The sequence below is a fragment of the Mesorhizobium sp. B3-1-6 genome (assembly GCF_006439555.1).
Taxonomy (GTDB): Bacteria; Pseudomonadota; Alphaproteobacteria; order Rhizobiales; family Rhizobiaceae; genus Mesorhizobium.
Genome location: NZ_VFTM01000005.1, coordinates 1 through 56,658, shown reverse-complemented (window position 1 = coordinate 56,658; position 56,658 = coordinate 1). Strand labels below are relative to the sequence as shown.

At 63.4% G+C, this 56,658-nt stretch carries 51 protein-coding genes and 1 tRNA gene; 20 read left to right on the top strand and 32 right to left on the bottom strand.

Annotated features, from left to right (window positions below; all coding sequences use genetic code 11):
- Window positions 1-125 precede the first annotated feature (125 nt).
- Window positions 126-1,130, top strand: coding sequence for a tRNA dihydrouridine(20/20a) synthase DusA (gene dusA / locus FJ414_RS06755; protein WP_140642633.1), 1,005 nt, complete (start codon window positions 126-128; stop codon window positions 1,128-1,130).
- Between the two features lie 82 nt (window positions 1,131-1,212).
- On the opposite strand, the gene FJ414_RS06750 is transcribed toward dusA, so the two are convergent.
- Both FJ414_RS06750 and FJ414_RS06745 read right to left on the bottom strand, forming a co-directional pair.
- Entirely contained in the window at window positions 1,213-1,917 is a 705-nt protein-coding gene (locus tag FJ414_RS06750) for a TIGR02281 family clan AA aspartic protease (RefSeq protein WP_140642630.1), read from the bottom strand.
- Between the two features lie 10 nt (window positions 1,918-1,927).
- Complete coding sequence (locus FJ414_RS06745) at window positions 1,928-2,158, bottom strand: DUF1289 domain-containing protein (RefSeq protein ID WP_140642628.1); 231 nt, start codon at window positions 2,156-2,158, stop codon at window positions 1,928-1,930.
- Between the two features lie 165 nt (window positions 2,159-2,323).
- Here FJ414_RS06745 and FJ414_RS06740 point away from each other — a divergent pair, with 165 nt between their 5' ends.
- Window positions 2,324-3,319: a nicotinate-nucleotide--dimethylbenzimidazole phosphoribosyltransferase gene (locus FJ414_RS06740; RefSeq protein WP_140642626.1), complete on the top strand. Its 996-nt coding sequence runs from the start codon at window positions 2,324-2,326 to the stop codon at window positions 3,317-3,319.
- A gap of 17 nt (window positions 3,320-3,336) precedes the next feature.
- Here the strand turns inward: FJ414_RS06740 and FJ414_RS06735 are convergent, their stop codons facing one another.
- Window positions 3,337-4,860, bottom strand: coding sequence for a HAMP domain-containing sensor histidine kinase (locus FJ414_RS06735; protein ID WP_140642624.1), 1,524 nt, complete (start codon window positions 4,858-4,860; stop codon window positions 3,337-3,339).
- Between the two features lie 76 nt (window positions 4,861-4,936).
- Between FJ414_RS06735 and FJ414_RS06730 the strand changes: the two genes are divergently transcribed.
- The 4 genes from FJ414_RS06730 to FJ414_RS06715 all read left to right on the top strand — a co-directional run bounded on the left by FJ414_RS06730 (window position 4,937) and on the right by FJ414_RS06715 (window position 7,462).
- Complete coding sequence (locus FJ414_RS06730) at window positions 4,937-5,560, top strand: thermonuclease family protein (protein WP_140642622.1); 624 nt, start codon at window positions 4,937-4,939, stop codon at window positions 5,558-5,560.
- A gap of 44 nt (window positions 5,561-5,604) precedes the next feature.
- Window positions 5,605-6,216, top strand: coding sequence for a glutathione S-transferase (locus FJ414_RS06725; RefSeq protein WP_140642620.1), 612 nt, complete (start codon window positions 5,605-5,607; stop codon window positions 6,214-6,216).
- Between the two features lie 10 nt (window positions 6,217-6,226).
- Window positions 6,227-6,862: a uracil-DNA glycosylase family protein gene (locus tag FJ414_RS06720; protein ID WP_246672315.1), complete on the top strand. Its 636-nt coding sequence runs from the start codon at window positions 6,227-6,229 to the stop codon at window positions 6,860-6,862.
- 108 nt (window positions 6,863-6,970) lie between these two features.
- On the top strand, window positions 6,971-7,462 hold the full coding sequence (locus FJ414_RS06715) for an Lrp/AsnC family transcriptional regulator (protein ID WP_140642616.1): 492 nt from the start codon (window positions 6,971-6,973) through the stop codon (window positions 7,460-7,462).
- A 45-nt stretch (window positions 7,463-7,507) separates the two neighbouring features.
- Here FJ414_RS06715 and FJ414_RS06710 read toward each other — a convergent pair whose 3' ends face one another.
- The 13 genes from FJ414_RS06710 to moaA all read right to left on the bottom strand — a co-directional run bounded on the left by FJ414_RS06710 (window position 7,508) and on the right by moaA (window position 17,127).
- Window positions 7,508-8,077, bottom strand: coding sequence for a DUF3299 domain-containing protein (locus FJ414_RS06710; RefSeq protein ID WP_140642613.1), 570 nt, complete (start codon window positions 8,075-8,077; stop codon window positions 7,508-7,510).
- 64 nt (window positions 8,078-8,141) lie between these two features.
- Entirely contained in the window at window positions 8,142-8,711 is a 570-nt protein-coding gene (locus FJ414_RS06705; RefSeq protein WP_140642611.1) for a GNAT family N-acetyltransferase, read from the bottom strand.
- A complete protein-coding gene (locus FJ414_RS06700; RefSeq protein WP_140642609.1) occupies window positions 8,671-9,375 on the bottom strand; it encodes a DNA alkylation repair protein in 705 nt (234 codons plus the stop codon). Before FJ414_RS06700 ends, FJ414_RS06705 begins: the two co-directional genes overlap by 41 nt.
- 8 nt (window positions 9,376-9,383) lie before the next feature.
- Window positions 9,384-10,253, bottom strand: a complete 870-nt coding sequence (locus FJ414_RS06695; protein WP_140642607.1) for an NAD(P)-dependent oxidoreductase — start codon at window positions 10,251-10,253, stop codon at window positions 9,384-9,386.
- A gap of 110 nt (window positions 10,254-10,363) precedes the next feature.
- Window positions 10,364-11,188: an ABC transporter permease gene (locus tag FJ414_RS06690; RefSeq protein WP_140642605.1), complete on the bottom strand. Its 825-nt coding sequence runs from the start codon at window positions 11,186-11,188 to the stop codon at window positions 10,364-10,366.
- Complete coding sequence (locus tag FJ414_RS06685) at window positions 11,185-11,901, bottom strand: ABC transporter permease (RefSeq protein ID WP_140642603.1); 717 nt, start codon at window positions 11,899-11,901, stop codon at window positions 11,185-11,187. Before FJ414_RS06685 ends, FJ414_RS06690 begins: the two co-directional genes overlap by 4 nt.
- A 78-nt stretch (window positions 11,902-11,979) precedes the next feature.
- Window positions 11,980-12,765 (bottom strand): ABC transporter substrate-binding protein, encoded by a 786-nt coding sequence (locus tag FJ414_RS06680; protein ID WP_140642600.1) that lies wholly within the window; start codon window positions 12,763-12,765, stop codon window positions 11,980-11,982.
- Between the two features lie 151 nt (window positions 12,766-12,916).
- Window positions 12,917-13,432, bottom strand: coding sequence for a molybdopterin-guanine dinucleotide biosynthesis protein B (mobB, locus tag FJ414_RS06675; RefSeq protein ID WP_140642598.1), 516 nt, complete (start codon window positions 13,430-13,432; stop codon window positions 12,917-12,919).
- On the bottom strand, window positions 13,429-14,061 hold the full coding sequence (mobA, locus tag FJ414_RS06670) for a molybdenum cofactor guanylyltransferase MobA (RefSeq protein WP_140642596.1): 633 nt from the start codon (window positions 14,059-14,061) through the stop codon (window positions 13,429-13,431). The genes mobB and mobA overlap by 4 nt, the downstream gene beginning before the upstream one ends.
- A gap of 4 nt (window positions 14,062-14,065) precedes the next feature.
- Window positions 14,066-14,986, bottom strand: a complete 921-nt coding sequence (locus tag FJ414_RS06665; protein WP_140642594.1) for a DMT family transporter — start codon at window positions 14,984-14,986, stop codon at window positions 14,066-14,068.
- 124 nt (window positions 14,987-15,110) lie between these two features.
- Window positions 15,111-15,467 (bottom strand): hypothetical protein, encoded by a 357-nt coding sequence (locus FJ414_RS06660; protein ID WP_140642592.1) that lies wholly within the window; start codon window positions 15,465-15,467, stop codon window positions 15,111-15,113.
- A 114-nt stretch (window positions 15,468-15,581) separates the two neighbouring features.
- Complete coding sequence (locus tag FJ414_RS06655) at window positions 15,582-16,076, bottom strand: hypothetical protein (protein ID WP_181175551.1); 495 nt, start codon at window positions 16,074-16,076, stop codon at window positions 15,582-15,584.
- A 55-nt stretch (window positions 16,077-16,131) separates the two neighbouring features.
- Window positions 16,132-17,127: a GTP 3',8-cyclase MoaA gene (gene moaA, locus FJ414_RS06650; RefSeq protein ID WP_140642590.1), complete on the bottom strand. Its 996-nt coding sequence runs from the start codon at window positions 17,125-17,127 to the stop codon at window positions 16,132-16,134.
- A gap of 196 nt (window positions 17,128-17,323) precedes the next feature.
- Here moaA and FJ414_RS06645 point away from each other — a divergent pair, with 196 nt between their 5' ends.
- Entirely contained in the window at window positions 17,324-17,677 is a 354-nt protein-coding gene (locus FJ414_RS06645; protein WP_140642588.1) for a DUF971 domain-containing protein, read from the top strand.
- A 92-nt stretch (window positions 17,678-17,769) separates the two neighbouring features.
- Window positions 17,770-18,381 (top strand): pyridoxamine 5'-phosphate oxidase family protein, encoded by a 612-nt coding sequence (locus tag FJ414_RS06640; protein WP_140642585.1) that lies wholly within the window; start codon window positions 17,770-17,772, stop codon window positions 18,379-18,381.
- 12 nt (window positions 18,382-18,393) lie between these two features.
- Here the strand turns inward: FJ414_RS06640 and FJ414_RS06635 are convergent, their stop codons facing one another.
- Window positions 18,394-18,846: a MarR family transcriptional regulator gene (locus FJ414_RS06635; protein WP_027169363.1), complete on the bottom strand. Its 453-nt coding sequence runs from the start codon at window positions 18,844-18,846 to the stop codon at window positions 18,394-18,396.
- Window positions 18,847-18,893: 47 nt separating this feature from the next.
- Between FJ414_RS06635 and FJ414_RS06630 the strand changes: the two genes are divergently transcribed.
- Window positions 18,894-19,802 (top strand): alpha/beta hydrolase, encoded by a 909-nt coding sequence (locus FJ414_RS06630; RefSeq protein ID WP_140642583.1) that lies wholly within the window; start codon window positions 18,894-18,896, stop codon window positions 19,800-19,802.
- Between the two features lie 97 nt (window positions 19,803-19,899).
- Here the strand turns inward: FJ414_RS06630 and plsY are convergent, their stop codons facing one another.
- Together plsY and FJ414_RS06620 are read right to left on the bottom strand one after the other, a co-directional pair.
- Window positions 19,900-20,589 (bottom strand): glycerol-3-phosphate 1-O-acyltransferase PlsY, encoded by a 690-nt coding sequence (gene plsY, locus FJ414_RS06625; RefSeq protein WP_140642580.1) that lies wholly within the window; start codon window positions 20,587-20,589, stop codon window positions 19,900-19,902.
- Between the two features lie 37 nt (window positions 20,590-20,626).
- Entirely contained in the window at window positions 20,627-21,028 is a 402-nt protein-coding gene (locus tag FJ414_RS06620; protein ID WP_140642578.1) for a rhodanese-like domain-containing protein, read from the bottom strand.
- A gap of 282 nt (window positions 21,029-21,310) precedes the next feature.
- Here FJ414_RS06620 and FJ414_RS06615 point away from each other — a divergent pair, with 282 nt between their 5' ends.
- Window positions 21,311-23,191, top strand: a complete 1,881-nt coding sequence (locus tag FJ414_RS06615) for a murein L,D-transpeptidase (protein ID WP_140642576.1) — start codon at window positions 21,311-21,313, stop codon at window positions 23,189-23,191.
- A 64-nt stretch (window positions 23,192-23,255) separates the two neighbouring features.
- Here FJ414_RS06615 and FJ414_RS06610 read toward each other — a convergent pair whose 3' ends face one another.
- The 3 genes from FJ414_RS06610 to FJ414_RS06600 form a co-directional block, all read right to left on the bottom strand.
- Window positions 23,256-23,741, bottom strand: coding sequence for a hypothetical protein (locus tag FJ414_RS06610; RefSeq protein WP_140642574.1), 486 nt, complete (start codon window positions 23,739-23,741; stop codon window positions 23,256-23,258).
- A gap of 98 nt (window positions 23,742-23,839) precedes the next feature.
- A complete protein-coding gene (locus FJ414_RS06605; protein WP_246672314.1) occupies window positions 23,840-24,523 on the bottom strand; it encodes a lysozyme inhibitor LprI family protein in 684 nt (227 codons plus the stop codon).
- 134 nt (window positions 24,524-24,657) lie between these two features.
- The gene (locus tag FJ414_RS06600; protein ID WP_140642572.1) at window positions 24,658-24,915 is read right to left on the bottom strand and encodes a PepSY domain-containing protein; all 258 of its coding nucleotides are present in this window, start codon (window positions 24,913-24,915) and stop codon (window positions 24,658-24,660) included.
- A gap of 416 nt (window positions 24,916-25,331) precedes the next feature.
- Here FJ414_RS06600 and FJ414_RS06595 point away from each other — a divergent pair, with 416 nt between their 5' ends.
- Entirely contained in the window at window positions 25,332-27,113 is a 1,782-nt protein-coding gene (locus FJ414_RS06595) for an adenylate/guanylate cyclase domain-containing protein (protein WP_140642570.1), read from the top strand.
- 117 nt (window positions 27,114-27,230) lie between these two features.
- Window positions 27,231-31,457 (top strand): cytochrome P450, encoded by a 4,227-nt coding sequence (locus FJ414_RS06590; RefSeq protein ID WP_140642981.1) that lies wholly within the window; start codon window positions 27,231-27,233, stop codon window positions 31,455-31,457.
- A gap of 103 nt (window positions 31,458-31,560) precedes the next feature.
- Here FJ414_RS06590 and FJ414_RS06585 read toward each other — a convergent pair whose 3' ends face one another.
- Window positions 31,561-32,244, bottom strand: coding sequence for a Crp/Fnr family transcriptional regulator (locus FJ414_RS06585; protein ID WP_140642978.1), 684 nt, complete (start codon window positions 32,242-32,244; stop codon window positions 31,561-31,563).
- Between the two features lie 589 nt (window positions 32,245-32,833).
- On the opposite strand from FJ414_RS06585, the gene FJ414_RS06580 reads away from it, so the two are divergent.
- The 3 genes from FJ414_RS06580 to FJ414_RS31410 all read left to right on the top strand — a co-directional run bounded on the left by FJ414_RS06580 (window position 32,834) and on the right by FJ414_RS31410 (window position 38,328).
- Entirely contained in the window at window positions 32,834-36,511 is a 3,678-nt protein-coding gene (locus tag FJ414_RS06580) for a S8 family serine peptidase (protein WP_140642568.1), read from the top strand.
- Window positions 36,504-38,021 (top strand): MBL fold metallo-hydrolase, encoded by a 1,518-nt coding sequence (locus tag FJ414_RS06575; protein ID WP_140642567.1) that lies wholly within the window; start codon window positions 36,504-36,506, stop codon window positions 38,019-38,021. Before FJ414_RS06580 ends, FJ414_RS06575 begins: the two co-directional genes overlap by 8 nt.
- A gap of 136 nt (window positions 38,022-38,157) precedes the next feature.
- Window positions 38,158-38,328: a hypothetical protein gene (locus FJ414_RS31410; protein WP_181164840.1), complete on the top strand. Its 171-nt coding sequence runs from the start codon at window positions 38,158-38,160 to the stop codon at window positions 38,326-38,328.
- 518 nt (window positions 38,329-38,846) lie between these two features.
- Here FJ414_RS31410 and FJ414_RS06565 read toward each other — a convergent pair.
- The 4 genes from FJ414_RS06565 to FJ414_RS06550 form a co-directional block, all read right to left on the bottom strand.
- Window positions 38,847-40,157 carry a hypothetical protein gene (locus FJ414_RS06565; protein ID WP_140642565.1) on the bottom strand — a complete coding sequence of 437 codons (1,311 nt, stop codon included), beginning with the start codon at window positions 40,155-40,157 and terminating at the stop codon, window positions 38,847-38,849.
- Complete coding sequence (locus FJ414_RS06560) at window positions 40,154-42,433, bottom strand: AAA family ATPase (protein ID WP_140642563.1); 2,280 nt, start codon at window positions 42,431-42,433, stop codon at window positions 40,154-40,156. The genes FJ414_RS06565 and FJ414_RS06560 overlap by 4 nt, the downstream gene beginning before the upstream one ends.
- A 535-nt stretch (window positions 42,434-42,968) precedes the next feature.
- Window positions 42,969-43,043 (bottom strand) — tRNA-Val (locus tag FJ414_RS06555).
- Window positions 43,044-43,163: 120 nt separating this feature from the next.
- Window positions 43,164-43,844, bottom strand: a complete 681-nt coding sequence (locus tag FJ414_RS06550; RefSeq protein WP_140642561.1) for a phosphoglycolate phosphatase — start codon at window positions 43,842-43,844, stop codon at window positions 43,164-43,166.
- A 160-nt stretch (window positions 43,845-44,004) separates the two neighbouring features.
- Between FJ414_RS06550 and rpiA the strand changes: the two genes are divergently transcribed.
- The 4 genes from rpiA (at window position 44,005) to FJ414_RS06530 (ending at window position 48,014) form a co-directional block, all read left to right on the top strand.
- Complete coding sequence (gene rpiA / locus FJ414_RS06545) at window positions 44,005-44,700, top strand: ribose-5-phosphate isomerase RpiA (protein ID WP_140642559.1); 696 nt, start codon at window positions 44,005-44,007, stop codon at window positions 44,698-44,700.
- Window positions 44,701-44,721: 21 nt separating this feature from the next.
- Window positions 44,722-45,321, top strand: coding sequence for a DUF2059 domain-containing protein (locus FJ414_RS06540; RefSeq protein ID WP_140642557.1), 600 nt, complete (start codon window positions 44,722-44,724; stop codon window positions 45,319-45,321).
- Window positions 45,322-45,438: 117 nt separating this feature from the next.
- Window positions 45,439-46,827, top strand: coding sequence for a glutathione-disulfide reductase (gene gor / locus FJ414_RS06535; RefSeq protein WP_140642554.1), 1,389 nt, complete (start codon window positions 45,439-45,441; stop codon window positions 46,825-46,827).
- A gap of 26 nt (window positions 46,828-46,853) precedes the next feature.
- Entirely contained in the window at window positions 46,854-48,014 is a 1,161-nt protein-coding gene (locus FJ414_RS06530; protein ID WP_140642552.1) for a serine hydrolase domain-containing protein, read from the top strand.
- A 153-nt stretch (window positions 48,015-48,167) separates the two neighbouring features.
- Here the strand turns inward: FJ414_RS06530 and mgtE are convergent, their stop codons facing one another.
- From mgtE to FJ414_RS06500, 5 genes are all read right to left on the bottom strand, one after another.
- On the bottom strand, window positions 48,168-49,532 hold the full coding sequence (mgtE, locus tag FJ414_RS06525; protein ID WP_140642550.1) for a magnesium transporter: 1,365 nt from the start codon (window positions 49,530-49,532) through the stop codon (window positions 48,168-48,170).
- A gap of 279 nt (window positions 49,533-49,811) precedes the next feature.
- Window positions 49,812-51,704: an ABC transporter ATP-binding protein/permease gene (locus tag FJ414_RS06520; RefSeq protein WP_181181546.1), complete on the bottom strand. Its 1,893-nt coding sequence runs from the start codon at window positions 51,702-51,704 to the stop codon at window positions 49,812-49,814.
- A gap of 356 nt (window positions 51,705-52,060) precedes the next feature.
- Window positions 52,061-52,462 (bottom strand): DUF6252 family protein, encoded by a 402-nt coding sequence (locus FJ414_RS06515; RefSeq protein WP_140642546.1) that lies wholly within the window; start codon window positions 52,460-52,462, stop codon window positions 52,061-52,063.
- Between the two features lie 598 nt (window positions 52,463-53,060).
- Window positions 53,061-53,741 (bottom strand): DsbA family protein, encoded by a 681-nt coding sequence (locus FJ414_RS06505; protein ID WP_140642544.1) that lies wholly within the window; start codon window positions 53,739-53,741, stop codon window positions 53,061-53,063.
- Window positions 53,742-53,781: 40 nt separating this feature from the next.
- Window positions 53,782-55,602, bottom strand: a complete 1,821-nt coding sequence (locus tag FJ414_RS06500; protein ID WP_140642542.1) for an extracellular solute-binding protein — start codon at window positions 55,600-55,602, stop codon at window positions 53,782-53,784.
- A gap of 295 nt (window positions 55,603-55,897) precedes the next feature.
- Between FJ414_RS06500 and FJ414_RS06495 the strand changes: the two genes are divergently transcribed.
- A complete protein-coding gene (locus tag FJ414_RS06495; protein WP_095765425.1) occupies window positions 55,898-56,518 on the top strand; it encodes an invasion associated locus B family protein in 621 nt (206 codons plus the stop codon).
- Window positions 56,519-56,658: the final 140 nt, after the last annotated feature.

The window sequence follows — 56,658 nt, the reverse complement described above, 5'->3', positions numbered from 1 at the left end:
GCCGAGATGTCTTCCCCTTTGTCCGTTCCGCGCAGTTCTGGGGCACCCGGTAGGAAATCGTCGCGAAATCGCTTATGTGAGCGCGATGCCTCGTTGATCGAGGATCAGAGAATCCGCCGGACGTGATGGAAAAGAGCGATTACAAAAAGGTGCGGCTTGCCATAGCCCCGATGATGGACTGGACGGATCGGCATTGCCGGTTCTTCCACCGCCAGTTGACGCGCCGGGCTCTGCTCTACACCGAGATGGTTGTGGCCGATGCCGTCATCCATGGCGCTCGCGAGCGGCTGCTCGGCTTCGATGACGCTGAGCATCCGGTTGCCCTGCAGGTTGGCGGATCGGATCCGGCAAAACTCGCCGAGGCGGCGCGGATCGGCGAGGCCTTCGGCTATGACGAGGTCAACCTCAATGTCGGCTGCCCGTCCGACCGCGTCCAGTCGGGCACGTTCGGCGCCTGCCTGATGAAGACGCCGGTTCTGGTCGCCGAATGCGTCGCGGCGATGAAGGCTTCGGTGAAAATCCCCGTCACGGTCAAATGCCGCATCGGCGTCGACGAGCAAGACCCGGAGCCTGCTCTCGATATGCTTGCCGACAGCGTTCTCGCCGCCGGCGCCGACGCGCTCTGGGTGCATGCCCGCAAGGCCTGGCTGGAGGGGCTGAGCCCCAAGGAGAACCGGGAAATTCCACCGCTCGACTATCCGCGCGTCTACCGGCTGAAGGCCAGAAAGCCGGACGAATTCATCGGCATCAATGGCGGCATTCAATCGCTCGCCGAGGCGTCGGCTCATCTCGGGCATGTCGACGGCGCGATGCTCGGCCGCGCGGCCTATCACACGCCCGGCATCCTTGCCGGCGTCGATGCCGCCTTCTACGGCGAGGCGGCAACCACCTCCGACTACGCGGCGCTGATCGACGCCATGGCCGACTACGCTGCGCGCCATATCGAGCGAGGCGGGCGGCTTGGCCACATTACGCGCCACATGGTCGGACTGTTCCACGGCTTGCCTGGCGCGCGCCGCTTCCGGCAAATCCTGTCGACGGATGCGAACAGGCCTGGCGCCGGGGCGGAGGTGTTGAAGACCGCGTTTTCCGCAATCGATTTCGCGGCGGCGGAAGCCGAGGCAGCCTGACCTTCGGTTGCGTCGCGTTTTAAGTCATTTTCTTATGCATGTCGTGGTCCCAGAACCGCTACGCCCTTCTGGGCGACATGCATTAGTCCCGCAGGATCATGCGGTCGCCGCGCACGTCGAAGCCCGACAATGAACCGATGAAGTTCATGCCGAGCAGGCTTTGGTCCAACATGCCGGGCGCAGCGACCATCACCGACATGTCCTTGCGCACGATGCCGCCGATCGCCACCTCGTCGGTCTTGACCGTCGCCGCGCGCGCCATGCCGTTGGCGGTGGAGACGTCCACGCTGTAGCTGAGCGCCGCCGGGTTGAACCCCGCGGCTTGCGCATCTTCGGACGTCAGCACCGTGCTCGTCGCACCCGTGTCGACCACGGCGCGCACCGGCGTGCCGTTGACCAGGATGCGGGCCTCGAAATGACCGTTGTCGGCCTTGTCGAGCGTGACGGTCGGGCGGCCGTTCTCCACGCCGAGCGCCAGCGGGCTGCCCGGGACGAGGCCGGCGGTCACGCGGCTCGCGACGTCCTGCAGTTCGTAGCGATACTGGTAGCCGGCGATCAGCACGAGCACGAACGCGGCCCAGACGCCGAGATTGCGCGCCATGTCGCCCATCGGCCGGCCGGAGCGGAGCAGGCTCGCGCCGATCACCATGACCAGCACGCCGACCCAGATCAGCCGGCCGAAATCGTTGTTGGCCATGCCGAAGGTGTGGCCGGCTGAATTGTTGAGCATCAGCAGCACCAGCCCGACGCCGATCACCGCCATGACGATCCAGAACAGCCGGTTCATCGGTTTCTTCTCACAAGACGCCGCGCTCGCGCGCCATGCGGCTGCGCCGGGTTTCACGACGCGGCCGCCGCTCGACCGTTTCGAGCCGCGCCGGCAATTCGGACATCACCGCCCGGCGCGTTTCGGGGGTCATCGTCAGCCAGCCGGAAATCTCGTCGCGCGTGCGGCCGCAACCGAAGCAGAAGCCGGTTTTCATATCGATCGAACAGACCAGGATGCAGGGGGATTCGATGGCGGACATGCTGTTCTCTTGCCTTTATTCCACATGGTGCAACCGCCGGAGCAATGCAAGCCCTCCGCAATGCGCCACAAGGCAACGCGTTCGCGGCATCGTCAGGCGGTTGTGCCGGCTGGAGAAGGCGGCTATGCCGCTTGCGATTTCCGCAACGAACCGCGACCGACATAAATGACCGCAACGCCTTTCGACGATTTCCGAAGCCTCCTGGCGGCGTTGCCGCCTGCCGATGATGCGGCGGCGGCCCGTGTCCGCGCGCTGTTCGCCAAAGCGGACAAACCGAAGGAATCGCTCGGCCGCATCGAGCACATCGCGGCCTGGATTGCCGCCTGGAGCGGACGCGCGCCACCGGCGATCAACCGGCCGCTGATGGCGATCTTCGCCGGCAATCACGGCGCCGTCAGGCACGGCATTTCGCCGCGTCCGGTGGCGGCGACCGCCAACGAGGTCGAACTCTGCGCCGCAGGCGGCGCCGCGATCAACCAGGTCTGCGTCGCCAACGATCTCGGCCTGAAAGTCTTCGACCTCGCCTTGGACATTCCCACGGGCGACGTTACCGAGGAAGCCGCGCTCGACGAACGCGGCTGCGCCGCGACCATGGCCTTCGGCATGGAGGCGGTGGCGGGCGGCGCCGATCTTCTGTGCCTTGGCGATCTCGGAGTCGGCAATTCGACGATCGCCGCCGCGCTTTGCGCCGCGCTGTTCGGCGGCAGCGGGGCCGATTGGGTCGGGCCGGGGTCGGGCGCCGACGCTGCGATGACCGCGCGCAAGGCCGAGGTCGTCGATCGGGCGCTGGCATTCCACGGTTCCGGCCTGGACGATCCGCTCGAGGCCTTGCGCAGGGTCGGCGGGCGCGAGTTCGCGGCGATCTGCGGCGCCATTCTGGCGGCGCGCATGGAGAAGATTCCTGTCCTGCTCGACGGGTTCGCGGCGATCGCGGCGGCCGCTGCCCTTTACGCGGCCAATCCTGGCGCGCTCGATCACTGCCTGCTTGCCAGCCTGTCGCCGGAGCCCGGCCACGCCAAGGCGGCCGAACGGCTCGGACTGCGGCCACTGCTCGATTTCGGCATCAGCCATGGCGAAGGGGTAGGGGCCGCTCTCGCCGCCGGAATCGTCAAGGCCGCGGCGTTGACCAGTTCCGGCATGGCGATGGCTATCCGGCTTTAGAGCCGACAGGGATTGCCTCAGCGGCGCCCCCGCGCCGCAACGGTCTTGGTCGGCAAAGCCGGCAGTTCTTCCATCACCCGGCTCAACGGGAAAATGGCGATCGCCTCGGTGCCCTCACGCAGCTTGGAATGCAGCTCGAACTCGCCGCCATGCATGGCGAGCAGGCCCTGCACGATCGGCAGGCCGAGGCCGGTTCCCTGTTCGGCGCTTTTGATGGCGATGGAGCCCTGGCCGAAAGCGGAAAGCACCACCGGGATTTCCTCCTCCGGTATGCCCGGTCCGTTGTCCTTGACCGAGATGTACTGGCCGCCGCCGGCGGTCCAGCCGACGCGTACGCGCACTTCGCCGCCGGACGGAGTGAACTTGATCGAATTGGACAGGAGGTTGAGCGTGATCTGCCTGACTGCGCGCTCATCGGCGAAGAGCCGCGGCAAGGTCTCCTCGAATTCCTGGATGACGCGGATGTCCTTGTTGCGGGCACGCAGCTCCATCATGTGGCAGCAGTCTTCGACGATCGTCGGCAGCACCACCGGCTCCTCGTTGAGCTGGTAGCGGCCGGCCTCGATGCGCGACAAATCGAGGATCTCGTTGATCAGGTCGAGCAGGTGCTGTCCGGACTCGTGCACGTCATGGGCATAGTCGCGGTAGGTCGGATTGTTCATCGGCCCCAGCACTTCATTGGCCATCACTTCGGAGAAGCCAAGGATGGCGTTGAGCGGCGTCCTGAGTTCGTGGCTCATGGAGGCGAGAAAACGCGATTTCGCCAGATTGGCGTCCTCGGCGCGCCGCCTTGCCTCGTCCGACATCGATTTGGCCGTCTCCACCTCGGCGATCAGCGCGTCCTTCTCCGAGCGGAAGGAGAGCAGCATCAACGATGCCCGGTTGAGATGACGCGCGACGTAGCCGAAGAAGGGAAGCGCGGCGATAAGCAACGCCGCCATCGTGGCTTCGATCGGCGTCCACAGGCGCAGGATGGTGTAGACGTAAACGGCAACGGGAATGGCAAAGGTGGCCAGCAGGGCGCCGCCAAGCGAGGAGGCCATCACGGCGGTCGTCGCCATGGCGACCAGCAGCACCATGGCCTTGGCCACATGGAACTGGTCGATCTGGCAGGTGTCGCAGCCGATCCAGGCGAACCACGCCCAGCCAAGGCCGCACAGGAAGTGGCCGATCAAGAAGTCGCGGCGCGTCTGCGCCGGGTCGAGTTCGGCTGCCTCGGTTCGCTCCACGCGACGCGCCATGAAAGCGACGATCGCGTAGCAAAGCAGCATCGACAAGGCCCAGATGGTGACTTGGCTGTCCAGGCCCGCTAGCCGACCAACGGCCGCCACGGCGAGCACGAGCAGCGGGATCGCGACCGCGCCGACCACCATGGCGCGCGCATGCAGTTTCAGCAGTTCACGGTCGAAGTCGAGGCTGCCAGCCTGCTGCGAGAGGCGGTCGCGCGTCTTGCGCACCGCGCGCGCCACATCGCTGTTGCGGTGCGGTTTACGGCGGTCCACAATAAATTTATCCGCTGTGTTCGAGCGTTGCAAAGGCATACAGACTTCAATTTCTGCGCGCAGCGACTATCAGTTCGTTAAGCTACGTTCGAATGATTAAGAGACTGTTTGCCATATGAGCCGTTTCGGGCCGCGAGGACCGCGCCGATGCTACGCGGCAAGCTCGCCGCGAAGCCTCTGGCGCCAGCTGCTGGACTATGGGCTGGCCTTCCTCTTGCTCGGATTGCTTATCCTGGTGGCGGCGCGCCTCGACCGCTTCGAAACACGCAAGGAGCAAGGCACGGCGATCGTCAATGACGGCGATTCGATCACGCTAGGGACCGAGCGCATTCGCATGCGCGGCATCGACGCTCCGGAGTATCAGCAGACCTGCCAAAAGGCCGGCGCCGACTATCCCTGCGGCAAGCTGGCGCGGCAGGCGCTGGTACGCCTGATCGCCGGCAGGCCTGTTTCCTGCAGCGGCTGGCAGCGCGACCGCTACGGCCGCCTGCTCGGCGACTGCAGGGCAGGTGACGCCGACCTGAACCGGGCCCAGGTGCGGGCCGGATGGGCGGTTGCCTTCGGCGACTTCGAGACCGAGGAAGCGGTGGCGAGAGCGGCCAAGGCCGGCATCTGGGCAGGCGCCTTCGAGGAGCCGCAGCAATGGCGTGACAGCCATCACAGTGCGCCGGTCGAGAGAAAGCACGGCATGCTGGCCTCGTTCGGCGACGTGCTGCGCGAATTTGTTCGCTTCTGGTGATGGGCGGAGCCGCCTATGATCCGATGGAGAAGCTGGAGGATGGAATGAAGTTGTTCGATGGCGGCCGAGCGCCCAACCCCCGGCGCGTGCGCGTCTTCCTTGCCGAGAAGGGATTGACGGTGCCGCTGGTGCCCGTCGACATGGGCGCGCTGGAGCATCGCGGCGAGCAGGTGGCGCAGCGCAATCCGCTGCGGCGCCTGCCTGTGCTCGAGCTCGACGACGGCACCATCATCACCGAATCGATCGCCATTTGCCGCTATTTCGAGGAGTTGCATCCCAAGCCCGCGCTGTTCGGCACGGGCGCGCTCGGCAAGGCCATGGTCGAGATGTGGCAAAGGCGCATGGAACTGAACCTGATGGCCAGTGTCGCCGCCGCGTTTCGGCACATCCATCCTGCGATGAAGGAGTGGGAAGTGCCGCAAATCCCGGAATGGGGCGAGGCCAACAAACCGAAAGCGATCGAATTCCTGCACCTCCTCGACCACGAACTGGCGGAGCGCGAATTCGCCGCCGGCGATAGCTACTCGGTCGCCGACATCACCGGCATGATCGCCATCGATTTCATGAAGCCGGCACGCATCAGGGTGCCGGAGGAGTGTACGAATGTGCTGCGCTGGTACGCGGCGCTTACAAGCCGACCGAGCGCAGCGGCCTGAGCGACAACAATTGGATAGTCAGCATGATAGGAGAGAAGCGCTGGAGCGCCTCACCGCCAGGGTGCGGACCTGCCGCATCTGCGTCGAGGAGCCGCTTGGGCGGCCTTTACCGCATGAGCCGCGGCCGGTGCTGCAGCCGTCCTCCACCGCGCGGGTCCTGCTTGCCGGCCAGGCGCCGGGCACAAAAGTGCATTTGTCGGGCGTGCCGTTCACCGACGCATCCGGAGACCGGCTGAGAAGCTGGCTCGGTGTGAGCAGCGATGAGTTCTACGACACCGAAAAATTCGCCATCGTTCCGATGGGCTTTTGCTTTCCCGGACAGGACGCCAAGGGTGGCGACTTGCCGCCGCGCCGCGAATGCGCGCCAGCCTGGCGCGCTCAATTGATGGCGCTGATGCCGCAGATCGACCTGGTTCTGACCATCGGCGGCTATGCGCAGGCCTGGCATATGGGTACGACACGCCTGCCGTCGCTGACCGAGACAGTCAGGAACTGGCGCGCCATATGGGATGGACCGGCCGTCCCGAAAGTGCTGCCGCTGCCGCATCCATCCTGGCGAAACACCGGCTGGCTGAAGAAGAATCCCTGGTTTGAAATGGATTTGCTGCCCTTCCTGAGGTCGGAAATCCGCTATCGCATCGATTAGGCATCTTGCAAGAAATCACTCGCTTTTGCCGCCATCGGCAGAATTTCTTTCTTGTGAAAGGCTTGGATAAAAGGGACTATAGCCAAACTATTCCCCTGGAGCTTCCCAATGGATCGTCTCGACAGAAAAATTCTCCGCCTCCTGCAGGAGGACGCGACGCTCGCGGTCGCCGATGTCGCCAAGAAAGTCGGCCTGTCGACCACGCCGTGCTGGCGGCGCATCCAGAAGCTCGAGGAGGAGGGCGTCATCCAGCGGCGCGTTGCCATTCTCGACCATGTGAAGGTCAATGTGCGCGTCACCGTCTTCGTGTCGATCCGCACCAATTCGCACAGCCATGAATGGCTGCGGCGCTTCTCCGAGGTCATCCAGGAATTCCCGGAAGTGGTCGAGTTCTACCGCATGAGCGGCGACGTCGATTACCTGCTGCGCGTGGTGGTTCCGGATATTGCCGCCTATGACGCTTTCTACAAGCGGTTGATTGCCAAGATCGAGATCCGCGACGTCTCCTCGTCCTTCGCCATGGAGCAGATCAAATACACGACCGAGATCCCGCTCGACTACATGGTGCTGGACAAGGAATCGGGCGCGAACGCGGCGTGATCACAGGGTGCTCGCCGATTCCCGCACTTGAGTGGGGCGGCGAGCTTAGTTCTTCCTTTTGTTGAGGAAATTCCACGGCGAGTTGACCGGCAGCGTGACCGTGTCCGGCACGCTGTCGACGCTTGCCACCCCGGCCCTGCGCACCGTGTAGCCCGACTGGACGATCGAGACGCCGTCGAGGATGAAGAGCTGGCTCTTCTCCATGCCGGGCTTCAGCACGCCGGTGACGGCGACCGGCTCGTAGGTCTCTTTCATCTTGTAGGGGTGCGCCGGCGTCACCAGCACGATCTGGTTCGGCGGCGGCGTCGGCATGTGGCTGCAGGCGCCGGTCCACGGCACCAGCAGGAACTGGTAGACGAGGTCGCCATCGCGATCGACTGGCAATGCATAGCCGGCTAATTGTATCGTCTTGTCCTGCAGATTGAGCGACAAGGTCTCACCGTGGTCTGGCAGTTTTGCCGCGATCATCGGCAGGTTCGCGTCCTCGGCAACGGCTTGCGTGGCTGGTCGCAGGTCCTTCCACAGGATATGCGCGACATCGGCCGCATCGGCTCCCGGGGCAGCGAACAGGAGCACGGCCGCCAACATCGCGCACGATCTGAAACGCTTGTTCATGGTTGCTCCATCCTCCGCCTGTCCATTGGCGGAATCGAGTAAAAGCGTCGTGACCGGTCCAGGCTCAACGGCTCAACCGCATCACATGCCGGCGCGTGCCGGCGGTGCCGATTTCATGGAAGCCTCGCGCGACGAACATGTCGCGAAAACCCATGAAGCGATAGCTCGGCGCCGCCTCGTCGACGGGATAGGCCTCGATGATGCGTGCGCCTTTGCGGAAGGCATGGTTGATCGCCGCATCGAGCAGGGCGGAGGCCAGCCCGCCGCCGCGCAAAGCCCTCGGCACATAGAAGCAGACGATCGACCATATGCCTGCTTCGGTGTCGTCCTGCTGCTTCGAAAGTCTCCGGTAGGTCTCGCGCGGCGCGACCGAGCACCAGCCGACGGGTCTGCCGTCCAACTCGGCGACGATGCCGATCGGGGTGCCGGCATCGATGAGCGCCATCATCATGCGCTTCTTCTCACCGTGCTCGCGGCTGGAATGGCGCCAGGCCATGCACCAGCAATATTTCGGCGCGCCCGGCTGCTCGAACAGGCTCTCGAAGCCGGCGCGTGTCTCCGGCGTCACCTCGACGAAGCGAATCCCGGCAAGGTCAGGTCTTTGCGGCTGCGAGCCTTTCGATCTGTCTGGCATCGGTCAGTTCCTTCACCGCATCCTTGCCGATCCAGCGTGCCGTCTTGTCGGGCGATGCCGCCAGTTTTTTCGCCAGCGCAAGGGCAGGGGCGTGCAGGCTCATCGACCGCTTGCCGATCTGCCGCAACGCCCAATTGACCGCCTTGCGGACGAAATTGCGCGGGTCGCCGGCATGTCTCTCGATCAGCGGCAGATAGGCAAGGAAGGTCGCGTCCGGCTCTTTCTTGAAATGCACCGCGCTCCAGGCCAGCATGGCGAAGGCGGTGCGGCGGACGAATTCGCGTTCGTCTTCGGCAAACTCGTCGATCAGTTCGCGCCAGAACGGCGTTTCGGCGAACAGGTCCGCGACGGTGTCGACGATCTCCCAGCTGTCGAAATCCGCCGCCCAGCGCCGGCATTGATCGATGCCGACCTTGTTCGGCTCGCCGGTGAAGGCCGCCATCAGCCGCGCTTCGCGGACACCGCTGTCCCACAGCAGAAGCGATCGCTCGTGGTTCTTCTTCAACTTGCGCGCCAGCGGCCGCAATTCGGAATTGCCGACGCCGAGCGCGCTCGTGGTGTTGATGCCGAAGCGCGCCATGCCTGCCCGGTTCGCCTCGGTGCCGATCGCGCGCAAATGAGCGACGATGTCGTCGGCGCTCCAGCTCGGATCGGGCAGGGGCATTGCGTCGCCTATTTTTCGAGGCGCGCGAGCAGCGAGGACGTGTCCCAGCGCTTGCCGCCCATGTCCTGCACATCCTTGTAGAATTGGTCGACAAGCGCCGTCACCGGCAGCTTGGCGCCGTTGCGGTTGGCCTCCGCCAGGCAGATGCCGAGATCCTTGCGCATCCAGTCGACGGCGAAGCCGAAATCATATTTGCCGGCATTCATCGTCTTGTGGCGGTTCTCCATCTGCCAGGAGCCGGCCGCTCCCTTGGAGATCACCTCGATCACCTTCTCGATGTCGAGCCCCGCCTTCTTGCCGAAATGGATGCCTTCGGCCAGCCCCTGAACGAGGCCGGCAATGGCGATCTGGTTGATCATTTTCGTCAGTTGGCCGGCACCCGCCGATCCCATCAGGCCGACCATGCGGGCGTAGGCGTCGATGACGGGCCTCGCCTTGTCGAAGGCGGCCTCATCGCCGCCGACCATGACGGTCAGCACGCCGTTCTCGGCGCCAGCCTGGCCGCCGGACACCGGCGCGTCGAGGAAGGAGAAACCCGCCTTGCGCGCGGCTTCGTCAAGCTCACGCGCGACCTCGGCCGAGGCGGTGGTGTTGTCGATGAAGATGGCGCCTTTCTTCATCGCGGCGAAGGCGCCGTTCGCACCTGTGGTGACCGAACGCAGATCATCGTCATTGCCGACGCAGGAGAAGACGAAGTCCTTGCCTTCGGCCGCTTCGGCCGGCGTCAGCGCCAGTTTGCCGCCATGCCGGGCCACCCACTGCTCGGCCTTTGCCTTGGTGCGGTTGTAGACGGTGACGTCATGGCCGCCCTTGTTCCTGAGGTGCCCGGCCATCGGATAGCCCATGACGCCAAGACCGAGAAATGCCACCGATGCCATGAGCTACCTTTCGCAAACGAAATTTCAGTTGCGGAAGCTCTAGGCCTTGCGGCGAATTCGTCAAGGCGCGGGGAGCCGCATCGACTGGCCCAGGCCCACGCGGTTTCGGCCTAGCGGTGCAGGTGGACAGTGATGCGCCGCTCGATCCATTCGACGCCGTGGCGCAGGATCTCGACCATCACCAGATAGACGATCGCCACCCAGATATAGGCCTGGATGTCGAAGGATTTTGCGTAGGCGAGCTTGGCGTTGCCCATCAGGTCGTAGACCGTGATGATGGCGACGATCGCCGAAGCCTTGATCATCAGGATGAGTTCGTTGCCGTAGGGTCTCAGCGCGACGATGATCGCCTGGGGCAGGACGACTTTGCGCAGCGTCTGCAATTTGTGCAGGCCGAGCGAGGCTGCACCTTCCCATTGGCCGCGCGGCACGCTTTCGATGGCGCCACGCAGGATTTCGGCCTGGTAGGCGGCGGTGTTGAGCGAGAAGGCAAACATGCCGCAATAGAAAGCTTCGCGGAAGAACCACCACAGCCCGACCGTCTCAAGCTCCGGCCGGAACGAGCCTACGCCGTAATAGACCAGGTAGGTCTGCACGAGCAGCGGCGTGCCGCGGAAGAAGTAGACATAGCAATAGGCAAGCCCGGACAGGATCCTGTTCTTCGACATGCGGCCGTAGGCGACGGGAAGCGACAGGATGGCACCAAGGACCATCGAGATGGCGACCAGCGACAGCGTGGTGCCCAAGCCTTGAAGATAGGCTGGCGCGTATCTGGCGAAGAACGCGGCGTTCCATGCGTAAACCAGATAGGCAACAATGCCGACGCCGAACAGAATCCAGATGCCGACCAGCGCGGAGCCAACGATGCGGGCTCGCGGCCAGCCGCGCGCTTGCGGCGGCGGCTTGTCGATGGCGATAGCCTGGCTGACGCTCATCGCGCCTCCCTCCGTCCGAGGTGGCGCAGGATGTAGCTCGTGGCGATCGACGACAGGACGGCCAGCGCCAGGAAGATCAGCGCCGCAACGCTGTAGAACAGGAAGGAATGTTTGGTGACGCGCGCCGCGACGCCGGATTGGCGCAAGGTTTCGGCCAGATTGACCACCGAGACCAGCGAGGTGTCCTTGAGCAGGCTCAGCCAGCAATTCTCCAGGCCCGGAAAAGCGATGCGTATCAGCTGCGGCAGGACGATGAGCCGCATCGTCTGCCATTTCGACAGGCCAATGGCGTAACCACCCTCATACTGGCCTTTCGGAATGGCACGAAACGCGGAGAGAAAGACCTCGCTGGCGTAGGAGGAGAAGATCAGCGACAGCACGATCATGCCGGCGATGAAGCTGTTGACGTCGATCGTCGCGTCGGGATTGAACAGCCGCACGACATGTTGCAGGAGAAGCGGCATGCCAAAGAAGAACAGGAACAGTGTCACCAGTTCGGGCAGACCGCGAAAGACGGTGGTGTAGATATTGCCGGCCAGGCGCAGCGACGGCTCTTCATGCTGCTTGGCGAAGGCGACGAAAAAGCCGATCACCAGGCCAATCGGCAGTGTGGCAAGCGCCAGCGCAATGGTGACCAGAACGCCAGACGCAATGTCGTCACTCCAGCCATCCGGTCCCCAACTGAGAAGTGTCCAAATGCTTTGGGCCGGCATTGACGGGTCGTGTCTCCGTGGCGATCCCGGAAGAATTTAAGGACGGCAAGGGATGCCTCACCGCCCTTGGCTTGTCGATCAGGATTCGGCGCCGTAGACGTCGAACTTGAAGTACTTGTCGTTGATTTCCTTGTACTTTCCGTTCTTGCGGATGGCGTCGATCGCGGTATTCAGCTTGTTGACCAGATCGGTCTCGCCCTTGCGCACGGCGATGCCGGCGCCCGGTCCGAAGATATCGACCGGCTGCGGCGAAGGCTGACCGAGGATCTTGCAGCAAGCGCCGTCCGGCGAATCCAGCCACTGCTGCAACACGACGATGTCGTCCTCGATGGCGTCGAGACGGCCATTGGCGAGGTCGGCCTGTTCCTCGGGGCTGCTCGGATAGCCCTTGATGGTGCTGTCGGTGTAGGTCTTCGAAGCATAGTTGTAATGCGTGGTCGTGGTGGCGACGCCGATGTTCTTGCCGGCGAGGTCTTCCTTGGTCACGCCCTTGAGCGGCGAATCCTTCGGCACGGCGATGGCCGACGGGGTGTTGTAGTATTTGTGGGTGAAGTCGACCTTCTCGGCGCGCTCGGGCGTGATCGACATCGAGGCGACGATGGCGTCGAACTTGCCGGCCTGGAGCGCCGGGATGATGCCGTCCCAATCCTGCGCGACGAAGGTGCACTTCACCTTCATCTCGTCGCAGAGCGCCTTGGCGATATCGACGTCGAAGCCGACCAACTGGCCGTCCGAGGTCAGGTTGTTGAAGGGCGGATACGCGCCTTCGGTGCCGATCCTCAGGGTCTTTTCCTGAGCCTGGGCGACGCCAAGTGTCAGCAGCGCGGCCGAAGCGGCAAGCGCGATACGCAGTGCAATACGCATGATAATCCTCTCATATTGTCATGGCCGCTGTCCCGTGCGGCTCTTGTGGGCGGAGCTTCTTTACCGCCCGCTGAGGCGGATACTCCCACTCTTTCCAAGAAAAAAGCAACTGCAAATCAACGCCAAACGACAATCAGGATGTGCCGCTGCGTTACTTGGTTTGAGCCATGAGACCTGTGCTGCGCTCGACAAAGTCGGCTATCGATTTCGTGTCATCGAGATCGAAAACCGGCAACGTTTCGCCTTCGACTGTAAAGTCGGCGGCAATGGCGACAATGTTGGGATCGTTGGCCGAAAGCGGCGTCCGGTCCTTGGCCTCGAGCCGCCTTGCCTCGATCTTCTTATGCGCTTGGCGCTTATAGCCTTCGACCAGGACGATATCCGAAGGCGCCAGGCGCGCCAGGATGTCGTCCAGCGTCGGTTCGTTCTCTCCGCGCAATTCGTGCATCAGCGCCCAGCGCCGGCCGGAGACGATCGCGACCTCGGTGGCGCCCGCCTGCCGATGGCGGAAGCTGTCGGCGCCCGGCTTGTCGATGTCGAAGTCATGGTGGGCGTGCTTCACCGTCGAAACCGTCCAGCCGCGCGCCACCAGTTCGGTGACCAGCTTTTCCGTCAGGGTCGTCTTGCCGGAGTTCTTCCAGCCGGTGATGCCGAATACGCGTCTCATGGCCCGAGGCTTTGCAACAGACGCTCCGCCGCCGCAAGGTCGTCCGGCGTATTGACGTTGAAGAACGGATCGATCTTCAGGTTGCCGGCCTCGATCATGGGGAATTCGACCTCGACATAACCTTGGCGCTGCATGAAGGCCGAAACCCGCCGGTTGTCCTCGTCAACCATGAAATGACGCAAGGCGTCGCGCAGGCTGAGCGGCCAAAGCGCGAAGGTCGGATGCCATCTGCCGCCCGAGCTGGCGGCGGCGATCGCGCCAGGCCGGTCGTGAACTGCCGCGACTAGGCGCTCGACGAGGTCGCCGGGGAAGAACGGCGTGTCGCCGGCGGCGCTCATCAGCCACCGGCAGCTCGTTTGCGTCGTCGCCCATTCGAGGCCGGTGAGAATGCCAGCCAGCGGCCCGGCATGGCCCGGCACCGTATCCTCCAGCACCGGCAGGTCCAGGGCGGCAAACCGCGCCGGATCGCCGTTCGCGTTGAGCCCCAGGGTCGCGACCTGCGACTTCAATCGGCGGGCGACATGATCGATCAATCTGTCATCACCAAGCGAAAGCAACGGCTTGTCGCCGCCGCCCATCCGGCGCGACTGGCCTCCCGCCAGAATGATCCCCGCAACATGTCGGTCCATCGGCCTATATGCCGTCCGGCGCCATGTCGGGTCCAGCGCTTTCAGCGGCGGGTTGCTGCTTGCCGACGACGCGCTCGCGGTAGAGCGCATAGAGGCCGGAGCCGATGATGATGACTGCGCCGACGATCATGGGCAGGTCTGGGACGTCGCCGAAGATGACGAGGCCGAGCAGGATCGACCAGAGCAGGGCGGTATAGCGGTAGGGTGCGATGAAGGAGATGTCGCCCGAGCGCATCGCCATTATGATGAACTGATAGCCGATGAGCACCAGCACCGCCGCCAATGCCAACAGAGCTGTCGCCTTGCCGCTCATCGGCGTCCAGCCGCCCATCGGTGACAAAAGCAGCGCACCAAGGACCGTCATGGCAAGCGCGGTCGCCGTCGACACCAGCATGGTCGGGATCGCCTCGGGGATGCGCTTGGTGGAGAGGTCGCGCACAGCGCAGCAGGCGACGCTGGCCAATGCCACCAGCGAATAGACACTGAACCCTTCGAAACCCGGCCGCACGATGATGAGCACGCCGACGAAACCGGCGGCAATGGCGGTCCAGCGTCGCCAGCCGACGCTTTCGCCGAAGACCAATGCCGCGCCCATGGTGACCGCCAGCGGCAGAGCCTGCATGACGGCCGAGACATTGCCGATCGGCAGATGCGCAAGCGCGATGAGGAACGACACGGTGGCGCCCGCTTCGCCGGCGACGCGCATGGCCACCATCGGCTGCAGCATGGCGGCCGGATTGGCAAGCGCGCCGCGCCGCCAGGCCAGCAGACCGACGAAGAAGGATGCGAAGGCGCCGCGCACCAGCATGACCTGCGCCATGTTCATCGATTCGGAAGAGAATTTGGTGATCGCGTCGTTCAAGGTGAAGCCGACCATGGCCACGATCATGAACAGCGCGCCGCGCAGGTTTGGCGAGAGAGGCAAAGGCGTTTCCGGATTCTATTTTAATTCAGCCGTCTAGCAGGCAGCCGGAAAACAGCAACGGCAAAGAAATGGGCCACGAATTTCTGCGTGGCCCATGAGGTCGATCTGCCGAGCTTTGGAAGGCTTACTTCGGCGTCAGAACTTCGGTGCCGTTGCCGTTCTGGCCGGCAATGGTCCACAGCCCGTGCAGGGAGCCGTCCTTCTCGATCTTGTAAACGACGAGACCGATCTCCTTGCCCATCGCATAGCCGGCGGAAAATGCATTGTCGTTGCGCATGCAGATGCCGTCCGAGGTCGAGCCGCCGGTTTCCCAGTGGATCGTGCAGGTCGTGTCGCTGGTCAGCGTGATGGTTGCCTCGCCGCCATATTTCGAGCCGTCGAAATTGGTGCCGGCGACGTTGTAGGTGCCGCCGATCGACTGAGCCGCGGCCGATACGGAAGCAACCCCAAGCATTGCAAGTGAAAGCATGAATGTGCGCATGTGCACTCCCCCCTAGCGCGAAAACAGCGCCGCGAAGGCTAGGCCGGAAAAGCTTGGCGGTAAATCGGCGGGAAGGTAACGCGGGCGCTTTATTTTCAGGGGAGCCGGCTGGCCTCAGGGGCCGCGCAGGCTGTTGGCGATGGCGCCGACCAGCGGGTCGTATTTAGCCTTGAGCGCGGCGGGATACTCGATCCAGACGGTACGTATGACGTCGTCCTTCCCGAAGAGGCGCCGCTCGTAGAAGATCTTGCCATCCCTGGTGCCGGAAAGCACCGCCCAATCCTTGCTGGTCTTGCTGTAGGTGACCTTGTAACCCGGTTCGGTGCTGGCTTTCTCCTGAGCGACGAAACCTTGCGGCGTGTCGTTGTCGACATTGTAGATGCCGGAACAGGTCAGGCTGGCGCGGTCGGCGCTAAGCCATTGCTGCCCGTCGCCATTTTCCGGCTCGGGCATCGGCTTGTCGAAGATCTCGTCGGGGAATGTGCATGACTGGCCGAATCGCGCATTCACGTAGGTGAACGGCTTGGCCGTCGCCTCGGTCGTCGTGATTATCGATAGGGATACGACAGCCGCCAGTGACGACAAGCCGAAGCGCTGCGGACGTTGCATGATCCCCCCTTCGGTCGATGACCAGAAGAGATCATGCATCAATCAGTGGAAAAAATCAGCCGCCGGTGACGCTCATATGCCGCGACACCGAAGGGCGGCTGGTGCGGCGGTCGATGATGAAATCATGGCCCTTGGGCTTGCGGCCGATGGCCTCGTCGATGGCCTCGCCGAGCAGTTCGTTGCCTTCGGAGGCGCGCAGCGGCGCCCTGAGATCGGCGGCGTCCTCCTGGCCGAGGCACATATAGAGCGTGCCGGTGCAGGTCAGCCGCACGCGGTTGCAGCTCTCGCAGAAATTGTGCGTCATCGGCGTGATGAAGCCGAGCCGGCCGCCGGTCTCGGCGACATGGACATAGCGGGCGGGGCCGCCGGTCTTGAAAGGAATATCGGAAAGCGTGAACTGGCGTTCCAGCGAGGCGCGCAGCATCGACAACGGCAAATACTGATCAGTGCGGTCGGCCTCGATCTCGCCCATCGGCATCGTCTCGATGAGGGTGAGGTCCATGCCGCGGCCATGCGCCCAGCGCATCAGTTCGGGGATCTCGGCGTCGTTGAAGTCGCGCAACGCAACAGCATTGAGCTTGATCTTCAGCCCGGCCTTCTGCGCGGCGTCGATGCCTTCCATCACCTTGCCGAGATTGCCCCAGCGCGTGATCTGGTGGAATTTCCCGGCATCGAGCGTATCGAGCGAGACGTTGATGCGCTTGACACCGCAATCGGCGAGCTCTGCGGCGAAGCGCGAAAGCTGCGAGCCATTGGTGGTCAGCGTCAGCTCTTCCAGGGCGCCGCTCGCGAGATGCCGCGACAGCTGGCGCACCAGATGCATGATGTTCTTGCGCACCAGCGGCTCGCCGCCGGTCAGCCGCAGCTTCTTCACGCCCTTTTCGATGAAAACGGTGCAGAGCCGGTCAAGCTCTTCCAACGACAGCAGATCCTTCTTCGGCAGGAAGGTCATGTCCTCGGCCATGCAATAGGTGCAGCGGAAATCGCAGCGGTCGGTGACCGACACGCGCAGATAGCTGATCGTGCGACCGAAGGGGTCGATCATGTCCATTTGCAAGCGTTTCCCATGGCCTGAGCGGCGTCGTTATATATAGCTATGTGATACGATCCAATGCCGCATTCAAGATAGAATGTCTCGATCTTTGGTAACATTCCCCGACCGACATCGCGTGTCGGCTGCTTTCTAATGATCCTTTTCGGATCGCGCGAAGCGGCGTAGGGAAGGGCGCAACCCAGACAGGACAGCCATGACCGCGCCAAAGGAACTCAGGGTCTCGAAGGACCGCAAGCTCTTGACCGTGACCTTCCCCGGCCACCAACCGTTCGAATTGCCGGCGGAGTTCCTGCGCGTGGCCTCGCCATCGGCGGAGGTGCAGGGCCATTCGCCGGAGCAGCGGGTGACGGTGCCCGGCAAGCGCAATGTCGCGATCCTCAAGATCGACCCGGTCGGCAATTATGCTGTGCGCATCACCTTCGACGATTTCCACGACACCGGCATCTTCACCTGGAGCTATCTGCATACGCTCGGCCACGAAAAGGACGAGCGCTGGAACGCTTATCTTGCCGAGCTGGCCGAGAAGGGACTGAGCCGAGATCGCTAGCCTGGCGCATGGCATCCAATTTCGGCAGCCGGCTGTCGTCAAGGCGTCATGGACATGGAGTAGCGCCAGCAAAAGGTCGGGAGGCGAAAAAGATGTCGCTCATCACATCCGTCGAACAGCTCGAGGCCCTTTACGGGTTGCCGGGCGAGGCTTCGGTCGTCAAGGAGCTCGACCATGTGATTCCCGAATATGCCGCCTTCATCGAGGCGTCGCCCTTCGTGGCGCTGGCGACCAGCGGACCGGAGGGACTCGATTGTTCGCCGCGTGGCGATCTCGGGGGCTTCGTACGCATCGTCGACGACAAGACGCTGATGATGCCGGACAGGCGCGGCAACAACCGCGCCGATTCGCTGAAGAACATCATTCGCGATCCGCGCGTCGGGCTGCTCTTTCTGGTGCCGGGCTCGGGCACCACGCTGCGCGTCAACGGCCGCGCTCATATCACAACCGATGCCGGGCTTTGCGCGTCCTTCATGGTCGACGGCAAGCCGGCTCGCTCGGTCACCGTCATCGATGTCGACACGGTCTATTTCCAATGCGCCCGCGCTATCGTGCGCTCCGAACTGTGGAACCCGGCTAGGCATGTCGACCCGAAGTCGCTACCGACGCCCGGCCAGATCCTCGAGGTCACCAGCCGCAAGAACATCGATGCCGCGGCCTATGACAGAGAATGGCCGGAGCGGGCGAAGAAAACCATGTGGTAATCGGAAGCCGGCTCAGGCTTCCTTCAGCACGTCGGCGATCTTGCGCATCTGCTCGCCGATCATGTCGCACTGCTCCGGCGTCGATTGGCTCATCGCCTTCTCGATCAGCGCCATGTGAACCTTCAGAGCCTTCATCAGCAGGGCTTCGCCCGCCTCGGTCAGGTTCAGCCGCAGCACCCGCTTGTCCTTTTCGTCGCCCTCGCGGCGAAGCAGGCCGCGCGCCTCGAGTTGCGGCAACAGCATGGTGATGTTGGAGCGGCCGACCAGCAGCTTGCGGGCAAGATCGTGCTGCGACATGCCTGGGTGGCGATAGAGGTTCATCAGCACGTCGAGCTGCGCCGGCTTGAGGTCGAGCGGGGCGAGCTTCACCGCCAGCGTGCGCTCCAGCACATGGCAGGCGCGCGCGACCGCAACCCAGTTGCGAAAGCGAGGATTGTCCCAGGGCAGCTCTTGTTTAATGTTCATGTTTGAACTATTATGTTCATGCTTGAACGAATGGATGGATCGCCAATATGGCATCATTTGGATTGAAGGTCATCCGCGGCGTCTTTGGCGCGGCCGAGCATGTCATGCCACGTCTCGGCGGCCGCGCCGCATTCGAATTGTTTTGCCGCACACCCAATGCCAGATCCTTGAGCGACGGTGAGCGTCGCGCTGTCGATCGCGCCTCGGACTTCATGGCCGAGGCGCGCCACCACCGGCTGAGGACCAGGACGGATTGCGTGGCGGTGCATGAATTCCGCCCGGAGCCGGGCAGGGAGCCGCGCGGAACGGTGCTCGTCATCCATGGCTGGCGTTCGCGCACCGAATATATGCGCGCCCTGATCGAAGGGTTTCGCGGCGCCGGCTACAAGGTCGTCTCGCTCGACCTGCCCGGGCATGGTCATTCGCTCGGCCGCCATCTCAACATGGTGACTGCCGTGGACGCGGCGCGGGTCGCTGGCGAATGGTTCGGCCCCTTTGCCGCCGTCGTCGGTCATTCCTTCGGCGGCGCCATTGCCGCCAATGCCGTCGCGGCATCGGTCAAGGGCATGCCGCCGCTTAAGGCGCAGAAACTGGTGCTGATTGCCGCGCCGAGCTCGCTGCCGGCAATCTTCGACGATTTCAGCGACATGATGAATGTCGGGCCGCGCTCCCGCCTCGCCATGGCGGATCGGGTAAAACATCTGTCGGGTCGGCCGCTCAGCGAATTCACTGGCGACCGCCAACTTGCGGAGGCGCCGGTGCCGACGCTGATCGTCCACGCGCCGGACGACCGCGAAGTCCATGCCGACCATGCGAAGCGTTATGCGGGCGCCGGCGAGCATGTCCACTTGCATTGGGCCAATGGGCTTGGCCATCGTCGCATCCTCGCCGACAGGGATGTCGTTGCGCGCGCGGTCGGTTTCGTGACCGGGCAACGCGAAACGACCCTGCACTAGATCGTGATGCGTTTCGTTGAATCGCCGTCACGATCTAACTCTTTGTTGGAGCATGATCTTTCTCCGAAAACCGGTTCCCACTTTTCAGGATCATGCACTAGGAGATTTGCGAGCCTGCGTTCGGTCCCGGGCCACCGCGGCCAAGGCGTGGCTCCGTTCCCGCCAGCAGCCGTTGAATGTTGGCGCGGTGGCGCAGGATCACGTAGAGGCTGCCCGCGATCACCAGCAACCGATAGGGCAATGGTTGCTCCAAGCCGCAGACAAGCGCGACCGCCGTCAGCGCCGCCAGCATCGAGCTCAGGGAAACGATCCGGAAAAGAGCGAGTGTGGCCGCAAATGCCGTGGCGGCACCCAATCCTACGGGCCATGACATCGCCAGCAACACGCCAAGTCCCGTCGCGGCGGATTTTCCGCCCGTGAAATTCAGCCAGATCGACCGGCCGTGCCCCAGCAGCACGGCAAGTCCGGCCAGGCAAACGAGCCAGGGCGCCAAGGTCTCCAGTTCAAGCGCCATCGGTGGCGTGGCGGACGATATCGCGTAGCACCAGGGATAAAACCAGCGAACAAAGACGATCGCCGCCACGCCTTTCAGCACATCGACAAGCAGAACCGCCAATGCCGGCCATTTGCCCAAGGTTCTGAGCACGTTGGTCGCGCCGGTGGATCTGGAGCCGTGCTCGCGTATATCGATGCCCTTGAGAAGTTTGCCGGCCAGGTAGCCGGTGGGCGTGGAACCGAGGAGATAGGCGACCGCCAATCCAACCGCGCTTGCTATCCAGAAAACCATTGGGTCGATTGATCCCAGACGTTGCGGAAAACTGTGATCAGTCGGCTTTTTTCTTCTGGCCGGGTTCGATCGGCAGGCCGGCCGCTTTCCAGGCGGTGTAGCCGCCGAGGATGTGCTTGACCGGTGTCAGGCCCATGTCCTGCGCCGTCTTGGTGGCCAAAGCCGAGCGCCAGCCGCCGGCGCAGAAGAAGACGAAGGTCTTTCCGCTGGCGAAGAACGGCTTGTGATAGGGGCTTTCGGGATCGATCCAGAATTCCAGCATGCCGCGCGTCACGTGCTTGGCGCCGGGGATCTTGCCATCGCGCTCGACCTCGCGCGGATCGCGCAGATCAACGAAGATGGTGTCTTCGTCCTCCAGCAATCCGGCCGCTTCCTCGGGCGACACAACCTCGATCTCGGCATTCGCCTCGTCGAGCAGCTGGCGATAACCTTTCTTCACGGCAAATCCTCCCCGGATTTCCAGCATAACGGCCGGAGCTTATCACGTCCGGGCCAGTTTCCGCCGATGTCTGGCGCAACGCCGCAAGCATGGCGCGAACCGAGGCAGGTCACACCGTCTCACAATGATGTGAAACTGTTCTGCAACACGGCTGCGAAAATTTATGAAAGCTTAACGAAATCGGTATGAATCGGTATAGTCACGTCATACATCCGCCATGCGGAGGGCGGGACCGTCCAGCGGCGCGGAACGGGAACCGGTTGCAACCGGTGCGGGTGAAGCATGAAAGTCCTCGGGAACAAGAAAACCCTCCTGCCGATCGCAATCGCGGCAACGCTCGCCTTCGGACAACAGCCGGCAAGCGCGCAAGGGCTGTTCGACATGCTGTTCGGCGGCGGTATCCGGCATAACCCGCAAGGTGAATTTCCGCCGCCGCCGAAGCCACGCAAGATACGGCCGGCAGAGCCCGACGGAGGCGGTGGTGTCAGGATCAGCAGCCCGACCTACAACACCTACAGGGCCGACAAGCTCGTTCGCGTCGATTTCAAGTCGCTGCTGCCGGCGCCGCAGCCGGCGACCGCGCAGGATGCCGCCTATGTGCCGTCGGTGACGGGCAACAGCTTCCGCGACGCCGTGGCTGGCTTGAGCGAGTACGAGCTGTTCGCCGAGCCGGATATCGCCAAGGCACTGATCGCCTATTATTCGGCCAATCCGGATTTCATCTGGGTGAGCGACAACATCCCCAACAGCCGAGCGCAGGATGCGGTGCGCGTCCTGGGCGAGGCGGCAAGTTACGGCCTGACGCCGGCCGACTATTCCGTCGACGTTCCGGCTGCCGCGACTTCCGCTACGCCTGAAGAGCGGACCAAGGAACTGGTCCGCTTCGAGATGGCGCTGTCGGCGCGCGTGCTGCGCTATGCGCAAGATGCCCAGAGTGGCCGCGTCTACCCCAACCGGATGACCGGTTACTACGATTTCCCGGCCAAGCCGTTCGATCTCGAAGGCGCGCTGAAGACGCTGGCGCATACCCAGGAGGTCCGCACCTATCTCGAATCGCGCCACCCGCAGAATGCCGAGTACCAGGCGCTGCGCGTCGAATTGGAAGCGCTCGAGGCGAGCGAGGAAAACGAGATCGTCGTCAATCCGAAGCTGTTGCTCAAGCCCGGCGAGAGCAGCCCGGAACTGCCGAAGTTGCTGACGCTTATTTCCCGCAATCTCGATGATGAGATGGGTGGCAACTATGGCGAGGTGCTCGCCAGGCTGGGCAAGAGCGAGCTCTACGACCCCGAACTGGTGCCGGTGATCAAGGCCGTGCAGCAGCGCGCCGGCATGAAGGGCGACGGCGTCATCGGCCCGCGCACCGTGGCCTCACTGGCCGGCGCCTCGAAGGCCGACAAGATTGAGAAGGTCAAGGTGGCGCTCGAGGAACTGCGCTGGATGCCGTCGGATCTCGGCAGCCCGCGCGTCTTCATCAACCAGCCGGCCTTTACCGCCAGCTATATCGACAATGGCGAGGAGAAGCTGAAGACCCGGGCGGTCATCGGCCGGGTCACCAATCAGACCGCCTTCTTCTACAACCAGATCAAGCAGGTCGACTTCCACCCCTATTGGGGTGTGCCGCAGTCGATCATCGTCAACGAGATGCTGCCGAGGCTGCGCAGCGACCCGGGCTATCTCGACCGCGCCGGCTATGAGGTGACGGATTCGCGCGGCAAGCGCATTCCGTCCTCGGCGGTCAATTGGGGTGCCTATGGCGCCAACATCCCCTTCAGCGTGCGGCAGCAGCCGAGCGAAGCGAATGCCTTGGGCGAATTGAAGATCCTGTTCCCCAACAAGCATGCCATCTACATGCACGACACGCCGCAGAAGTCGTTCTTCGCACGCGACATGCGCGCGCTCAGCCATGGCTGCGTGCGGTTGCAGGATCCGCGCGGCATGGCCGCCGCCGTGCTCGGCACCTCCGTCGACGATATCGCCGAGAAGCTGAAGCATGGGCATTCGACCGAGAATGTCACGCGTGTCATCCCGGTCTATGTCGCCTATTTCACCGCATGGCCAGACATGTCCGGCAAGGTCGAGTATTTCGACGACGTCTATGACCGCGATTCCAAGCTGATGCAGGCGCTCGACGCGACCGAAGCGGTGCGCACGCCGTCAAGCTGAGCGCTGTCTACTTTCAAGCAATTCCGGACGGAAGGCCACGGCGAAGCCACCGAACCCGACCGCTTCACACGTTTCTTGGAAGTGCCTTGATGAGCGGCCGGCGGAAGCCGGCGTCGCGCCCGGCGATAAGCCAGTAGACCAGCCCGGCCACGAGGCCGGCGGCGGCGATGATGCCCATGTCGGCCCAGCGTTCCGGATCATCGGCGGCGTCCGGCCAGATCAACATGAAACCGGCAGCCGCGGCGGCAGCGCCGAACAGCATGTGCAGCCAAAAGTTTCGCAACGAAAGGAACTCGGCGATCAGGGCGAAAACCAGCGTCTGCATTCCGGTCAGGATGATCGCCAGGAAGTAGACGAACATGCCGAGAGGCGGCACCACCAACACGGCGACTGGGGTGAACTCCATGAGCTCGAAGTAGCCCGGCGCGTTGGGCAGCGAGCTCAGTATCGCGTAGATCACCACCACTGCGATCAACCCGACAAGCACCGCGACCAGATAGCCGACAAGCACCATCAGGATGCGCTTCAGGACGTAGCCGATCATTGCCATGCACCCCCGTGCCCGCAATCATGGCGGGCAGTCAGCCACCAAAGTTGTGACGATGCAAGGGCGGTTTGTCGCGCTGGCTCCGCCCGGCGCCAAGGTCTTCAAGCGCCACCACACAGATGCTGGGAATCGGGCAGGGCCCATGCGCCTTTGGCGGCGAGGTCGACGGCGTAGTACACCATGCCGCAGAGGTCGTTTTTCGGGCAGTCGCGCGGGATAGAGATCAGGCGTATGACGACCGGATCGCCGACCTTGGAACTCGCCAGTCCCGGTTCGCGGTCATAGGAGACCGCCGTGCCGCCGTTGGTAAATCTCGCCGCGCTGCCGGCTTCCGGGCTGGCGGCTTCCAGCGGGTCGTCACCCAGCCTCGTCGTCAGCGCCGTGATATGGGTGAAGCCGCATTTTCCGATCGATACGGGCAAGAGCTGATCGGTTGGCTTCGGCGTCCTTGCCGCAAGGTCGAGCGCCTTCTTGCCGATGAGCGCGATGTTGTAGTCCTGCACCCATTGCGGCGCATTGCCGTAAGTCTGCAGCGCATTGTTCTGCGCGCTGACGATGCAGGCTGCGTCCGTCTTGCAGGCATTCCGATCGGCGACCAGTTTCCTGGCGATCCCGCGTTTGTCGCCGCCGAAGGCGGGCTCAAAACCGGCATAGGCCTTGGTGACCAAAGCATCGATGGCCGACATTTGCGGGTCGGCGCAGATCGCCTTCTCGGCTGGCAACTGCGCCTTTCGGCAGTCGAAAGAGGGGCCATCCGCGAGCGCCTGGCCCGATCTCCCAAGCATCGATACGGCTACCAGCAGGGCGTTAGCGCAGATGTGAAGCCGTATGTCTGTCCCCCGGTCCGGCCTGTTTCGACGATCAAGTCTATGCCGAACGCAAGCACCGCGAAATGGCGGAGGCAGGCAACCGAACGAGGCTATTTGGGTTCGCCGGTCACGGGATCGTAGGTGATTTGGACCTTGGCCTTGTCCGTGGTGTAGTAGGTGACGGTGTAGCCGTCGCTGTCCCAATCGACCTCCTTTACGTAGCGGAAGTCGGTGCGGTGCTCGACCTTGGCGACAATCTCGGACAGTTTCTTTGCATTTTGCGGCGGCAGCGGCTGGTCGTCTGCTGCGAAGGCTTGTCCACTGACAAGCAGGAAAGCGATACCGGTTGCTAAAACAACAGTGCGCATGAGAGCCCTCAAATCTCGTCGGCGTAAGTGCCGTCAGAAACTCGCACGCAGGCGGGTTGGTTCCGCAGCGCCACAATAGCGGGTTTTTGCAGCGCATGCCTCGATGCGACCGATCCTTGCCGGCGAAAACAGGGTCAGTATTGTTCGACGGAGAAAAAATAATAATTTCAAATGGTAAAGTCGCGGTTCGGATGTGTCTCCTGACGTAACGAACGACTAACCATGCGCCGGACGGTGAATTCGTCATATTAGCCGTTCGTGGTAGAGCTTTCGGCAAGACCCTGATAGAATTCCGGTCATAACAGGGTGGCAACAGTGCGCCGGGCCTGCCGAGGATTTCCGTCGGCAGACGGCGACGCGTTTTTTTGAGCGCAGGTCACCTGTTCTGGACTGAAACGGGGACTGGGGGCTCGATCATGGCTGAACGGAATTATACCCGTCAGCTTGCGACAATCATTTCGATCGACGCCGTAGGATTCTCGAGGCTTATGGGCATCGACGACGAGTCGGCTGTCGCCGCCTTCGAGGAAAGGCGCGACATCATCGCCGACAGTTGCGGCGTATTTGGCGGGCGCACGTTCGGCGATGCCGGCGACAGCATCATGGCCGAATTCGGCAACCCGATCGAAGCCTTGCGCGCGGCCTTCGATTTCCAGGCCCGGATCGTGGCGCTGAATACGGCAGTCGCCGAGGACATGCGCATGCCGTTTCGCGCCGGGATCAACACCGGCGACGTCATCGTCCGGGAGGGCCGTCTTTACGGCGACGACGTCAATATCGCAGCCCGCCTTCAGGAATTCGCGCCGCATGACGGCGTCGCCATCTCGGCGACGACGTGGCATCACGTGAAGGACAAGACGGCGGCGGTCTTCACCGATCTCGGCGAGTTCAGCCTGAAGAACATCGCCCTGCCGGTGCAGGTCCTGATCGCCGGTCGCGGCGGCAACGGCCCTGTCGCGACGGCGTCCTTCGCTTCCATTCCCACCACGCCCAGTCATTCCAGGCCGATCGCCAAGGGGCCCCCGGCAATCGCCGTGCTGCCGTTCCAGGGCAACGGAAGCGAACCCGATGTCGGCTATATGGCCGACGGTATCGCCGAGGACATCATCTACGGTCTTTCCAACACGCGCTGGCTTTCGGTCATCGCCAAGGGGTCCAGTTTCCAGTTTCGCGACGACAGCCTCGGCACAAGGCTCATCGGCAACGCGCTGGGCGCCCGCTACATCGTCAGCGGCACGCTGGCGCGCTCCGACAGGCAGCTTCGTCTCAACGCGTCGCTCACCGACACCTCGAACGGGCGCCTGGTCTGGTCGCAACGCTTCGACCGCGACCTCGTCGATATCTTCAGCCTGCGCGACCAGATCGGCAGCGAGATCGTTTCCATCCTCGACAAGGAGGTCGACCGCGCCGAGCAGGCACGCACGTTCCAGGTGCCGTGGGAAAGCCTCGAAACCTGGCAGTTGGTCAGGCGCGGCCGTTGGCACATGAACAGGCGGACACGTCGCGATACCGAAATCGCGCTCGACTTCTTCGACAAGGCCTACCAGGAAGACCCGAACTCGAGCGCCGTGCTCAATGAGCTCGCATGGTGGTATTTCTGGCGGGCCTGGCTGCGTTTCGGCGACAGCGACGATCTGGAGAAAGTCGAGACGCTTGCGCGCAAGGCGCTTCTGATGGACAGCCTCGATGCGCGTCCGCATGCCTATCTCGGCGCGGCCGACATCATGCGCGGCCTTCCGGCGTTGGCGGCCGAGCATCTTGCCGAAGCGGTCCACATCAATCCGAGCTTCGCCTTCGCCCGCTCGGCCATGGGCAGCGCGTACCTTCTGCTTGGCGATGCGACCGGCGCGATACCGTTCTTCCTCGACACCGAGCGGTTGAGCCCGTTCGACCTCTATCGCTTCCACAATCTGGGGGAACTGGCCGCGGCCTATTGCTTCGTCGAGGACTGGGAGGCCGCGATCGCCAACGCCGAGCGCTCGCTCAACCTGTCGCCAAGTTACTTCTACGCGAGGTTCCTGAAGATAGGCGCCCTGATGAGAAGCGGGCGGCGCGACGAAGCGGCGCATGAGCTTGCGATTTTCATGACCAGGCATCCCGATTTTTCCGAGCAGAGGATACGCTGGATACCGTTCGTGGATCCGGCCAAGAACAATTTCCTGATCGGCAATTTCGATCGGGCGAAGTCCGCCGCATGATCGCCGGGGCCGACAACAAATGACTGTGATCGAATTCACATACGCCGGACCGATGCAAACCTAGGCCAGACAATGCCGGCATCGCATTGACGTGGATGGCCGGGGGGCTTGAACGCGATGATCACCTTGAAGTACTTCGCCGCCGTCCGCGCCGCTCAGAAGAGCCAGCGTCCGCTCGCCGAAATGCCACCGTTCGACATCAATCGGCTGCGTTCCAAGAGCGGCTTTGCTTCCCGCATCGTCGGTTTTCTTCTTGGCGATCCGCGCTGGCTGCTGGCGCTGCTGCGCCGTTTCTGGCCGAATCTCGGCTTCGGCAATTTCCTGCTCGTCACCAAGGGCGCGGATGTTCGCGACATATTGGAGCGGGGCGACGAGTTCGAAACGCCCTACGGCCCGGAAATGGCCGAACTCGCCCGCGGCTCGAATTTCATTCTCGGCATGCAGGACGGCGCCGCGTACCGGCAGATGAAATCGGCGGTGCTGAGCGCTTTCCCGCCGGCGGAGGTCGAAGCCGCCGTCAGGCCGATCGCCGAGCGGCATTCGCGCGACATCATGACCCGCGCCAGCCCAGGCTTCGATGCCATCGCCGGATTGATGAAGATCTTGCCGGTGCGTATCTGTCGCGATTATTTCGGCCTTGAGATCGACGACGAAACCGAGTTTGCCGACTGGTCGATCTCGCTCAGCGCGCTGTTCTTTTCGGACCCGACGGCAAATCCCGCCACGCGCCAGCTTGCCGTGGTCGGCGGCGATCGGCTGATCAAAATCATAGACCGTTCGATTGCCGCGGTCAGGGAAAGAGCGGGCAAGGACGACCGGCCGCTTGCCCGCCTCGTCGCGCTGATGGACCAAGGGCGCCTGTCGTTGCCCGACATTCATTCCATCATGCTCGGCATGGTCGCAGGCTTTGTGCCGACCAATGTGCTTGCCGGCAGCAATTGCCTGGATGTGATCCTGTCGCGATCCGATGCGCGGCGGGCCGTGGACGAGGCCATCGCGGCCGGCGATACCGGCAAACTCGACCGGGCGATCATGGAAGCCATGCGGTTCAAACCGATCTGGATCGGGCCATGGCGCTATACCAGGCGTGACGCAATCATCGGCAAGGGCACGCGCCGCGAGCGGCTGGTCAAGGCCGGAACGGTGGTCATGCCGGCGACGCTTTCGGCGATGTTCGATCCGGAGATCGTGCAGCGGCCGAACGAGTTCGATACGTCGCGCCCGCATCGCGACTACATGGTTTTCGGCTACGGCATCCATTTGTGCATCGGCGCCGAAATCGCCCGCATCCAGATCGGCGAATGCATCCGCGCCCTATTCAGCAAGCCGAAGCTTGGCCGCGTTCGGGGCAGGGCCGGCAAGATGGCCAATGTCGGCGCCTATCCGGCAAGCCTCAAGGTCGATTTCGAGCGTTCGCCGCTTTGCCGTACCGCCGACCAGTCGATGGTGACGGTTGTCTGCCCGATCACCCGCTCCATGCCGCTCGATGCGGTGCGCGACAAGGTCGCCGACCTCGGCAATCCCGCGATCGGCGAGCTGCGCGACGCGCTCGACAAGGTCGGCACCATACATTTCACCAGCCTGGCCGTCGCTCCCACCGGCAAGGATGAAAAAACGGGGATGGAGGCCGGCGCGCTGGTGTTCGAAATCTCCGGCGACGGCAGCACCGACGATGTCATAACCGCGATCGCGCAATCGATCGGGCACTGGCTGCGGCCGATCTTCAGGGATGTCTGCGGCCTGCCGGACGGCGGCTCGCTGGAGGATTTCCTGAAGAGGAACCACATAGAGATATCGCCGTCCTTCGGCAGCGCCGCGGGGCTGGTCTTCTCCGGCACGCCCGGCCATTCCGTGCGCCGCATTCTTGCCGAGGCACGGCTCGCCGACAGCGTGCGCGAGATCGCCGAAAAGCCACGCGCGGGCGCCGGCAATGCGATGGATGTGCTCGCCGAGGCGCGCCGGCATGTCCGCTGCCTCGGGCAATTCGGCTGGGCGTTCGAGCCCGCCGAAAGCCTGCTGGAAAGACCGCCGGGTCACTGGGCGCGCGCGCTGACGACGACGCTGCTGACGCCGGCGATGTTCGTCACTATCGCGATCGTCGTTCTAGCCTTTTGGCGCATGACCTATGTGCTGGTGTTCGGAAACCCGCATGGCGTCACCTTTGCCAACATCGCGATCGCCGGCGCCGCGCTTCTGCTTACGGTGCTCGGTCTGCTGGCTATTCTGGCTCTGTTCGTGGTCCTTTGCTTCCTGGCGTTGCGGCGGCTGGAGGACAAGGACCGGCCGGCGAACACGCCCGTCGACATCGGCGCGCTGGAAAAGATCCTCGCCAATGAGGACCACTGCGCGCAGAACAACCTGACGGCGATCTCGACGATGAAGCCGGGCATCTTGCGGCGGCTGGCGCTGCGGCTCTCCTTCTATCTGATCTCGATATCGGCGCAGAAAGTGTTCCGACCGGGCTTCCTCGCCACCATCAACACCATTCATTTCGCCCGCTGGGTGCTTTTGCCCGGCACCGACAGGCTGGTGTTCTTCTCCAATTACGGTGGCAGCTGGGAAAGTTATCTGGAGGATTTCATTGCCAAGGCCTCAGCCGGTCTGACCGGCGTTTGGAGCAACACCGAAGGCTATCCGCGCACGCGCTGGCTGTTCCTGGACGGCGCGCGCGACGGCGATCGTTTCAAGCGCTGGGCGCGGCGCCAGCAGGTGCCGACGCTGTTCTGGTACAGCGCCTATCCGCACCTCAACACACCGCGCATCCGCATCAACTCCAGGATCAGGCGCGGCATCGCATCGGCCACCGGCAACGAGGCGCGCGACTGGCTGAGCCTGTTCGGTTCGCTGCCGCGCCCGCAAGCACGGCCGGCGGACGCGACCAGCCTGCCTGAACCGGCATCCGCGCCGCTCGAAGAGCTGGAATCCGGGGAAATCCAATCCATCTTCTTCGGACCCTTCGGCGCGCTCGGCCACGCGCATATGCTTGCGATCCAGGTGCCGGAAGGATTGCCAGCACCGAAGCGCAAGGCGTGGCTCGATTCCGTCATCGACAGAACCAGTTTCGGCGACGGCGTGCCGGCCGGCCGCGCCATGACCGTGGCGTTCGGCCCCAACGGGCTGCGCCGGCTCGGACTGGAAGGTGGCGTCGACGACGAGCCGCTGGACACGTTTCCTGTCGCCTTCCGGCAAGGCATGGGAACGCCCGAGCGCAGCCGCATTCTCAACGACACCGGTCCCGACGCACCCGACAAATGGCAGTGGGGGTCGTCCGCCAAGCCCGTCGACGTCGTCATCGTCTGCTATGCCGGGACGCCGGCCGCGTTGAAGGCGGAAATCGCGGCCATGAAGCGACAGACGACAGGCGCAGGGATGTCCGTGGCCGCCGAACTGCCGCTGATGGTGCGACGCGATGGCAAGCGGGCGGTCGAACATTTCGGCTTCGTCGATGGCGTCTCGCAACCGATCGTCCGGGGCACGCAGCGCGCTGCCAAAGGAGCGGCGCCCATGCATCTGCTGGCGCCCGGCGAGTTCCTGTTCGGCTATCGCGACGAGCATGGCTTCTATCCGGCTTCGCCGTCGGTGGAGGCGGCGCTGGATCGCACCGGCATCCTGTCGCAGGTGCGGCGCAACCGTCAGATACCGGGGCAACCACCTCCGCCGCGCGATTTCGGCCGCAACGGCACCTTCCTCGTCGTGCGCCAATTCGAGCAGCATGTCGAATTGTTTGACGATTATTGCAGGAAAGCCGCGACGCAGGCTGCCGATGAGACCGGCGACCCCGCCATCGATCAGCGCTGGGTGGCGGCAAAGATGCTCGGCCGCTGGCAGGACGGCAGCTCGCTGGTGCGCAATCCGAATGGTCGCCCGGGCCGCGGCATCGACAATGATTTCGCGCTCGGCGCCGAGGACCCGCAAGGACATGCCTGTCCGCTCGGCTCGCACATACGCCGGTCCAACCCGCGCGATTCGCTCGGCGAGGACCGCGAGACGCAGATCAGGATCGGCAAGCGCCACCGCATCCTGCGCGTCGGCCGCACCTACGAGAAGAAGGACAGGGGCGGAAAGACCGAGAAGGGCCTGCTCTTCATGTGCCTCAACGCGGATATCGAACGTCAATACGAGTTCATCCAGCAGACCTGGGTCTCGTCGAACTCGTTCCAGGGCCTTGTCGGCGAGACGGATCCGACGATCGGCGCACGGGGCGGCGGCGGCCGGTTCTCGATCCCTTCCTGGGAAAAGGTCACCGTGCTCAAGGAGGTGCCGCAGTTCGTCACGACAAAGGGCGGCGGCTATTTCTTCATGCCGAGCCGGTCGGCGCTGCGCTATCTGGTCTCGCGGCTCTGACCGGTGCGCTGAAAGCTGTTCGTCGTTTCTCGGATGCGACGAATCGACGGAGCCATGGCGAAACCGCCGAGCCAGCTACGGCGAAACCGCCGAGCCAGACTGCTCAGTCGTCGTCCTGCGAATCGGCGATGTGGTTCAGCGCGGCGGCGTTGGTGATGCGCAAGCCACCGCGCTTGATGGCGATCATCTGCCGGCTGCGCCAGTCGTTCAGCGTCTTGTTGACGGATTCGCGCGTCGCGCCGAGGAATTCGCCGAGCTCCGACTGCGAAATCGGAATCCAGCCGGCGCTGTCCGCCATGACGCCGCTCAGGAACACCAGCCGCTTTGCCAGCCTGGCCTCGATGCCGAAAAAAGCCTGGTCGCCCAGCTCGCCGCTCACCCAGCGCAGCCGCGTGCACAGCAATTCGATCATCGCGCGGGCAAGGGGCGGGTTTTTCTCAATGCGGTCAAAGAGTTGTGTCCGGCTCAGCGAAACCAGCTCGCAGGGGGTGAGGCAGATGGCGGTTGCCGTGCGCGGGCGCCCGTCCAGCGCCCCGATCTCTCCTACGAGGCTGCGCGACAGCTCGATATTGGCCACCAGCTTTTGCCCGCCGGGCGAATAGATCGAAATCTCGACGGTGCCGCTCATCACGCCATAGATGCGGTCGGACGCATCCTCCTGGACGAACAAATGCTGGCCGGCCGCATAGCGCTCCAGCTTGCAGCCGCCGAACAGCAGGTCGAACTGGCGCGGGTCGATGCGCGCCAGGCGCGGCAGGTTCCTGTCGTCCGCGCCATTTGTAGCCATCATACGCTTCCGCCTCTCGTTAGACGGAAATTGTAGGATAAGTGCGTGCTCGATCAAAGCGTCGTCTCCTTCTGTGGTGGCTTGCCGCATTCTCGGGGTGACGGACGGAAGACCAAAGTCACGCCTGACGCGCCGAAATCGGATAAGCCGGCAAACTGTAAGGAGACCGGGCGCACTGGCGGTTGCGGGCCGATCCTTGGAAACGCCGTCCGCGCGCTTGGGTGGGAGGTGCCCATGCGCGCAGACAGCAAACCTGAAAATGGCTAGGTGCTCGAAATTTCCTCGATAACCGCATCCAAATCGCAATCCGGCAGCAGCTTCGGACGCCGCAGTCAGCTAGCGCCGTCGATGCCGCCGTTGCAACATCCGAGCGCAAGCCCTGTCCGAAGTATGTGAAGGTGCTCACAGATATGCGCGCCGGGCGGACCGATGGTTATTTTGGAATCCATGGTTCACGCTTGGATCAATCTTTGCCTTGCAGCCGGCATGATTGCCTAGTCGGCAAAGAGATCAGTCGAAGCGTGGCTGGAATCTTGGCTTGACTGTAGCGGACGGTCGGCGCCATGGTTCATCTTGGGGGAGGGACGCCGTGGCAGCCGCGAAGGGACTCCTTGTAAAGGTTCGTGGCGACGGCGCGGGGCTCTCGGTGCGAGGCGGGCCGCCGCGGATTGGCGGGATCGAAGCCGAGCCGATCCTTACTCTCCCGCCTGGCGCTGTAAGCGCCGGTACGGCCGCGGCCGCGGACCGCGGCGCCACCTGGCTCCGCTTGGCCACGGATGCCGCCGAAGCAGACAATCCCTGGGACCACGCTCACGATCTTGTCGCCCGGACTCCGGCGCTGGCCGCCGCAGGGAGCGAGGTGCTCGCGGTCGAGCCCGATATCATGCAGCAATGGGATTACAGGAACAGCGCCGGCGATCGCGGCATGGCGGCAAGCGCGGCTCCGACATGTACTTTCGACGATCAGGATCCGAGCGGTGGACAAGCGACGGTGTCAGGCCGGGTCGCATGGAATGCCGCGCCGGACTTCAGCCAGTTCAAGGCCGCGCGCGAAAGCGTCGGCGCCAAGCAGGCCAACATCACCATCGCCCATCTCGATACCGGTTTCGATCCCGGTCACGAAACCCTTCCAGCAGGACTTCTTACAGCCCAGCAGCGCAATTTCGTCGACGACGGGAACGGCCCGAACAACGCGACGGACCACGCTCCGGCCGGCACGCTGACCAGCAATCGCGGCCATGGAACCGGCACACTCAGCCTGCTGGCCGGCAACAAGCTCGACGGCACGTCGCCGCACTGGCCGGGCTTCACCGACTTCGTCGGCGGCGCGCCACTGGCGAAGATCCTGCCGGTGCGCATCGCAGACTGGGTGGTGCGGCTGACCACCGGCACCATGGTGCAAGGCATCGACTACGCGCGCCAGCAGGGCGCGCAAGTATTGTCGATGAGCATGGGCGGCCTCGCCTCGCAGGCTCTGGTCGACGCCGTCAACCTTGCCTACGACCACGGCGTGGTCATGGTCACGGCGGCCGGCAACAATTTCACCATCACGCCGAGCAGCATCGTTTATCCCGCGCGCTACAACCGGGTGCTTGCGGCCTGCGGCGTGATGAGCGACGGGCGCGCCTATGCCGGGCTCGCCCTCGGCACCATGCAAGGCAATTACGGGCCGCCTTCGAAGATGAGCACGGCGCTGGGAGCCTACACACCGAACGTGCCCTGGGCCGAAATCGATTGCCGCAAGGTGGTCGACATGGACGGCAACGGCACCTCGGCCGCCACCCCCCAGGTCGCTGCCGCGGCCGCTCTGTGGCTGGCCGAGCATTGGGACGTGGTGAAGAATTATCCCCAGCCATGGATGCGGATCGAGGCGGTCCGCAAGGCGTTGTTCGCGAAGGCCTTGAAATCGACGGCCAAGATGAATGCGGTGGAGACGAAGGAGAAGATCGGGCAGGGCGTCTTGCGGGCCTTCGATGCGCTGGGCTTCCCGCCGCCGGCGGCGAACAGCCTGACGAAGCTCGCTCGAGCCACCTACACATGGAGTTGGCTCGACCTTTTGACCGGCGGGAATTCGTTGGCGGCGCTCCCGCCTGCGACGCTTCGGCAGCGGATGATGTTTGCGCTGGAACTGACGCAGATGGCGCAAGGTGCGGCGACAATCGAGCAGGCGATCGCCGACCCGGACGGCGATCCGGGCAATATTTCGGCCGCGGCGCGCAACCGCTATCTCGAAGCGGCGCTCGACCAGGGCAACCCGTCGAAGCCGCTGAAGGCGTTTCTGGAAGGTGTGCTCGGACGGCCGGGCGCCAGCGCGGCGGTTCCTGCGCCGGTCATGGGCCCCGCGCCGGCCATCAAGCGCAAGCCGCGGCCGCTGCCGCCGCCGCAACGGCGCCTGCGCATTTACGCGCTCGATCCGTCGGTGGCGAAACGGCTGGATTCGGTTTCGGTTTATCAGGCGATGCTTTCGGTGCCGTGGGACGACGAACCGGCGACGGACAGGCCTTTGCTGCCGGGGCCGATCGGCGAATATCTCGAGGTGGTCGATGTCGACCCCGCGTCCGACCGCGTCTACGATCCGGTAGACCTCAACGACAAGGTGCTTCTGGCGCAGGACGGCCTGCCGCCTTCGGAGGGCAATCCCAAATTCCACCAGCAGATGGTCTACGCCGTCGCCATGACCACGATCGGCCATTTCGAGCGCGCGCTTGGCCGGCGGGCGTTGTGGGCGCCGCATTATGCCGAGGCTCCCGGCCGCAGCGGCGACATGACTGTGAAGGCGCATTACGTGCCGCGCCTGCGCATCTATCCGCATGCGTTGCGCGCCGAGAATGCCTATTACAGCCCGGAAAAGAAGGCGCTGCTGTTCGGCTATTTCCCGGCGACCAGCAACGAGGGCGACGTCACCACGCCCGGAACGACGGTGTTTTCGTGCCTATCCAGCGACATCGTCGCGCATGAGATGTCGCATGCGTTGCTCGACGGGCTGCACCGCCGCTTCCAGGAAGCGTCCAACCCGGACGTGCCGGCCTTCCACGAGGCCTTCGCCGACATCGTCGCGCTGTTCCAGCATTTCACGCTGAAGGAGCTGGTCAGCTTCGAGATCGGCAAGGCGAGGGGCGAATTGTCGGCCGCCTCGCTGCTCTCGGGCATCGCCAAGCAGTTCGGCGAAGGCAGTGGCAGGGCCGGGCCGTTGCGCGAATATGGCGGCGCCGGCATGGCCGATCTCGACTACGACAAGACCTTCGAGGCGCATGACCGGGGCTCGATCCTGGTCTTCGCCGTCTACCAGGCGTTCCTGGCGATCACCGACCGGCGGACCGACGATCTGATCCAGCTTGCCACCGGCGGCTCCGGCATCCTGCCGGCGGGAACCTTGCATCCGAGCCTGGTCGAACGCCTGACCGACGAGGTCGCCAAGACCGCAAGGCAGATGCTGACCATGTGCATCCGCGCGCTCGACTATTGCCCTTCCGTCGACATCACCTTCGGCGAATATCTGCGCGCGCTGATCACCGCCGACCGCGACGCCTATCCGGACGATCCGCTGCACTACCGCCTGGCTTTCCTGGAATCGTTCCGCAAATGGAAGCTTTTGCCGCGCGACGTGCGCACCATCTCGGAGGAGACGCTCGCCTGGAGCGCGCCGGAAGATCCTTCTCCGACCTGGCTGAAAGGCCTGCTCAGCAAGATCGACCTCGGCTGGAACCAGAAATTGAGGCGGGCCGAGATCTTTGCGCTCAACGACAAGAACCGCTACACGCTGTGGAAGGCGATGCACAAGACCTTCGCCTCCAACCCGGACCTCTACAAGCAGTTCGGCCTGCTGCCGGATCTCCCGCGCTACAATGAAGACGGGACGGTTATGCACGCGCCGAAGAAAGGCGAGACGACCTTCGACATCTACAGCGTGCGCCCGACGCGCCGCGTCGAGCCGGACGGCTCGTTCCGCGTCGAGGTCGTGGCGGTCATCCAGCAACGGATTCCAGTCGCGCTCGACGGCACGGCGATGCCGCAAGGCATGGCCAAGGGCGACGGCTTCTTCTGGTTCCGGGGCGGCGCCACCATCATCATAGACCCGCGCGAGGGGTTCGAGGAGATCCGCTACTCGATCATCAAGAACACCGGCAGCGCGGACCGGCAGAAGCGTCAGGCCGGGACTATGGCCGCCAATTACCTGTCGCCGCTCAGAGCACTCTATTTCGGCGGCGAAGTGTCGGAGCCCTTTGCCCTGCTGCATGCCAGCGATGGAGACGACGACCATGTCTAGAAAGCCGGCGATAAGGACAAGGCCGGCAAAAGCGGCTGCCGTACCGGCGTCGGGCGTCACCATCCGGCATTACTGCCAGGGCATCGGCGATTGCCATCTGCTTACCTTCAAAAAGGCGGACGGCACGCCATTCCGCATGCTCATCGATTGCGGCATCCATGTCTCGATCGCGGGCGGTCCGGCGCTGGTCGGCGACATCGTCGCCGACATCAGGAAGGAGACCGGCGGCGAGATCGACATTCTCGTCGTCACGCACGAACACTGGGACCATGTCTCCGGGTTCCTGACGGCGAAGGATCTTTTCAAGGATTTCGTCGTCGCCGATGTCTGGATGGCGTGGACCGAAAATCCCGCCGACGCCGAGGCCGCGGAACTCGACAAGTTCAAGGGCCAGGCGCTGGCGGCACTGCAAGGCGTGGGCCAGAAGCTCGACGCAATGCAGGGGCTCAGCGCCTACATGGCCGGCGTGCGCGACGGCCTGCAGTCCGTGCTTGGCTTCCAGTTCGGCGCCGCCGGGGAGCGTGTGCGCGCGGCCCGCGACGCGGCGGCCAGGCTTTCGCAAAAACCGTCGCCGACCTATTTCGAGCCTGGCGGACCGCCGGTGACGATCGACGCATTGTCCAACCTTCGCGTCTATGTGTTGGGCCCGCCGCGCGACAAGGCGGCGCTGCGGCTGGAGGAGAAGGCGAGCGAGATGTTCCCGCTGGCCAGCGGCGGCCCGTTTGCGCGAGCGCTGGCCAGCGGCCTCAAGATGAACGAGGCGGCAGACGCTAGTTATCTCGACGAGCTCAGTCCGTTCGAGCGCAATGTCGGCGCGCCGCTTTCCGCGGCGCTCAACGGCGACAAGGGCAGCGACCCGGCCGTCGATGTCGCCACCTTCGTCCGCAAGCATTATTCCGGGCCGGTTTCGGCTGCTGCATCCATGGAAGACCGCGACCAGTCCTGGCGGCGCATCGACGCCGACTGGATGGGGATCGCCGCCGACCTTGCCCTGCAGCTCGACCGCGGCGTCAACAACACCAGCCTGGTGCTGGCCTTCGAGTTCATCGACAGCGGCCGGGTTCTCCTGTTCCCCGGCGACGCCCAGATCGGCAACTGGCTGAGCTGGAAGGATCTGAAATGGCCAGTGGGGCAGGGCACCGTCACATCAGCCGATCTTCTGGCGCGCACCGTCTATCTCAAGGTCGCGCATCACGGCAGCCAGAACGCCACGCCGGAGAAACAGGGTTTTGACCTGCTGACGAGCGCCGACCTGTCGGCCTTCATTCCGACCAACAAGGTCGACGCCTTGAAAGTGCACTGGGGTGAGATGCCCTATGACGGTATCCTGACCGCGCTCGAGACAAAGACCAAGGGCCGCGTCATCCGCGCCGACGATCCATGGCTGGCCGACAAGAACGGAAAGCCCGGCTTTTCCGCGCCGTCCGGCTCGATCCAGGCGGTGCGAAGCGCACCGCGCGATGCGGCACGCGGACCAGGCGGGCTGTGGGTCGAGGTGGAACTGGTCTAGGACCACCGGAGCGCCGCCGCACGGCAGGCGCCGATCAGTCCGGGCTTCAAGGCCGATTGCGAAAAATCAAAAACCGCTCTATGGAGCGATCGGCTGAATGAGGGCGGCTACTCGACACATTGCACAAGGTCGCCCCATGCCCGATGCATTCTCACGCGTCATCGCCTTCCTTGCCGTGGTCACGGCCCTTTTGTTTGCCGGGCTGCATTTCCACCAAGGCCACATCATCGCCACGCTCTATTTCATGACCGGCGCCATTCTGGTGACGGCTGTGACGCGCATGAATGTGCGCAGAGGGTTGATCTGAGGGTTCTCAATCAGGCTGTTGCGTAAACGCGGTCAGCCCGCCTTGTCGCCCGCAGGCATCGCGGAAACGTCCATCCACATCGCGCCCACGGTGTGACCATCAGGGTCAACAAGATCTCGGGGGTACATAAACCCATGATCTTCGACTGGATTGATGTCAGCTGTGCCGCCGTTCGCAGCTGGCTCACCTCTATGCGGTGTGTCCGTTTTGAGGGTGACGTGCATCCGGTGGTGACCGGAGCGCGGATTGCGGCACACAACGCGCACATTACGGCCATCATCAAGAAAAGGACTAACGCGAGACGATCCTGCATCGTGCGGAGCAAGTGCAATCGGTTCGCGCAGCGCCACGGTTGATCGAGTTGGACCTGCCGAGCAAGATCGTCGTGAAGAGTGGACCCAAAATTTGCCTGGCAGGCATTGCTGGTTTGTCTGCAACACGGGGTGAGGGAGATCCCACTGCCGACGACAGCCAAATGGGCAGTCATTTGGAAGGGTTAGCATTGCCGATCGCGATCTCTATGCCATGCGGACAACGTGCGAGGGCGCCCGAAGTTCTGCCGACTCTCCGAATGCCACCCGGCGAGCGATGACGGCTAGCTCACGACGCTGCATTGCTCCGGGCGTGGTCTCGACCTGCCTTCGCAAGTTCTCGAGGTCGAGCGCGCGCAGATAGATGCGGGCGCGCTCCTCCTTCGTGCCGGGATCGCTCATCCGAATTTCTTGGTCCGGACGGTCCTGCAGCGAGGGGTAGATGATGGCTGCCGCGCGGCGGGAGTCAGCCTGGGCGTAGAGTGCGAGCTGGTAGAGCATGTGGGCCGGCAGGGACATCTCCCACAGGTCGCGGTACTTGGCATCGAGCGTCGCGCGCGGCCGGCCCTGCACCGAGCGGATGGTGAAGTCGGGGCGCAACACGGGCGCGTTCCGCCGTGGGACATTGCTCGCGTAGCGGAACATCGGTTGTAGCCGCCGCTCGTCGAGCACTTCGCAGTCTTCCAAATGCTCGTTCAACAGGCGCGAGACCAGTGCCTGAAAGAAGCGGTTCATGTCGAACAGAAAGCCGGGCAGCTCAAGGCGGCGCTCGCCATCGTCCATTGACACGCCTGCGCCGTCACGCAGGATCTCGATCAGGTCCAGCAACGGCTCGTAGTGGCGGGATCGCCGGTCAACCTGCGCCCGTGCGCCTGCCAGAAGTTCGCGTGTGAGCGGTTGTGCTCCAACCTCGATCAGAACCGACAGTCGCTTCAGTTCCTGGGCGAGATCAAGGCTAGCCACCAGTTGGGCAGCTAGGCGTAGCCCTGCGCGCAGCGCTGCATTGAGCGCGTTGTGCTCTGTTCGCTCAAAGTACCGACAGGGAATCGCCGCGCGTGCCGAACTTTGAGTGCGCGCGAGCTCATCGAACAGAACTCGGCCGCGGAGGCTCGACAGCTCTGCCTTGTGCACTCGGTACTCCCGGTGCAGCCCGCGGGCGATGAGCCGCGCGACTTCGAGGGCGAGCTGCTGGCCGAGGATATCCTGAAAGGCGTAGGCTTCGGTACTGAACGGTACATGTCCGATCAGCGAAAGGCGCTCCAACCCAAAGGCGTAGCGAAGTAGCTGTACTAGAGGCGCCGCCTTGATTTTCGGCTGAATGCTGATCTCGACCCCGCCGAGCACGATGCGTCCAACCCATGAGGTGGTCGCGACCTCAAATCCCTGGCGCGTCTCGCTCACAGAGAGCCGACCCGACTCCCGAAGTTTCCGTGCCAGCGCCTGCTCGGAGTCGCTCAGCGCCTCCGCCTGGATGGTCCTGGGCCTTTCCCACTCCCGGAACACTTGGCGCGATATCATTCGTCGGGCTCGCCTAGATCATCGTCGAGATGGGCCGCTTCAAGGTCTTGCGCGACCGCCTCGGCTGAGGCCGTTAGGTCCGGGAACGGCTCAAGGAGCGCTGTCAGTAGTTCGCTTGTCCGCTCGGGTGCGAAGAGCTCGGTCCTAATTCGCTGCAGGGTCATGTCGACCAGGCCGCCCACCAGACGGTGGAGCACCGCATAGTCCTCGTAGCAATATTCCTGGAGCAGCGGCGCGACCTCCCCGGCGATCACCGCGGCAAACCTGCCCGGGTCGGCTACGGGTTTCCCTTCCTCAAGGAAGAATGCGTGGCCGATCTGGAGGCTGCGACCGTCGCGGCCGAGCGAGGACCGAATTGTGGCGTTCAGCGCGTCGAGCCAGCGGGCGAGCGGGAGGCGCTCACCAATCATCACGCTGTGAAGACGACTAATCTCAGGCAGCAGTTCCACGAAGCCGAACCGTCGCCGCAGCGCGACATCGAGAAGGGCGATGGAGCGATCGGCCGTGTTCATGGTGCCGATCACAAGGAGGTTCTTGGGCACACTCAGGGCCCGCCCGGACGGCAGTATCACCTCGAGGCCCCGCTTGTCGGCTTCGAGCAGGGTAATGAGTTCGCCGAAGATCCGCGGAATATCCCCTCGGTTAATCTCGTCGATGACTAGATAGTGAGGCCGGCCGTCGGCTCTCGCTTTGTCGCAAAGGCCTTTGAAGACGCCGTCTCGAAGTTCAAATGAGAGCTGCCCGCTCGCCGTCTGCGGCCGATAGCCTTCGATAAAGTCCTCGTAACCGAATCCCGGATGAAAAGTGACCATTCGGACGAGCCCGCCATGACCTTCCAGGTTCGCTCGTTGGTCTTTTCCGAGTTGCGCAAATGGCTTGCCAAAGACGCCTCGAGCGGCAAGATCAAGCGCGGCGCGGCGCGCCCAGTAAGTCTTACCTGTGCCCGGTGGCCCATAGAGGATTACTTGGCCCTTGCGCCTCAATAGAGCGTCGATTTCCTCGATCATCGGCTCGAGCGATTCAGAGTTGGACGCGGCCCGGCGCACCTGCGACGTGATCGGCCCCCGGGAGGACTGAATACTCTTCTCGAACTCCAGCTGGCTATTAGGGTTGGCGAATTGCCAGATGGTAGTCCGAAGCCCTTCCGACCCTGAAAGCTTCCACGGTTCGATGTCGAGCCATTGGACGGCACGCTGGTGCGGGGCGTTCAAAACGCGATCCGGGCGGTGCTCGTAATTGCCGCTGACCCGACCGATTCCTAGGATCTGTTCGCCGTCGGCGGCCACCGCTACATCGCCGGTCCCCATATCGGCGATGAAGTCGAGAATCTCCCCAGCCTTACGCGTCGCCACCGCGCCGTTATCACCCGCGGCGCGGAGCATTTCGGCAAGCCGTTCCTTGGAGGCTCTGTCATGCTTCAGGTCTGATAGGTTGGGCAGGTCCGCCCAACCGATGGCAGCAAACCCGCCGTCGCGCATGTCAGGCCACACGTGCCGGCCCGAAACAGTCGTCCCGATCCGCCAGTAACGGTAGGGGCGCCCGTTGATCTGATTCAGCACGGTCGTTAGGTGATTGATCGGCAGGTCCGCCGCCCTGGCAAGCTCAATGAAGCGGCCGGCACAGACGTACCGGCCGCGCAGCTCCGGTGGAAGTTGAAGAAGTTTGATGAGGTGGAACCGCTGGAACTCCTCAGAGTGATAGTCGTCCAGTTTGTTCGGGGCGTAGAGGCTGAGGTATTTGTGCCCCCAGGCGAGGTTAGCCACGTCCGGCGCAACTTGCATAATCGAGGCTTGCAAGCGCCTGTAGGCCTGGTCAATGTCCTCTGTCGAGCCTTCGGGCGGCGCAAACCTGTCGAGTACGCGCGTCGCCTCAATGAGATGATCGCGATGTCGGCGGGCGATCTCCACCGCTTGGGACTCGGTGATCGGCCGCTGGTCACGCGAGCTGCCGGTCATCCATTGGCCGGTCTCTCGGCTTCGGTAAAGCCCGAACTTCAGAGCGCTACCACCGGCGATGCTGCCGAAGATTGCTGGGAACTCTTCGTCATCCTTGAACTCCAGCCAGTAGACTAGGCTGTCGCCGGTACCATGCGCATGCATGCGCTCAAGTAACTCAGGGCCATCCAGGGCACCCAAGCGAACAGGACCGAACAGGTCCTGAAAGGTCGCATAGTACGAACTGAGTTTCACTACCGGGGTCAACTGCCCCGCCGCCAGCAGTTGCTGCGCTGCCGCCGCTAGTGCAGCGGGCGAGTTGTCTGCGCCTTTGGTGTCCATTAACTTCGCCCCCGATGACTCACATTGTGGTTGCAGAAGGGCACAAGAAGTGAGCTCGCTGCAAGCAGCGTCTGCCTATTGGGCATGTTGTCCAGCCGCATCTGTGGCACCTCAGACTATACACCGGTCGCCGGACAGCACGCCGGTGGTGGGACACGAAGCCAGCCCGTCCAGCGTGGCTGGCCGCGGACCTTGTCGATGAGTCCCATGCCTGAGGGTGGATTGTAAATCGGGATCTGCCTACGCAAGCGGAAGCGCGCCGATTGGTGGAGGCCGGCGCGTTCAGGCCATCTGTATGAACTTCAACCTCAATCCGATGCTAAGTGCTTGAGTTTGCTGGTACGCCCAGGGGGAATCGAACCCCTGTTACCGCCGTGAAGGGGACGAAGAAGACTTTTCAGGGCATCACGGCGCGGCCTGTCCATGCCGATACGGAAGTCTTCGCGGCGCGTGGCGGCATGGTGGCGACACGAAAAGGCAATAGCCATAGCTGACTTAGGCGCCCATGCTTCTAAATGATTTTCTTTGGAAAATTTGGTGGGCGATGCAGGGATTGAACCTGCGACCCCACCCGTGTGAAGGGTGTGCTCTCCCGCTGAGCTAATCGCCCGCCTTAGGCCCGAAGGCCGAAGCGAGCCGCGATATAAGGTAGGCCGGTGAGCGAAGTCAAGGCGATGTGCCGACGATCTTGGGGCTGAATTTCGGGGCGCGGAGGCGGACTAGCCACGGCTCAGCGCGCCGCCGCGATCAGCCGCTCGGCCAGGTCCGGCGTCAGCGTGTCGAAATGCGAGATCACCAGCGTGGGTTCGAATTCGCGCACATGGCGGTCGGTGTAGCCGAAATCGACCGCGACCACCGGAATGCCGGCTGCCTTGGCGGTGTCGATGTCGGTTTGCGAATCGCCGATCATCAAGGCGTTCTCCGCATCGCCGCCGGCCAGCCGGATCGTCTCGGTGAGATGGCGCGGGTCAGGCTTGCGGAAGGCGAAAGTGTCCTGGCCGCAGATCGCGGCAAAGTATTTTGACAGGCCCAGCGCGCCGATCAGCGCCGCGGAATTGGCCTCGTATTTGTTGGTGCAGACCGCCATCAGGTAGCCGGCGGCCTGAAAACGATCGAGCGCGGCAACGACGCCGGGATAGGGGCGGGATTTGCCGGGAATGTTCAGCGTGTAATGGTCGAGGAACAGATTCAGCAGCCGGTCGTGCTCTTCCGCCACCAGCGCCTTGTTCTGCGCGGCATGCGCGCGTTCGATCATGACGCGCCCGCCATGGCCGACGAAGCGCCGGAAACCGGCTTCGTCGACAGCGGCGAGGTCGCTTGCCGCCAGGCTGTGATTGAGGCTGTCGAGCAGGTCCGGCGCCGTATCGACCAGCGTTCCATCCAGGTCGAAGACGATGATCGGGCTCGGCATGGCGCGTTCCTGTAGCGATTGAATTGCCGCAGCCGATACAGGTTGGGCCCGGTTCAAGCAAGAAGCCTCGATCGGTCCACAGAGCCTTTGAGAGCGGCCCTTTGACGGGACAGGCAAAAATGCTAGGAGGCGCGCGAAACCGGCGAAATCGGGGCTCCCCATGGATGCAAGGCAGTTGAAGGTCGAAGCCGCGCGGGCCGCGCTCGCCCATGTCGGCGACGGCATGCGCCTCGGCATCGGCACCGGCACCACGGCGGAAGAATTCGTGCGGCTGCTGGCCGAGAAGGTTGCGACCGGCCTCAAGGTCATTGGCGTGCCGACTTCCGAGCGCACCGCGGCGCTCTGCCGCGAACTCGGCGTGCCGCTGTCTACACTGGAAGAAACGCCGGAACTCGACCTCACCATCGACGGCGCCGACGAGGTCGATCCGGACCTGACCCTGATCAAGGGCGGCGGCGGCGCACTACTGCGCGAGAAAATCGTCGCGGCGGCGTCCGACCGCATGATCGTCATCGCCGACAAATCCAAGATGGTCGGGACGCTCGGCCGGTTCCCGCTGCCGATCGAGGTCAACAAATTCGGCCTGCGCGCCACCGAGATCGCGGTTCGAGCCGCCGCGGCAGAGCTCGGCCTTTCCGGCCCGGTTACATTGAGGATGACGGGGGGCCAGCCATTTGTTACAGACGGCGGCCACTTTATCCTCGATGCATCTTTTGGCCGCATTCCGGATACAAGAGCGCTGTCGAATGCTCTCTTCGCCATTCCAGGCGTTGTCGAGCACGGTCTATTCATCGGGCTGGCGTCAACGGCCATCATCGCCGGCGGCGACGGTATCGAAACCGTCCATGCAGCCTGAAACCAGGGAGTTCTATCGACCATGATGTTGCCTAAACGAGTTCGCCGCTTTTCGATGCTTCTGGCGGCCTCGGCCGCCCTTGCGCTGTCTTCGCCGGTGTTTGCGCAGGATGTCAGCGAATCGCATCTGAAGGCGGCGCGCGCGGCCGTCGCGGCGATCCATGCCACGGACACGTTCGACAACATCCTGCCGCAGGCGGCCGGCGCGCTCGAGGCGCAGCTCATCCAGAAGAACCCCGACATGCAGGAGCTGATCGGCAAGACCGTGGCCGAGAAAGCGCTCAGCCTCGCCTCGCGGCGCGCCGATCTCGAAAAAGAAGCAGCACTTGCCTATGCCAAGGTGTTTTCCGAGCAGGAGCTCAACGACATTGCCACCTTCTACAGCTCGGAAGCCGGCAAGAAGCTGCTGGACAGCGGTCCCGCGGTGACGCGCGACCTCGTGAAGGCCGCCGACATCTGGCAGAACGGCGTCGCCCGCGACCTCGCCCAGCAGGTCGGCGAAACGATCGCCGCCGCCGCCAAGGCCGCGGCGCCGGCAGCACCGGCTCCGGACGCCACCGCGCCCGCCGATGGTTCCGCTCCCGCCGACAATTCGACCCCGGCGGACGACTCGCAAAACTGATCCCAGTCAATCCGCCGACCGCGGCTGGACCACAAAGCCCGGGTTTGCCCGGGCTTTTCTTTTGCCGCTTTGCAGCCTACCTGTGACCCGTCTTTCTCATCCGCAGGAGCCCACGCGATGGCCGGTTATGACTATGATCTGTTCGTCATCGGCGGCGGCTCCGGCGGGGTGAGGGCGGCCCGGGTGGCGGCGGCTGTCGGCAAGCGCGTCGCCGTCGCGGAGGAGTACCGCTTCGGCGGCACCTGCGTCATCCGCGGCTGCGTGCCGAAGAAGCTCTATGTTTATGCCTCGCAATTTCCCGAGCATTTCGCCGACGCCGCCGGCTATGGCTGGACGGTGCCCGAGGCAAGCTTCGACTGGCAGACGCTGGTCGCCAACAAGGACAAGGAGATCGCGCGGCTCGAGGCGATCTACAAGAGGAATGTCGAGGGCTCCGGCGGCGAGACCTTTCATTCGCGTGCAGTGCTCGTCGACCAGCACAGCATTTATCTGGTTGCCGAGGACCGCACGGTCAGCGCCGACCAGATCCTGATCGCGACCGGCGGCCGGCCCGCACCGCATCCGGCGCTGTCAGGCCACGAATACTGCATCTTCTCCAACGAGGCCTTCGATCTCAAGGAGCTGCCGAAGGCGATCATGATCGAGGGCGGCGGCTACATCGCCGTCGAATTCGCCAACATCTTCCACGGCCTGGGCGTCGACACCACGCTGGTCTATCGCGGCCAGGAGATCCTGAGCCGCTTCGACATGGATTTGCGCCGCTCGCTGCATGAGACAATGGAGAAAAAAGGCATCAGGATCCTCTGCCCCACCGTTTCGGAATGGGTGCGCAAGACCTCGGAGGGCCGGCTCGACGTGCTGCTGTCTTCTGGCCAAACCCTGACGGTCGATCAGGTCATGCTGGCGATCGGGCGTATTCCCAATACCGAGAATATGGGCCTGGAGGGCGTCGGTATCGAACTCAGCAAGACGGGCGCGATCGTGGTCGACCAATATTCGCGCACCAATGTCGACAACATCTGGGCGATCGGCGACGTCACTCATCGCGTGCAACTGACGCCGGTCGCCATCCACGAGGCGATGTGCTTCGTCGAGACGGCCTTCAAGGACAACCCGACCGCGCCGGATCACGACACCATACCGACCGCGGTGTTCTCGCAGCCGGAGATCGGCACCGTCGGCCTGTCGGAGGACGACGCGATCAAGCGCTATCCCGATGTCGAGATTTATCGCGCATCGTTCCGTCCGATGCGGCACACGCTGTCCGGCCGCGACGAGAAGATGCTGATGAAGCTGGTGGTCGACGGCGCGTCAAGGAAGGTGATCGGCGCCCATATTCTAGGCCCCGATGCCGGCGAGATGGCGCAGCTTCTCGGCATTCCGCTGAAGGCAGGCCTGACCAAGGACGATTTCGACCGCACCATGGCCGTGCATCCGACGGCGGCCGAGGAACTGGTGACGATGTACAAGCCGACCTATCGCGTGAAGAACGGCGAACGCGTCTGACATTTCAGGATTTCAGGGAGCCTGCGATGTCCGCCACCGCCGCGCCGCTGGACCGCAATTTCGCCCGGCGCGTCGATCAGGTCGTGGATGGCGCGATCGAGGAGCGCCGTATCGTCGGCGCGGTCGTTCTCGTCGCCCGGCGCGGCGAGATCCTTTATGGCCGCGCAGCCGGGGTCGCCGACCGCGAGGCGAACGAGCCGATGCGACAGGACGCGATCTTCCGCCTGGCCTCGGTGACCAAGCCGGTCGTCGCCACCGCGGCGCTTGTCTTGGTCGAGGCTGGCGTGATCGATCTTGCCGATCCGGTGACGAAATTCATACCCGAGTTCCGACCGAAGCTTGCCGACGGCAGCGAACCCGCCTTGACCATCCGGCATTTGCTCACCCATACAGCCGGCCTCGATTACGGCTTTCGCCAGCCCGCCGGCGGTCCTTATCAACGGGCCGGCATCTCGGATGGCCTCGACCAGCCGGGCCTTTCCATGACCGAGAACCTCCGCCGCATCGCGTCGGTGCCGCTGTCCTTCGCGCCGGGCGCGGGCTGGGGCTATTCGGTGGCGATGGACGTCCTGGGCGAGGCGATGGCGAGAGCCGCGGATGAAACCTTGCCGGACCTTGCCGAGCGTCTGGTCGCCAGGCCTCTCGGTATGAGCGACACGGCTTTTGCCGTCCGTAACCGGGCCCGGCTGGTGACGCCTTACGCGGACGGCCCCGGCGGGGCAGTCGCCATGGGCGAGCATCATCTCGTGCCTTTCGGCGATGGCGCCATCTCGTTCACGCCCGGGCGCACTTTCGATCCCGCTTCCTTCGCATCCGGCGGCACCGGCATGAACGGAACGGCCGGCGATGTCCTGAAGCTGCTCGAAGCGCTGCGGCGCGGAGACGGGACGGTCATCCGCCCCGAGACGGCAACGGCGATGACCAGGGATGCGATCACAGGTCTGAAGACGACCATGCCGGGCTGGGGCTGGGGTCTGGGATTTGGCGTGTTGCGCGACCCGGTGGCGGCGACGACGCCGCAGGCTCCGGGCACCTGGCGATGGGGCGGCGTCTACGGCCATTCCTGGTTCGTCGATCCGACGCTCGAGCTGACGGTGGTGGCGCTTACCAACACGGCGATCGCCGGCATGATGGGCGCCTTCCCGGACGCGCTGCGCGACGCGATCTACGGCCGCCAGGCCGGATGACGGAGACAACCCGCCGCCGTCAAATACCGGCGGCGGGTAAAGTTTTCAGGCCTAAAGCGCGTCGCGTCGAAACGGATTCACGCGACGCGCTTTAGGTCGTTGCTTGATGCATGTCGTTGTCGCAAAACCGAGGTCACTTTTGCGCGACATGCATTAAAGCAGCGTGCCGCGCAGGATCACCAGCGCCACCGAGAAGTAGATGACCAGCCCGGTGACATCGACCAGCGTGGCGACGAACGGCGCCGAGGCGCTTGCCGGGTCGAAGCCGATGCGCTTCAGCGCGAAGGGCAGCATCGATCCCGACAGCGAGCCGAAGGTGACGATGCCGACCAGAGCCGCGCCCACCGTCGCCGCAATCAGCATCCAGTGCGGACCGTAGTCGTAGAAGCCGAAATACTGCCAGAGCGCGATGCGGCAGATGCCAACAATGCCGAGGATCGAGCCGAGCACCATCCCGGTCGGCAGCTCGCGCAGCGCCACCCGCCACCAGTCGCGCAGCCCGATCTCGCGCAGCGCCAGCGCGCGGATGACGAGCGACGTCGCCTGCGAGCCGGAATTGCCGCCGGAGCTCATGATAAGCGGGATGAACAGCGTCAACACGATCGCCTTTTCCAGCTCGCTCTCGTAGCTCTGCATGGCGTTGGCCGTAAGCATCTCGCTGAGGAACAGCGCGCAGAGCCAGCCGGCCCGCTTCTGGATCATGGCGAGGAAGCTCATCTTCATATAGGGCTCGTCGAGCGCCTCCATGCCGCCGAAACGATGCACGTCCTCGGTCGTCTCCTCGATCATCGTGTCGATGATGTCGTCGACGGTGACGATGCCGAGGATCCTGCCATGGTCGACCACCGGCAAGGCGAGCAGGTCGTATTTCGAGATCGTCTGCGCCAGGTTCTCGCGATCGGTGAGCGGCGTCACCGTCACCGGCACGCGATCGGGCGCTACCGACAGGATCGGATCCTCCGGGTTGCCGGTGATCAGCCGGCGCAGTCCGGTAGAACGCAGCAGGAGCTGCGTCTCCGGATCGACGATGTAGATGGCGTAGATGGTTTCGCGGGTGCGCTCGACCTTGCGGATGTAGTCGAGCGTGCGCCCAACGGTCCAGTCCGAAGGCACGCTGACGAATTCCGTCGTCATGATCGAGGCAGCACTGCCTTCCGGATAGCCAAGGATGGATAGCAGCGTCGCGCGCAGCGGCGTGGCCAAGGCGCCGAGCAGCTCCGAGCGGGCCGGCTCATCCAACTCGCGCAGAATGTCGGCCGCGCGATCGACCGACATGGCGGTCAAAAGCTTGCTTGCTTTGGGGCGGGGCAGGGCTTCGGCGAGCTCGGGCGCTGCTTCGAGCTCCGGCTGGTCGAAAATCTCGACCAGCCGCTCGAACGGCACGGCGCAAAGCAGCTCGATGGCCGTCTCGCGGGGTTCGTGGTTGAGGGCTTCGACGACGTCGGCGACGTGATCGTTGGCAAGAACACGGGCGACGGCGGTTGCTTCGTCGTCCAATACGGGGGCGAATTCGTTCATGGCTCACTCCTTGCCGTCCGGCAGGACGTGAGCCATCAGGTCACGTCAGGGCGGACGGCGGTTGCGTTCGACTGTGACTGTCGCCAGGCATGGCGCGTTGACCTTTCTGCTCGCCGGGTTCGAGTTTGAATTTGGCGAGCGGGCGCAACATAGGAGCGCTTTTTGCCGAGTCAATTGTCAAAAGCTCGGAAATCGGGGGAGGGGAGGTCGGATCGCGAGACTGTGATCGGCAGCCGCAGCAGCCAAGCCATGGAAGCAGGTAAAAGCTTGGCCTGACTGCTATTTCTGCTTCAGCCGGCGGAACCGCAGCCATTTGTCCTCGGCCGGCCGCGGCGGCTGGGTGAGGATGGTGGTGAGCTCGCGCGGCAGGCTGGGAGCGAGCGGCTTCTTGGTGGCGACGCCGTCAGCGATCGCGACCACGCTGTGGTAGAAATCCTCGCCCGTAAGCGAGCGCGGTGGCACTGCCTCGTGCATGACGCTGATGACGGTGACGTTCGCGCAATTGTCCTTGATCGCCTGGTGGAAGGCGATCTTGCCTTCGGGATCGAGCGCGCCGGTCGCCTCGTCGAGGAACAGAAGTCCGGGCTGCCGCAGGATGATGCGGGCGACCACCAGCTTCTGCTTCTGGCCGCCCGAAAGCACCTGGTCCCAGACCTTGCCCTCACGGCTTTCGTCGGCCAGGTGCCCGATGAAGTCGCCGAGACCGGCTTTATGCAGGGCTGCGGCGACCTGCGTGTCGCTATGGTCGTTCTCGGAACCAGGCAGGCAGACGAGTTGCTTTAGCGAGACCTGCTGCAGCTTGACCTCCTGGGCGGCGTAGAAGCTCGTCACGCCTTCCGGGAAAACGATGGTGCCGCGGCCATATGGCCACAAGCCATTGATCGCCTTGATAAGCGAAGTCTTGCCGCAGCCGGACTCACCCTTGAGGAAGGTCCATTCGCCGCGACGGAAACGCAGATTGGCGGCGCTGAGGAAGGGCGTCGCATCCTCGCCCTGATGCGCCAACTCGAGCTTCTGGATGGTGAGGCCGAACACGGGGTTCTGGGTGGCGTAGCTGAAGTCGGAGCGGCCGGTCTGCTGATAGAATTCTTGCGGGTGCTGGACGTTCTCGATGGCGTTGGCGAGTTCGGTGACGCGCTGGCTGTTGGCCCGCAGCGTGGCAATCGCCGGCATCACATGGATGAACCACGAACACTGGCTGATTAATTGGGCGACCATTTCGGAGCCGGTGATGTAGCCCTTGTAGTCGAGGTGGTTGTGGATGAACGACACGAGGCCGGGCGAGTAGGCAACGATGCGGGCGCCGACGAAATTGTAGATCAGCTCGAACGATGTGTAGCTGGTGTTGACGATGTTGAGCCGCCCCCATGTCTTGTCGATATCGACATAGAGCCGGTCATGCATCGACTTCTGCACGCCCTCGCCATGCGAGGCGGCGACGTGGAAGCTGCGGCGCAGGAACGTCGTCAGTTCGCTGCGGTAGCTGCCCTCGGCCTGCTGCATGCGCACATTGAGCCGCTCGAGCAGGCGCCCGAGCTTGACTGCGATCCAGGTGTTCAGCGGCACATAGATGGCGACGGCAAGGAATGCCAGCACCGCGGTGCCGTAGCTGCCCAGGAATTCCAGGCCCTTGACCTCGACCGAGGACCCAATCAGGTTTTCACCGATGAAATAGAGCGAAGTCGCGACACCCAGCACGCCCATGGCAAGCCCGATGGCGCCGCCGGTCATGTCCTTGATCGATTCCTGGATACGCTGGTCGATGTTGTCCGGAGCGACGATGCCGCCGGCCGCCGAACCGTGCTGGGCGTGGAAATGGGTATGGTTGCCGTCGAGCAGGGCCTGGTTGAACTGGTTGTTCAGCCAACCCCGCCATTTGCGATGCAAGGTCGTTGAAACGAGATTGCGCACGCCGGTGAAGCCGGCATCCTTCAGCACGACCAGCAGCACCAATATGCCGGCATTGGTCAGGATGGTCTGCAACGGATGGGGGTTGGCGGCGTCGTGGAGGAAGGCGATCGAATTGCCCAATTCGCCCAACGCCACGGCAAACCAGACGCCAGCCTTGCTGGACAATGCCGTCAGCAGCGCAATGACGACGGTGAGGGTCCAAGCTTCCTTCCACCGGTTGGAGAACCAGTAGGCTCGCATCAGCCCCCAGAATGTACGCATCGACGATACCGGCGTGAGGGACGAGGTCTTTGCCTCGCTGGATGTTTGCTCCGGTAATGTACGTTGCGGTCTACCGACCCAAGTCACGATCCCGCCCAAACCTTTCTAGTTTTGTTACACATGGTAACACCAATTGATCATTTTCCATTAATTTTCTGCCGGCGAATGTGAACAGGGTTACCCGCCGTGGCCCGAGGGCAACAGAAGGGCCACGCCGAGGGGGCGCCTATCGAGCTGATTTCGTCTTTTATTCCAGCGCGTTAAAGACGATTGCGCCAGCCGGCGGCAACCTTCCCTTGGGGAAGCGAAAAACACGGGTTTGTGAATGGAAAAGAGGTATCCGCGGGCCGGGATGGCTACTGGGCGGTGACCGGAATGCCCGAAAATCTACCGTCAATGAGATCTTCGGGCTTGCCCGATTCGTCTTTTCCCGATGCGCTGAAATGACCGGAAACAGTCTTTGCGGCGGGATCGTATTTGTCGACGACGATCTCGCCGCTGGCGAAGCGGACATGGCCGACCATGGCGCCGGAATCGAGAATGTTGAAGCTGGCGCTGTTCGCGGACGACCCGGTCTTGAGCGGATAGGTGCCGGCAAAGTCGTTCGGATCTTTCAAAACCAGCATCGAATTGAAGGTCATGGTCGGCGAGCCCTGTTCTGTTCCCGACAGGTTCAAAACCGGCTTGCCGCCCATCTGCATCGTCTGGGCCAGGGTAAAGGACGCCGTCCAGGGTTTGCCTTCGAAGGTCGCCGACATAACGGCTTCCTCGGCCGATACGCGCTGTAACGACAATGGGAGCCCCAGGGCGAAAGGCAAAGAGAGCAGCAACCATGCGCCATGCCTGACTGCCATTTATGTCGCCCTCAAATCAGCCAAAACCCCTGTCAATCCTAGCCCAGCGCCGTGTCCGAGGCGATTCACCAGATCGTGTTCGGCCAGGACGGGCATGATTTGACAACACGGCTCCGGCAACATCGGCTGCATTTATACGCCGAAGGGCGGCACCAGCACTTACCAGCCGCAGGATGGCGGACCGGAGCTTTCCTGCTCACGCGTCGAGCCCAGCTACGTCACCGTAATCGTGGGGCCGAAAGGGCCGGCGACACTGATCAAGAATCCCGGCGAGCAGGGCTGTTGCAGCGACGTGACCAAGCTTGGCTACGGCAACAACTGGAGCAGGGGGCCGTTTCCTGCCAGTCGTCGAAGAAGGGCTTAAGCTGCACGGGCAGCAATGGCCATGGCTTCTTCCTGAGCAAGGCCAAAGCGACCGCGAAGTAGGAGCACGGAAAAGCGCGCGGCGTCAGATAGCGCGGCTTCGCCGCAGCCTTCCGCCCCGATTGCGCGGAAGGAGCATTCAGTTCGCGGTTTCGAGCTCGCCGCGCGCCTTGGCCTGGGCCACCTGGCGGATCGCGTCGGCAAGCGTGTCGGCATCCTGCGCGCCCATCACCGCGTATTTGCCTTCGAGCAGGAAGCAGGGCACGCCGGTGATGCCCATGCGCGAAGCTGTGGCGATCTCGTTGCGGACTGCCTCGACGTCGGCATCGGTCGGCAGCAGCGTTTCGACCACAGACGCATCCATGCCGGCCTCGCCGGCGGCCTTTATCAGCACCGCGTGGTCGCCGATGTTCACGCCTTCCTCGAAATTCAGCTGGAAGAGGCGGCGCACCAGCCGGTTCTGCACGTCTTCACCCGCGGCGCCCGCCCAGCGGATGACGCGATGAGCGTCGAGCGTATTGGCCGCGATCTTGATGGCGCCAAATGCAAAATGGATGCCCTCGGCCTCGCCGAGCGGTTCGATGCGCGCGTGGATCTGTTGGACGCGTTCCTCGCTGCCGAACTTGCCGAGCATGTATTGACGGCGATCCATGCCCGCCGGCGGGATGGTCGGATCGAGCTGGAACGGCCGCCAGTTGACATGCACGTCGACATCGCTTGCAGCAGCAATGGCCTTGTCCAGCCGCTTTTGGCCGATGAAGCACCAGGGGCAGACAACATCGGACACGACATCGACGGTGATGGAGTTCTCGGCGCTCATGCTCGTTTCCTTTTTGGTCCCGATTATGGCTGGGCTTGCCTCAGTTGGGCTTTCGCCACCAGGTCGGCAGCTGATAGCCGAATATGGGGGTCTTTTGCGGATGTTCCAGATAACTCCAGTAAGCGAGCCATTGCTGCGTGTTGTATTGCATCGGCACCAGGTAGTTGCCCGAGATCAGCAGCCGGTCGAGCACGCGCACCGCCGCGACATAGTCTTCCTTGGTGCGGCCGTTCAGCATGGCGTCGATCGCGGCGTCGATCGCCGGATCGGCGACGCCGGCGAGATTGAACGATCCTTCTGTCTTCGCGGCGATCGATCCCCAACGGCCGAGCTGCTCGCTGCCGGGCGACAGCGAATTGCTGAAGCCGCTCGCCCCGATCAGAACCTCGAAGTCGAAACGCTGCTTGCGCGACTGGATCTGGTCGCCGTCGAGGGTGCGGATGCCGACGTCGATACCGATCTTCTCCAGCGTGCGCTGGTAGACGGCCGCCAGCCGCTCTTCGTCCTGCGATGAGGTCAGGATCTCGAAGCCGAACGGGTTTCCTTGCGCGTCGAGCATCTTGCCGTCCTGCACGTGGAAGCCGGCGCTCTTCAACAATTCGAAGGCCGCTTTGAGCACCTTGCGATCCTGGCCCGAACCGTCCGTCACCGGCGGGCGCCAGGTGCCGTCCATCACATCTGGCGGCACGCGGCCGGGGTAGGGGGCAAGCAGCGCCTTTTCGCGACCGTCAGCCGGATGGCCGAGCGCGGACAATTCTGAATTCTGCCAGTAGCTCATGGTGCGGTTGAACTTGCCGCCGAACAGGTTCTTGTTCGTCCATTCGAAGTCGTAGAGCATGCCGAGCGCGCGGCGGACAACCGGATTCTCGAACTTCGGTAGCCGGGTGTTGAACAGGAAGCCGGTCACCACCGGGGGAATGCCGGTGTTGAAATATTCTTCCTTCACATCGCCCTTTCGGAAGGCCGGAAAGTCGATGTCGCGCTCACGCTTGACCGGATCGGTCTCGTCATCGAGGGCGCAGATGCCTTTCTTGAACGCTTCCGTCTTGGCGTTGGCGTTGAGAAAATACTCGATGGTGATCCGGTCGAAATTGTCGAAGCCGCGTTTCGGCGGAATGTCCTTGCCCCAATAGTCCGGGTTGCGCTTGAAGACGATGCGCTGCCCCGGCAGCACCTTGTCGACGGTGTAGGGCCCGCTGCCGATCAATGGCTTCAGCGTGGTTCTGTCGAACGTGTCCTTGTCGAAGGCGTGCTTAGGGACGATCGGCGTCAGCGCGACGATCATCGGGAATTCGCGGTTGGCCTTGTCGTTGAAGGTGAATTTCACGCTGTGGTCGCCGGTCTTTTCCAGCTTGGCGATCATGCTCATGCGGTCGCTGTAGGGCGGGCGGCCCTTGTCGGTAAAGACGTCATAGGTGAACAGCACGTCCTCCGGAGTCACCGGCTGTCCGTCCGACCATTTTGCGTTGGGGTTGAGATGGAACTCGATCGACTTGCGCTCCGGATCCATGTCAGCGCTGTCGGCAAGCAGTCCGTAAAGACTGAAGGGCTCGTCATAGTTGCGCTGCATCAGCGGCTCGAAGACGAGATTGCCGTAAACGGTATCGATCATGCCGCGCGCCGTCGTGCGCAGGCTTTTCAGGATGAAGGGGTTGAGGTTGTCGAAGGAGCCGACGACGCAATAGGTGACGCTTCCGCCTTTCGGCGCGTCCGGATTGACGTAGTCGAAATGCTGGTAGTCGGGCGGCAGCGCCGGCTCGCCTTGCATGGCAATGCCGTGCTTCGGCTCCGACTGTGCCGGAAGGAGCGAAAGAGCCAGAAACGAGGTCGCGGCGATCAGCCGAACGAGAACGCGGTCCATGACCGTCTCCTTGCCGGGCGGCTTTGTGATTCGCCATGCACCGTAGAGCATTTCGCCACCCGATTGAATCGGTGCCCGATTGGGAATCGGGTTCGGCCGCTCCGGCACCGATCGATGCTCGCCCCCGGGAGAGGAAACCGCGAAGAAATCGCGGAAACCGGGCTGGATTCGACGCCGCTGGCAGTGTAACACGCGCTCCGAAGTCATCCTGTTGCCTCATTTGGGCAACAGGTAGCTGGACCATACGGCACGAAGAAGCCGGTCCCCGGGATCATTTGAGAGGAAAGTGCACCATATGACGATCAACGCGTACCGCCTTTCGGTGCTGGCCGCAGGCGTGGTCGGCGTTCTGGGCGCCGGGCTTTTCACCGCCTCGGCCCAACAGCAGCCGCAGATCCCGCAGGGCTGGTTCAAGGCCTGCACCAAGCAGGAAGACGTCGACATCTGCAATGTGCAGAACATCGTCACCGCCGGCAACGGCCAGCTCGTCACCGGCGTCAGCCTGATCGAGCTCAAGGGCAAGGTGAACCGCAAGGTCTTCCAGGTTACGGTTCCGACCGGCCGCCTTGTGCCTCCGGGCATTGCGCTACAGATCGATGCCGGCAAGGCGCAGAAGCTCGACTATGTGATCTGCTTCCCGGATCGCTGCGTCGCGGAAGTGCCGCTGAGCGACCAGCTCGTCGCTTCCTTCAAGAAGGGGCAGGGGATCACGCTCACGTCGATCAACTTCCAGAACCAGCCGAACCCGATCAAGATCGCGCTCACCGGCTTCAGCGGCGCCTATGACGGCCCGCCGCTGCAGCAGTCGGACATCGAGGACCGGCAGAAGAAGCTGCAGGACTTCGTCGCCAAGAACAATCAGGACTTCGCCAAGAAGCTCAAGGACGAGCAGGACAAGGCCAAGACCGCGAACTGATCGCGGAAGCGTGTTTCTGCGAAAACAAAAAGCGGGGCAAATGCCCCGCCCAGACTGCTGACTAACCCCGTCGATTTTCGGCGGGGTTTTGTTTTATGTGATTGAAGAGTTTTGAGAAGTTGGTGTCAGGAGATTTTGAC

Bases quoted from the DNA above. Each gene is read 5' to 3' on its own strand.
- FJ414_RS06740 (WP_140642626.1), top strand. From the start codon at position 2,324: ATGACCGCAACGCCTTTCGACGATTTCCGAAGCCTCCTGGCGGCGTTG.
- FJ414_RS06515 (WP_140642546.1), bottom strand. From the start codon at position 52,462: ATGTCGGCGACCTTCGAAGGCAAACCCTGGACGGCGTCCTTTACCCTG.
- FJ414_RS06585 (WP_140642978.1), bottom strand. From the start codon at position 32,244: ATGGCTACAAATGGCGCGGACGACAGGAACCTGCCGCGCCTGGCGCGC.
- FJ414_RS06505 (WP_140642544.1), bottom strand. From the start codon at position 53,741: ATGAGCGCCGAGAACTCCATCACCGTCGATGTCGTGTCCGATGTTGTC.
- FJ414_RS06680 (WP_140642600.1), bottom strand. From the start codon at position 12,765: ATGCGTATTGCACTGCGTATCGCGCTTGCCGCTTCGGCCGCGCTGCTG.
- dusA (WP_140642633.1), top strand. From the start codon at position 126: ATGGAAAAGAGCGATTACAAAAAGGTGCGGCTTGCCATAGCCCCGATG.
- FJ414_RS06715 (WP_140642616.1), top strand. From the start codon at position 6,971: ATGGATCGTCTCGACAGAAAAATTCTCCGCCTCCTGCAGGAGGACGCG.
- FJ414_RS31410 (WP_181164840.1), top strand. From the start codon at position 38,158: ATGCCCGATGCATTCTCACGCGTCATCGCCTTCCTTGCCGTGGTCACG.
- rpiA (WP_140642559.1), top strand. From the start codon at position 44,005: ATGGATGCAAGGCAGTTGAAGGTCGAAGCCGCGCGGGCCGCGCTCGCC.
- FJ414_RS06500 (WP_140642542.1), bottom strand. From the start codon at position 55,602: ATGGACCGCGTTCTCGTTCGGCTGATCGCCGCGACCTCGTTTCTGGCT.
- FJ414_RS06660 (WP_140642592.1), bottom strand. From the start codon at position 15,467: ATGCGCACATTCATGCTTTCACTTGCAATGCTTGGGGTTGCTTCCGTA.
- FJ414_RS06520 (WP_181181546.1), bottom strand. From the start codon at position 51,704: ATGCGTACATTCTGGGGGCTGATGCGAGCCTACTGGTTCTCCAACCGG.
- FJ414_RS06495 (WP_095765425.1), top strand. From the start codon at position 55,898: ATGACGATCAACGCGTACCGCCTTTCGGTGCTGGCCGCAGGCGTGGTC.
- FJ414_RS06730 (WP_140642622.1), top strand. From the start codon at position 4,937: ATGAGCCGTTTCGGGCCGCGAGGACCGCGCCGATGCTACGCGGCAAGC.
- mobA (WP_140642596.1), bottom strand. From the start codon at position 14,061: ATGGACCGACATGTTGCGGGGATCATTCTGGCGGGAGGCCAGTCGCGC.
- FJ414_RS06615 (WP_140642576.1), top strand. From the start codon at position 21,311: ATGAAAGTCCTCGGGAACAAGAAAACCCTCCTGCCGATCGCAATCGCG.
- FJ414_RS06690 (WP_140642605.1), bottom strand. From the start codon at position 11,188: ATGAGCGTCAGCCAGGCTATCGCCATCGACAAGCCGCCGCCGCAAGCG.
- FJ414_RS06560 (WP_140642563.1), bottom strand. From the start codon at position 42,433: ATGGACACCAAAGGCGCAGACAACTCGCCCGCTGCACTAGCGGCGGCA.
- FJ414_RS06655 (WP_181175551.1), bottom strand. From the start codon at position 16,076: ATGCAACGTCCGCAGCGCTTCGGCTTGTCGTCACTGGCGGCTGTCGTA.
- FJ414_RS06635 (WP_027169363.1), bottom strand. From the start codon at position 18,846: ATGAACATTAAACAAGAGCTGCCCTGGGACAATCCTCGCTTTCGCAAC.
- FJ414_RS06600 (WP_140642572.1), bottom strand. From the start codon at position 24,915: ATGCGCACTGTTGTTTTAGCAACCGGTATCGCTTTCCTGCTTGTCAGT.
- plsY (WP_140642580.1), bottom strand. From the start codon at position 20,589: ATGGTTTTCTGGATAGCAAGCGCGGTTGGATTGGCGGTCGCCTATCTC.
- gor (WP_140642554.1), top strand. From the start codon at position 45,439: ATGGCCGGTTATGACTATGATCTGTTCGTCATCGGCGGCGGCTCCGGC.
- FJ414_RS06695 (WP_140642607.1), bottom strand. From the start codon at position 10,253: ATGGCATCGGTGGCATTTCTCGGTCTTGGCGTCATGGGCTATCCGATG.
- mobB (WP_140642598.1), bottom strand. From the start codon at position 13,432: ATGAGACGCGTATTCGGCATCACCGGCTGGAAGAACTCCGGCAAGACG.
- FJ414_RS06640 (WP_140642585.1), top strand. From the start codon at position 17,770: ATGTCGCTCATCACATCCGTCGAACAGCTCGAGGCCCTTTACGGGTTG.
- FJ414_RS06685 (WP_140642603.1), bottom strand. From the start codon at position 11,901: ATGCCGGCCCAAAGCATTTGGACACTTCTCAGTTGGGGACCGGATGGC.
- FJ414_RS06750 (WP_140642630.1), bottom strand. From the start codon at position 1,917: ATGAACCGGCTGTTCTGGATCGTCATGGCGGTGATCGGCGTCGGGCTG.
- FJ414_RS06700 (WP_140642609.1), bottom strand. From the start codon at position 9,375: ATGCCCCTGCCCGATCCGAGCTGGAGCGCCGACGACATCGTCGCTCAT.
- FJ414_RS06645 (WP_140642588.1), top strand. From the start codon at position 17,324: ATGACCGCGCCAAAGGAACTCAGGGTCTCGAAGGACCGCAAGCTCTTG.
- FJ414_RS06610 (WP_140642574.1), bottom strand. From the start codon at position 23,741: ATGGCAATGATCGGCTACGTCCTGAAGCGCATCCTGATGGTGCTTGTC.
- FJ414_RS06735 (WP_140642624.1), bottom strand. From the start codon at position 4,860: ATGCCTTTGCAACGCTCGAACACAGCGGATAAATTTATTGTGGACCGC.
- FJ414_RS06705 (WP_140642611.1), bottom strand. From the start codon at position 8,711: ATGCCAGACAGATCGAAAGGCTCGCAGCCGCAAAGACCTGACCTTGCC.
- FJ414_RS06710 (WP_140642613.1), bottom strand. From the start codon at position 8,077: ATGAACAAGCGTTTCAGATCGTGCGCGATGTTGGCGGCCGTGCTCCTG.
- mgtE (WP_140642550.1), bottom strand. From the start codon at position 49,532: ATGAACGAATTCGCCCCCGTATTGGACGACGAAGCAACCGCCGTCGCC.
- FJ414_RS06630 (WP_140642583.1), top strand. From the start codon at position 18,894: ATGGCATCATTTGGATTGAAGGTCATCCGCGGCGTCTTTGGCGCGGCC.
- FJ414_RS06565 (WP_140642565.1), bottom strand. From the start codon at position 40,157: ATGATATCGCGCCAAGTGTTCCGGGAGTGGGAAAGGCCCAGGACCATC.
- FJ414_RS06575 (WP_140642567.1), top strand. From the start codon at position 36,504: ATGTCTAGAAAGCCGGCGATAAGGACAAGGCCGGCAAAAGCGGCTGCC.
- FJ414_RS06605 (WP_246672314.1), bottom strand. From the start codon at position 24,523: ATGCTTGGGAGATCGGGCCAGGCGCTCGCGGATGGCCCCTCTTTCGAC.
- FJ414_RS06550 (WP_140642561.1), bottom strand. From the start codon at position 43,844: ATGCCGAGCCCGATCATCGTCTTCGACCTGGATGGAACGCTGGTCGAT.
- FJ414_RS06595 (WP_140642570.1), top strand. From the start codon at position 25,332: ATGGCTGAACGGAATTATACCCGTCAGCTTGCGACAATCATTTCGATC.
- FJ414_RS06745 (WP_140642628.1), bottom strand. From the start codon at position 2,158: ATGTCCGCCATCGAATCCCCCTGCATCCTGGTCTGTTCGATCGATATG.
- FJ414_RS06530 (WP_140642552.1), top strand. From the start codon at position 46,854: ATGTCCGCCACCGCCGCGCCGCTGGACCGCAATTTCGCCCGGCGCGTC.
- FJ414_RS06725 (WP_140642620.1), top strand. From the start codon at position 5,605: ATGAAGTTGTTCGATGGCGGCCGAGCGCCCAACCCCCGGCGCGTGCGC.
- moaA (WP_140642590.1), bottom strand. From the start codon at position 17,127: ATGGACATGATCGACCCCTTCGGTCGCACGATCAGCTATCTGCGCGTG.
- FJ414_RS06590 (WP_140642981.1), top strand. From the start codon at position 27,231: ATGATCACCTTGAAGTACTTCGCCGCCGTCCGCGCCGCTCAGAAGAGC.
- FJ414_RS06540 (WP_140642557.1), top strand. From the start codon at position 44,722: ATGATGTTGCCTAAACGAGTTCGCCGCTTTTCGATGCTTCTGGCGGCC.